The sequence below is a fragment of the Coleofasciculus sp. genome (assembly GCF_046565525.1).
In the GTDB taxonomy this organism is placed as follows: domain Bacteria; phylum Cyanobacteriota; class Cyanobacteriia; order Cyanobacteriales; family Coleofasciculaceae; genus Coleofasciculus.
In genome coordinates this window covers 1-53,898 of record NZ_JBKHUP010000056.1, presented here as the reverse complement: position 1 = coordinate 53,898, position 53,898 = coordinate 1, and the positions used below count along the sequence as shown (strand labels likewise).

The window sequence follows — 53,898 nt, the reverse complement described above, 5'->3', positions numbered from 1 at the left end:
CCCCTGCTCCCCCTACCCCCCCTGCTCCCCCTGCTCCCCCTACTCCCCCTGCTCCCCCTGCTCCCCCTACTCCCCCTGCTCCCCCTGCTCCCCCTACTTCCCCGCCTTCCTAACCATTGCTCGGAGGTTGATAACCATTTTCATAGGCAAAACGAATAAGCTGAGCGCGGTTTCCCAGCTTTAACTTATTGAGAATACTACTCAGGTGTGTTTGAACAGTACGCGGACTAATAAACAAGCGATTGCTGATTTGTTTATTCGTCAATCCTTGAATCACTTCCCAAAAAACTCGCTCTTCTGCAGGTGTCAACGGTAAAGGTGTAGGGGTGACAGTTTCTTCTGCCTGGGGTGGTGACACCTCGGTCGCTTGAGCGGTTTTGGCTTGGTTGGCTAACTCCGTGACGGCGGAACTGGCATTCAGCTGCATTAACTGAACAATCAGAGCATGAATGCGACGGGTTCTCTCAAGCTGAGCCTCGATTTTAGCCGCTAATTCTCTGGGATTAACAGGCTTAATCAGATAATCATCCGCTCCGATGGAGTGACCATGAATGCGGTCTTCTAGTTCTCCTTTGCCCGATAGAAAAATAAAAGGCATCAGTTGACCGGATGGAGTCGCCCTCAGACGGCGGCAAAATTCTATTCCATCCATCTCCGGCATCATCACATCAGAAACCACCAAGTCCGGTGGACTTTTGACACAAGCCTCCAAAGCTTCTGCCCCAGAACTCACCTGTTCAACCTGATATCCCATATTTTCCAGGGCGCGTGTCAAAGTAATGCGTAATGTTCTATCATCATCAACCACTAAAATTTTTTTCATCGTTGGTCGTCAGTCATGGGTCAAAAGGTTGAAGGTTAGGTTGGTGAGACGCTTTCCCTCAGAACATCCTTCCTTGGATAAGAAGCGTCTGGGCAATAGCAGGAATCAGGAGCAAAAAACTCTGTGTTGGTATTAGCCTAGCGACTTCAGTAGCGTATTGCCACAAACCTTCCCTGTAGAGAAGCCAGCCGGAGGACAGATTAGCCAACTCTGTGTAATCGGCTACTCCATCACACAGTCGGGTTGATGCCGAGCTACGCTCTATCGAGTAACAGAGTGCACAACAATAGCCAACACAGATGCTTTATTCCAGCATAATGGTTGAGTTCAGCGAGTGTCTAAACCCTAGACTATTGCGTCCAACCTTGTACTTGTATCGATAAACAGCAGCGACGCCATGGACAGGTAGCATCTCACATCTTGCACCAATCTCAATTAGCCACTTTTGTCTAGGGTGGGCAAGAGTTATCACCAAAGGAAATGCTTATATTATCGTCCGTTGCTCTTGCCCACCTCAAGGTCACTTGGAGTTTATAGGTAATGGGTAACTCACTAAACGTCCGTTATATTTGTTACCAATTTGTTGCCTTTTTATTCCTCATTTGGCAGTGATCTGCAAAAAAACTTAATAAAGTTCCCAGCCGCAGGGAGATCTGGTAACTTTTTCGGAGCATCAATTAATCGTGATGCTGATCTCAACCTTAGCCAAGGAGTTTTATGTACGAAAAAATCGCACCTCCAGATACGGGTTCTCGCATTACCTTCGACAATGGCAAACCCATCGTTCCTGATGATCCGATTATTCCCTTCATTCGGGGAGACGGCACAGGTGTCGATATCTGGCCCGCTACCCAAAAAGTCATTGACGCAGCGGTGCAAACTGCTTATGGTGGAAAGCGGAAAATTACCTGGTTTAAAATTTATGCCGGTGATGAAGCCTGCGATAAGTACGGCACGTATCAATATTTACCGGAAGACACCCTAACCGCGATTAAAGAATACGGTGTTGCCATCAAAGGACCGTTAACCACACCAATTGGGGGGGGTATTCGTTCTCTCAACGTCGCCTTACGCCAAATTAATGACCTCTATGCCTGCGTGCGTCCCTGCAAATATTACCCAGGGACACCATCGCCCCACAAACAACCCGATAAACTGGATTTGATTATCTACCGGGAGAACACAGAAGATATCTACCTGGGAATTGAGTGGCGCCAGGGCAGCGAAATTGCCGACAAACTGATATCTATTCTCAATAATGATCTGATTCCAGCCACGCCAGAACATGGTACAAAGCAGATTCGCCTTGACTCAGGCATTGGCATTAAACCCATCAGTAAAACCGGTTCTCAACGTCTGATTCGTCGCGCCATTGAACGCGCCTTAACCTTACCCAAAGCCAAGCAAATGGTTACCTTGGTGCATAAGGGTAATATTATGAAATACACCGAAGGTGCGTTTCGCGACTGGGGGTATGAACTGGCTACCACAGAATTTCGGGCGCAATGCGTTACCGAACGAGAATCTTGGATTCTGAGCAATAAAGAACATAAGCCGGATATCAGCCTCGAAGAAAATGCCCGTAAGATTGAACCCGGTTATGATGCCTTGACACCAGAAAAACGAGCTGAAGCGATGGCAGAAGTCGAAGGTGTTCTCAATGCCATCTGGGACACCCACGGGAATGGTCAGTGGAAAGAAAAAGTCATGGTCAATGACCGGATTGCGGACAGTATTTTCCAACAAATCCAGACTCGCCCAGATGAATACTCGATTCTGGCGACGATGAACCTGAATGGGGATTATCTATCCGACGCAGCGGCTGCCCTGGTGGGGGGTTTAGGCATGGGACCTGGTGCCAATATTGGTGACACCTGTGCAGTTTTTGAAGCCACCCACGGCACAGCACCCAAGCATGCAGGTTTAGACCGAATTAACCCCGGTTCACTCATTTTATCTGCTGTGATGATGTTGGAATATATGGGGTGGCAAGAAGCGGCTGATTTAATTACACGAGGAATTGGCGGTGCTATTTCTAACCGGGAAGTGACCTACGACTTAGCCCGAATGATGACGCCACGGGTTGAGTCACCGTTGAAGTGTTCTGAATTTGCGGACGCAATTATTAAACACTTCTAGTAAAATCTGCTGTCTGAGCGCAAATCCGCTATTCCTGTTCTTTTCTGGTTGTAGAGACGTTGCCGGCAACGTCTCTACAATGTCAAGTCGTTTAACGAGCATTTAATTGTGAGCGGTTGAGCTGACTCGGCTGCAACCCTGGTGTAATGGGTGTCGGATTATTTCCGACACTCGGAACAGTATTGGGTTGAGTCGGATATTGTCCAACATTAGCGGAGTTGGCAGGTGCTGTTGGCATCACAGGATAGTTGGTGACACCCGTTGCTGGGACTGGAGGGGCAGGAACTGAGGGATACATGGGCTGTCCAGCACCGTTATAAACTGTTCCATTCGGTGTCATCCCTGTGGGATAGGTGGGCTGTCCGGCACCATTGTAGCCAGAGACAGTCGGTACAGAAGCAGGAGGATAGCTAGGCTGTATTATCCCTCTGTTGATTGTCGTCCTTGGCACAGTGGGTAATGGAGTCCTGTTTTGTCCACTTGTTCCAGAGGTTGGCACGGTTTGACTGGGACTCGTATCAGAACGTTGAGTCAGTTGATCAGAATTTTTATTGCTCGTTTGAGACGCCTCTGTTCCTGACACCTCAGTCAATTCTTGGAAAGCATTCGCAGAAGTCGTGTCTGAGTTTGAGGAGGAAGACTCAGAACTCAACATATTCGGGTTGGGAAAGAGTCCCTTACCCGACAAAATATCCCCCATGAGGAACTCTTGTGAAGCTTTGGCAAAGGGATTGCTGGAGCTGGGTTTTGGCTCAGCAACGCTGTTTAGGAGTGAGGGAGCCGAGGTTGATGGCTGTTCTGGTGTCGATGCAATCAAAGAATTTTTTTTGTCACCCGACTTCGGGTCTGGTAAACTAGCCACAGCCAGAGCGTTCTGTTGGTCAAATTCCTCGATGAGGACTGCCGAACTGTCGATATCTGCCATGTTGGCGGCAAGTTCTTCAGCCGAAAGCGTGGTCTCATCCGTTGAATTCTCAAATTGCTCGCGGATTGGGTCTTCTTCTAAGAAACTCAACCAATTGGGATTTTTCCAATATTCCCAGACAAACAGCACGATTAAACCAAAACCCATGACTGATAGCCAAAATGTGGGTTGCCTTAAGGGTTGGAGTCGGGCTTTTAAATAGCGCAGATACGCAGGCACTTGATTGGGAGATGACATAGCGAAAGCCTGAAGTAGGATTTGACAAAAATTGAACTAACCGAGTCAGAATAAAGGAGATAATGTAACTTTTGTTACAGAAATAATTTAAAGGATTGATTTTTTATGAGCGTCAACGGTTGACTCTGTAGTGCAACCCACTAATTATATCCAATGTGATAGACTTTTCGATTCACCTGTTAGGATACGTTATACCACAATGCTGTTTGGTTGAGGGGTTTGGTGACCAAACCCCTACTATCGGGCGGATCGAATTAACAAAAATCCCCCAACAGCAAACCCCATCAGATTAGGCAACCACGCAGAGATTAAAGGAGGGAGGTAGTTACTCAATCCCAGAGCATCTCCGATCGCCATCAGCATATAATAGGCGAAAATAACTAACACGCTGATACCAAAGCCTGTGGCTTTACTGGTACGCTGAGGTCGATTGCCTAATGAGCCTCCAACTAAGCCAAAAACAACGCAAGCAAATGGTAAGGCAAATTTTTGATTGATGCGGATTTTGAGCTTGCGAATGTCATCCTCATCCCCACTCTGGCGCTCTAACTCTAGACGTTCTCTGGCTTGAGTGATGTTCATTTCATCGTAATCGCGGTCTTTTCTTGCCAAATCCAAGGGAATGCGAGGCAATTGTAGTTGTTGGTGTTCAAACCGCACGATGTTACGGTAAGAGGCATCCGGTGCTACTAAATAAATAGTACCGTTATAGAAATCCCAAGTACTTTGAGCTATATTCCAAATAGCTGAATCAGCAGTAACAATTTGGTTAAGACCTTGCTGAGACCAATCAAGAATCGTTAAACCCTTCATCCGCTCACCATCAAACTTTTGAGCGTAGAATAAGCGCTTAAGTAGATTGTCCTTGCTACCATCAGCCTGTTCAACCTCTCCATATTCTCGATAGAAGATGTTGCGCTCCTTGAAGGCGGGTTTTTCCTCCCCTAATGCCCGTTCTAAGGTGAGGGTAGCTTGATAGTTAGACGCGGGGACTACGTATTCATTAAATCCAAAGGTAACACCAGTAACAATAAAACTCAGTAATATTGCGGGTAGCACTAGGCGATAAATACTCACCCCACAGCTTCGCAAAGCAATCAGTTCACTGTCGCTAGAGAGACGGCTGTAGGTCAATAAAGTGGCTAAAAGAACAGATGTGGGAAAAGCATACGCCATGAACTGAGGTAAACTCAACAGCAGCACTTTCAGCACCAACGTAGCCGGTAGTCCTTCATCCACCGCTTTCCGCATCAAGTCAAATAAGCTACCAATCGTTACCCCCACTGATGAAAACATTCCCATACCAAATAAAAATGGGGGAATAAGTTCGGCGATAATATAACGATCCATCACCGATAAGCCAGGAATGAATGAGAAAAAAGGGAGAGATTTACGGACAGTCATGACTGGAGAAGTGTGCCAGACGCGCCATGGCGCGTCTGAGGATTATTGTTGAAACTCATCGCCCAAGTAATATTGCCGCACTAAGGGATTGTTGTAAAGTTCTTCAGCACTACCCGATGCCAGAATTTGTCCATCTCGCATGATATAGGCGCGATCGGTGATGGCTAGGGTTTCGCGAACATTATGATCTGTAATTAAAACTCCAATTTGGCGATCGCGCAATCGGGCAATAATTTTCTGAATCTCAGACACAGCAATCGGATCAACCCCCGCAAAGGGTTCATCTAAGAATAAAAACTTGGGACCTTCTACGCCTGAAGCTAACGCTCTTGCCAATTCTGTGCGACGGCGTTCACCCCCAGAAACTCGCCTCCCAATCGTATTCGCTGCTTTTTCCAGACCAAACTCTTCAATCAACGTTCGCAACCGCCAGCGCCATTCTTGACGCGGTACACCCGTTTGCTCTAGCACCAGTCGAATATTATCTCGAACCGTCAGATTACGAAAGATACTGGGTTCTTGTGCCAAATAGCCAATACCAAAACGCGCCCTCTGGTGCATCGGCTGCTTGGTGATGTCATTATCATCTAACCATACTGTCCCTTGATTCGGTTTTTCTATACCGATGGCAATGTAAAATGTGGTCGTTTTTCCTGCACCATTGGGTCCAAGCAGCCCCACAACTTCCCCTTGTGCCACAGACAGATTGACACGGTTAACGATAGACTTTTTGTTATAGGATTTATGAATATTCTCTAAAACAATTTTCAAGAATAGCCACCTCATTTGGGGAGTTTTGATATGTACAGACGTAGCATGGTACCTCTGTAGGGGCGGGTTTGACTACTATCATTGCCTGTCACCCAGATGTAACTAAACCCGCCCCGATTAGTGTTCAGTTGAAGGGTACTGACTGGTATGCTGGTGGGCAATGCCCACCCTACGGTATCTCAAGGGTTTTGGCGCTAACGAATAACAAATGACAAATAACAATTATGGCTCACTTACTGGAGTTTTGAACACAGGTTTTGGATTAAAGGGAGGAGTTACAGGCGGTGCAACCGATTGGGTTGGGGCTTCTGGATCAGACACAAGATAGATTGATTCAACCTGTTGTTGGGTTTTCGGTAGGGCAACAAAGCGTCCTTCATCAATTAAATAGGTAATGGTTTCACCTCGCAGACTATTACCTTGCTGCAAGACATAAACATTCCCCGTGAGCACAATGCGGCGTTCTCGACTAAAATATTGAGCTTGAGCCGCCGTTGCCTGAATTTGGCGAGCGGGATAATCAATCTGTACATTACCCCGTGCGGTGACAACACCAGTTTGAGAATTGGCTTCTTGAACATCTGCCCGAACCGTGATAGCACGTCCATCGCCAGTTTGGGCTTGGGCATCTTTGAGGGGAGTAGGAAGCGCCATCGCTCCCATAAGGCTAATTGGCAGTATCAGCGCTATGCCTAGACGCCGCTTCAGGTTAGCCATGTTAAATAAGCAGGACTTCATGGGTTTAGGAGTTAATAATACCAAAGTTCGCAATCTTGCTGTGGATAGTTTACGCCAAATATTCCTGGAAAGCCTAGAGGTTCTCCTGACTCGAAGACACCATCCTGGTTACGGAGGGGATTGGTCAACTCTGATGACGAGTCAGCACTCGCCAAAGTTTCAACTCTCTGGCTCAAAGCGTTGTAGCTTGATGCAGCTACCAGTGTTTTGTACTACCCACGTTCATCATATCGCCTCAGTTCATGCGATCGCCTTTGTGATTATACCAACTGGGTTGATTCCGGATTGAGCTACACTAATATGAAAAATCGGCTACAATTCGTTCTCCTGACTTAGTGGATAATATACAGCTTAAGCCTTTGCCGTTTATTATCTTAGTCTTTAGCCAGCGATGACAACTCAGCCTCATCGTCAAGATTCACCGTCACAGTCTCTTGAGCCGTCTTTGCCCGTAGCTAATGTGCTACAGTTTCCTCAGCCAGAGCCAACCTTTTACTACTTTGCCTATGGCTCCTGTATGTGTCCTGTTGATTTAAAGCGATCGCTAGGTGAAAGTACTCATGCTTTCGTCCTTGGTTCAGCTACTCTCCAAGGATATCGACTGGGATTTAACCGCAAATCAGTACGGCGTAACTGTGGTGTACTGGATATCGTACCCGATGTTAACGCAACGGTTGAAGGAGTCTTATACCGCCTACCTGAGCGATTTAGTGCTCCTCTAGATCACCGGGAAGAAGTACCCCATGGTGGCTATCGGCGAGAAACCGTAGAAGTTTCCTGTCAAGGGCGAGTCTATCCCGATGTCCGGACTTATGTAGTTGTGGAAAAATTAGCGGAAGAATTAGCACCGAACGATTGGTATTTTAATGTTGTGCTTCGCGGAGCTATTACTTGTGGACTCAGCGAAGCTTATTGCTGGCAACTCTTTAACCACATGCACCAGCTTCAACAGCGTCACTGGCAAACCCAATCCTTACGTTCTGCTTAGTCAGGCAACTCCTCACCGATAACTTACCCACAAAACCTGCCCAAGTGTCAAGAGTTATAACTTGACCCAATTAAGCGGGTTTAAGTTTAAATTAAATTTTCCAGGTAATCCCTCAAAAAAGAGACAGTTTCGCCTCAAGATGTTACCGTTTTTAAATAGACGTACCAGACTACGTCTGTAACATCGCATTACTACTAGGCAAATCCCACTGTGATCGTCCTTCCAGGTTACCAGATTCTCGCCAAAATCTATGAAAGCTCTAATTCTCTAGTTTATCGAGGAATCCGACAGCTCGATACTCAACCTGTTATTCTGAAAGTCCTCAAATCCGACTACCCCACGTCTGAAGAACTGAACCGCTACAAAAGTGAATACGAAATTACTCATCACTGGCGATTAGAGGGCGTTATTCACTCATACGACTTACTCGCTTATCAGAATACCTGGGTTATCGTGTTTGAAGATATTGGCGGAGACTCCTTAAAATTATTACTCAATAAAATAGAATTGTCTCTGTCCGATATTCTGGACATCGCGATTAAGATTACAGAGGGCTTAGGTGCAATCCACGCCGCTAATACGATTCATAAAGATATTAATCCATCGAATATTATTTTCAATCCGGCGACGGGACAAATTAAAATTATTGATTTTGGTATTGCTATTCGCTTATCCAGAGAAAATTATCCGCCAAAACAATCGCCGAGTTTAGAGGGTACTTTAGCCTATTTATCACCAGAGCAAACTGGACGGATGGATTGTCCTCTCGATTACCGCACGGATTTTTATTCCTTAGGTGTCACTCTTTATGAACTATTAACCCATCATCTCCCTTTCGATAAAGATGAACCCATGGAGTTGATTTATTGCCATCTAGCTCAACAACCCCTCCCTCCTCATGTAACGTTGCAGTCAAACGTAGTAGATGGGGAGGACAAGGGAGCAGAGGATCAGACGATCTGGGGAGCCGGGGAAGCCGAAAAAACTAACTTAAAACTCAAAACTCAAAACTTTCTCAATCGCCAATCCCTTTGTCCTAAAGCTATTTCCAATATTATCATGAAACTCCTGGAAAAAATGCCGCAAAGGCGATACCAGAGTGCTACAGGACTCAAAGCTGATTTAGAGCATTGTCGAGAACAGTTAAAAACAACTGGAATAATTCAAGAATTCCCCCTTGGATATCATGATCAGGGAAAATCGTTGCCAATTCCCCAAAAACTTTATGGTCGAGAACGTGAGATCAAAACACTCCTCGCTGCTTTTTTTCACCTAGCCTGTTTCCCCAAGAAGCAGGTAGTAAGGAATCACCCAAATGGACAACTTGAAATAATACTCCTCACTGGCTATGCTGGCGTTGGCAAATCATCCCTAGTTCATCAAGTACGTCCAGCTATTATCCAGCAGGGAAGTTATTTTATTTCCGGAAAGTTTGACCAATTTCAATGTAATATTCCTTACTCAGCCCTGGTCAATGCTTTTTCCAAATTAATCCGACAAATTTTAACTGAAAGTGAAGCAAAACTTAGACAATGGCGAGAGAAACTATTGGAATCCTTGGGTCGCAATGGAAAAATTATCATCGAGGTAATTCCGCAAGTCGAACTGATTATTGGGACTCAGCCTGAAGTCCCTGAATTAGGATTGGCTGAATCCCAAAATCGGTTTCATTTAGTATTTCAAGCCTTTATGGGGGTTTTTTGCCAACCTGAACATCCCCTAGTCATTTTTTTAGATGATTTACAATGGGCTGACGCGGCTACCCTCAAGTTGCTAGAATCAATTCTAACCGATGACCAAATCCACCATCTATTACTTATTGGTGCTTATCGAGACAATGAAGTTGATCCGAGTCATCCTTTAATGATCAGCTTGGATACAATTTGTAGTGTTGGCATTAGTATTAACCAGATTATTTTAAACCCCCTTAACCGAGAACAAGTTATCAGTTTAATTTCGGAAACATTACACCAAGATGAGCAAGCTGTTACCCCTTTAGCTGAATTGGTATTGCGTAAAACAGCCGGAAATCCTTTTTTCATTAAAGAATTCATCAAAACCCTTGCCCAGGAAAATCTAATTTTATTTAGTCCTTCTCCCTGCGGAAAATCCGGTCAGTGGACTTGGAGTATTGACCAGATTGAAGAAACAGCGATTACAGATAATGTAGTTAAATTGATGATTGAAAAGTTAAAAAAACTTCCTGAAACTACTCAGCAGGTTTTAGGTTTAGCCGCTTGTATGGGAAATTATTTTCCACTTGATTTAGTTGCCATAATTTATCAAAAAACACCCGATGAAACTTTTGGCGATTTAATTCCAGCAATTCAGTTAGGATTAATTGAACCCAAGTCAAAGCATTCAGAAACAAATTTTAATTTAATTCAGTATTATAAATTTTCCCACGATCGCGTCCAACAGGCGGTTGATGCTTTAATGGATAAAGTGACGAAAGAAGCCGTTCATTGGAAAATTGGTCGGCTGTTGCTTGCTAATCTTTCCCCGTCTCAAAAGTATGAGCGAATTTTTGATATTGTCGATCATCTCAATTGGAAATGTCAAGCTATCACCGATGATCAAGAACGACTTGAATTAACTCGGTTGAATTTAGCGGCTGCCAAAAAAGCTAAATTAGCAACAGCGTATATAGCGGCTAGAGATTATCTCAACTTAAGTCTACTGACTTTAAGCAAAACGAGCTGGAATGACCAATACATATTAACATTTAAAATTCACAAAGAGTTGGCTGAAATTGAATATCTTAATGGCAACTTTGAACAGTCACATTATTTAATCAATCAAACCTTAATTAAAGCTTCCTCAACTGTTGAACAGGCTGAACTTTATAACCTACTCATCGTTCAGTATACCATGCTGGCTAACTATGAGGAAGCGATTAGAGTGGGAAGCCAAGCCCTAAAACAACTGGGAATTGATTTTCCAAGCGCCAACTGGAAAAGAGCCTTAGATAGAGAAGTCGCTGACTTAAAATTCTATTTAGGCGATCGCGAAATCGCTAGTTTAATTGATTTACCAGATATGACCGACGTTGTAAAAAAAGCGGCGGTAAAGCTACTGTTGAGTCTAGATCCTCCCACTTATTTCTTGGATCAAGATATTTATGCTTGGGTTACCGTAAAACTTGTTAATTTATCCCTCCAATATGGCAATGCTCCAGAATCCTCTAAAGGTTATTCTAATTATGGATTATTACTAGGTTCGCTTTGGGGAGATTATCAAGGGGGGTATGCCTTTGGCTTACTGGCTTGCCAATTAAGTAAAACCTATAATAATCCCGTTTATATAGGTCGAACCCATCATTTTTTGGCGACATTTTTAAACGCCTGGATCAAGCCGATTCAATGTGCAGAATTCATTAATCGTGACGCTTATGAAGCGGGAATGGAAGCTGGGGATTTCCAATATGTTGGCTATACCTTAAACAATCAGTTGTATAATGCATTCAATCAGGGCTCAAACTTAACAAATGTACTCATCCAAACCCATAAAATTTTGCGCTTTAGCCGCAAAACTCAAAACAAATGGGTAACGGATATGATTTTAGCCTGTCAACTACCTGTATTTAACTTATCTGGAAAAACTGAAAATAAATGGGCATTTGATACGGATGAGATTAGTGAGGCACATTATTTAGACACCTGTAATACGCATCATACCTTTAGTGGTATTTGTACATTTTACAGTATTAGGGCTTGGGTTCTTTATTTATACAATAAACCCGAAGCTGCGCTTACTTCTATTAAAAAAGCAGAAAAGTATCTGCCGTTTATTCTAGGCTTATTAACTCAAGCTGAATATAATTTTTATACATCACTGATCCTAACAGCACTCTATACCAAGGCTACGGATAGTAAGCAAACTGACTATTGGCAAACATTGATTGTTAATCAAAATCAGATGAAAAACTGGGCAGAGAATTGCCCAGAAAATTTTTTGCATAAATATGTGTTGATTGATGCAGAAATGGCACAGATTTCTGGTCAAACGGACAAGGCGATGGATCTTTATGATCGGGCTATTGCTTTAGCTAAAACCAATGAATTTACTCACCATGAAGCATTAGGAAATGAACTAGCCGCTAAGTTTTGGTTGAGCAAAGGCAAAGTAGACTTCGCTAAACTTTATTTGCAAAAAGCCCGCCATGGGTATCAACATTGGGGTGCCCAGCGAAAGGTTGAAGAGTTGGAGAAAACCTATCCTCACTTGCTTACTGAAGCATTAGCCTCGGTTAAAATCAAAGACACGCTCACTAATTCACCTATGGACTCAGTTTCGGGGAATTATCTGGCAGCGGTGCTAGATTTTAGCACTATTGTGAAAACATTCCAAGCGCTTTCCAGTGAAATGGCGCTGGATAAATTGCTCACTAGCTTAATGAAAATTTTAATAGAAAATGCTGGCGCTACCCAAGGTGTTTTAATATTGGATCGGGAGGGACAGTTACTGATTGAAGCAACCTATAGAGGGAATTTAGATAATATTGCTGTTTTACAATCGATTCCCCTGGAAAGTAGCCAAGATATTCCCACCGCGATTATTCATTATGTCAACCGGACTCAAGAACTGTTAGTGTTAAATGATGCCACCTCTGAGGATAAATTTCTTACCGATGCCTACATTCAGCACAATCAACCGAAATCTATAGTTTGTGCGCCGCTGCTGAATCAAGGACAATTGATCGGACTCTTTTATCTGGAAAATAATTTAGCGACTGGTGCATTTACGCCAGAACGAGTTGAACTCTTACATTTAATATCGGCACAAGCTGCCATTTCGATTAAAAATGCTCGTTTGTGGCAAAAGCAAGCGGAACTCAATCATTCGTTACAGTCGGAAATTGCGGAACGGAAATCCACGGAAATAGCTTTACGTAAAAGTGAGGGACTTTATCGAACCCTGACGCAAAATTTTCCCAATGGCAGTGTTTTATTATTTGATCAAAATTTACGCTTCTTGTTAGCAGAAGGGGAGGGGGTAAGGGCTGGCGGCTTTGAACCTGAACAGTTAAAAGGAAAAACTATTACAGATGTCTTATCACCCGATGTTTGTAAAATAATCGAACCGCTGTATCAGTCAGCGTTAGCCGGAGAAACAAAGGTATCTGAAATGAAGTTTGCCGATCGCACGCATCAATTGTATACTCTTCCGGTTAAAAATGAGCGGGGTGAAATTTTTGCTGGGATGGTGATGTCTCAAGATATCACCCTACAAAAACAAGCGGAACATGTCTTACAAAATGCGCGAGAAGAATTAGAACGGCAAGTTGAGGAACGAACCAAAGCCTTAATTGCCATGAATGCCGTTTTACAGGCGGAAATTGCTGAACGTCGCGATGCGGAAGTAAAACTCAAAGAACTGACTCAGGAATTGCAACGTTCTAATCAAGAATTAGAACAATTTGCCTATATCGCTTCTCACGATTTGCAAGAACCGTTACGCGCTGTGGCAAGTTATACACAACTATTACAACAAGACTACTTAGATCAACTCGATGAATCCGCTCAAGACTATATGGAGTTTATTATTGATGGCGCCACCCGAATGCGCCAGTTGATTCAAGCCTTGCTGATGTATTCTCGCCTAGGGACTCGTCCACCAGAGGAGAAACCCACAGACTGTAATGCTATACTACGTCAGGTAACTGAGAATTTACAGGTCGCGATCGCAGAATGTCAAGGGACGATTACCTACAATTCTCTCCCCACGGTTCCGGCTGATCCGACTCAACTGATCCAACTGTTTCAAAATTTAATCGGAAATGCGATCAAATTCTGCCGCGAGCGCCCTCCCCACGTCCACATTGAGGCACAATTGATAGAGAATGCATGGCTGTTTCAGGTAAAGGATAATGGAATTGGGATTAAACCCAAATACCTCGACCGTATCTTTGTCATCTTCAAACGCCTCCATACCCGCCGCGAGTTTTCGGGTACGGGTATTGGTTTAGCCGTTTGTAAGAAAATTGTCGAACGCCACGGTGGACGGATTTGGGTGGAATCTCAGCCTGGAGTTGGTAGCACCTTTTTCTTTACTCTTCCCTGTTTGATATCCTCTAATGAGCAGCCGTTATAGATTCAGACCCATTGAAATTCTACTCGTTGAAGATTCCCCCAGTGACGCCAATCTCATCCGGATTAGCTTTAAGCAAGCTAAAATTGCCAACACCCTGCATTGGGTGGAAGATGGGGAAACCGCCCTAGAATACTTACTTCAGCAAGGGGATTATGGGAACACTCCCCGTCCCGATTTGATTGTGTTGGATCTCAATTTACCAGGAATGGATGGTCAAGAAGTATTAACCTCGGTCAAATCAGATCCCACGCTCAAACGGATTCCAGTGATTGTTCTCACCACCTCAGAGGATGAAGAGGATATACTCAAGTCTTATGAGCTTAATGCCAACTGCTATATTACCAAACCTATCGATATTCAACAGTTTATGCGAATGGTTCAGTTATTGGAAGAATTTTGGTTAGCGGCGGTTCAATTGCCCTCGGAGTGATACCAGTCCTATGGACAAACAACAAATTCATGTCCTATTAGTGGAGGATAGCCCCAGTGATGCTCGCTTGCAGCGTCACCGATTTTCACGCTTAGATCCGAACGAATGGCAACTGTATCATGTTGAACGACTCGCTGATGCGATTGAGAGTTGTGCTAATCTCCCCATTGATGTGGTTTTGTTAGACCTGAATCTTCCTGATGCTGATGGCTTAGACACCGTTACTGAATTCCGAGAGGCTATTCCCCATCTTCCCATTGTCGTGTTAACGGGAAATAACGACGAAGAATTGGCACTGGGGGCAATGGCTTATGGGGCGCAAGATTATTTGCTCAAGGATGATATTACAATTCCCCTATTAGTGAAAACAATTCGCTATGGGATTGAACGGGGACAAATTATCAAAAAACTCCAGGACAGTGAACGACGTTTCCGGGGAATTTTTAATCAAACCTTTCAATCCATGATGTTGCTGACACCAGAAGGATTGATCGTGGATATCAATCAAACGGCATTAAATTCGAGTGGCTATAAATTAGATAATTTGCTAGGTTTACCCCTGTGGCAACTGGATTGTTGGAATCACTGTCAATCTCTACAACAGTGGTTGAAAACGGCGATAAAAAAGGCGGCTGACGGTGATTTGGTTCGTCAGGACGTCCAGTTTCGGAAACGGGAAAGCGTGATGGTTCGCATGGATGTTTCCCTTAAACCGTTAAAAGATGAGGAAGGAAAGGTTGTTTTAATCATTGCCGAAGGGCGAGACATTAATGATTGACCGAAAAATTGGGTCACAAGCCTCCCCCTTCGAGGGGGAATTTTGTGCTATGATAACAATGGTTGAAAAACCCGCATTCGCTTGCAGCGATATACACTCATTATGAGTTGAAACCGGGACTGAGCCAGCAATAGGGAAAGACTGAAGGGCAACGGACGACCCGACCTGGAGGCAAACAAAAAGCATTATTTGTGTTTTTTGATCTAAACGATACATGTAGTCGCGGGAGGGCATTCCGAGACTTAAAACGGACAGGGAGCGCGTGTAAGACCTCTTTGAGGCAGTGTGCGTAGAGCTGTCAACCCCAATCAGCGACTCTAGGCGTTTGGTAGCTAACCCCCTAGGGCGTGGTGAGGAATCGCCGTCCTTGTAGGGCGGTGAGGATGTCAAATTCGTCTTCCTAACATCTGTAGAGACGTAGCATGCTACGTCTCTACTTTGTTGGTGTTCTCGAAGATTCCCTAAAGTGCTGGCAGTCTCAGGCACTAAAGTGCCCACTACAAACCTATAAAATCAAATAAGGCGTGGGCTAGCTCAAGTTTGTGGCACGGTTGAACCGACTTTTGACGTCCTTGTTTATCAATGAAAATAGCTTGATTCGTGTCGCTGGCGAATCCTACATTAGGCAGATCAATGGGATTAGCCGCGATCGCGTCTAAATTCTTGGCGTTTAATTTTTCTAAAGCCGGCTTGACAATATCGCCTGTTTGTGCTGCGAAGCCAATTAACTGTTGATGGGTTTGTTTGCGCCGTCCGAGTTCTGCCAAAATATCGGGTACAGGTTCTAAATTTAAGGCAGTCGGAAGCTGGGCTTTGGGCAATTTCTCGGATGCATAATCGGCAGGTTTGACATCAGCTACGGCGGCTGCCATGATTACCAGATCCGCTTCTGGGAAATACGCTAACATTACCTGAGCCATTTGTGCGGCACTGACGACTGAAACTGCCTGAATATTCGGGGGAATGGGTTCAGCTAAGGGCGCATGAACTAATGTTACGATTGCTCCCCGATCCTTGGCGGCTTGTGCCAATGCCAGTCCCATTTTACCCGTAGAGGGGTTACCAATGAAGCGCACGGGGTCTAAATGTTCTCTGGTGCCACCGGTACTAATTAAAACCTTTTTCCCGACTAAATCCCGCTTACCGCCTGTGTATAACAACGAATGAATGGAAGTAAGAATTTCTCTGGGTTCTGCCAATCGTCCTGCACCGACGCGATCGCACGCCAATCGTCCTGCACCAGGTCCTACGGTATGATACCTGGAATCGCTCAAAACTTCCTGCCAATTCCGCTGTACCGCCTGCTGTTCCCACATATCCGTATTCATTGCTGGGGCAAGGAGTATGGGACAAGGGGAGGCGAGAACGGTATTGGTTAATAAATTATCGGCTAAACCGTGAGCTAACTTGCCCAAGGTGTTAGCGGTAAGCGGGGCGATCACGAATAAATCAGCCCATTCGCCCAACTCGATATGAACTGGGCGATCGTGAATTGGCTGCCAAAATAGGCGATCGGTATAAGCCTGATGGCGCGATAGGGTGGAGATTGTCAGGGGTGTGATGAACTCTTGAGCCGCTTGGGTGAGAATAACCCGAACTTGCACCTGAGCCTGAAACAGAGTAGAAATGACCTGACAAACTTTATAGGCGGCGATACCACCGCCTATACCTATCAATACTCGCCTAGACTCATTCACGCTTCATCATAGGCTTCTAGGTCTAGCAAGTAGAGGTAGGGTTCTGCTAACTCTGGACGTTGGAAGGCTAGCGCCCGCAGCAAATGCCAGTCATCTAGTCCCGCAAACGCATTGTCGTAATCGTCTCGTTCTAAACGTCCAGCTAATTCAGTAACATCCTGTTCCGTGAAAGCCGACAAATCACGCTGGGACATGGTTAACGTTGCCATTGCTCACGCCTCTCTTGAATCGGATTAATGTACACTGCGGAGAGCACTATTACTGCCGCGTTTCTATTATCGCCATTCCACAACAGAACTGGGGATTTTTTTTGTGAAGGCTTTGTAAGGTTTTTCGGATTGAATCATGAATCCCAAACCCAAGAATTAACCCTAGAGAAATAAACAACATCTCTAGGGTCAACTTTTGCGATCGGAGCGGCGGGATTTGAACCCACGACCCCCACTACCCCAAAGTGGTGCGCTACCAAGCTGCGCTACGCCCCGCGAAACCTTCCCTAGATTATCATAAGATCTATCATTTTAACAACTTTAGATATTTTTCCCATTTATCGCCACGTCTGGAACCCTCTCAAAAGACTTTTAGAGACTGAGCCGCTTGCAGCAAACCCGGAACAGCTTGGGCTTGCCAACTTCCCTCACAACGACGTTCCTGGTTCAAAATTAAGCGTAGCGTATAGGCACAGGGATAGCCTTCCACTTCCATCCAGAGCAAGTCACTCTCAGCTTCACAGGTGATTTTCTCCTCATCGACTAACTCATCAGCGATGTCTTCAATAGCTTGAGCAAGCTGTGCTAACAATCGACAAAAATCGTCTAACTCCGCCTGAGTCAGCTCAATTGCCCACTCATCAGTACCCACTAACCCCTGGTAATGAGTTGCCTGAGGATTCCAACCTAGACGCCAACCTGAGCCACTTTTGACAATCCGTTCCATGGTCATTGGTCATTGGTCATTGGTCATTTGTCAGGGTTTGAGGAACATTTATATAACTTAACTTGAATCATGATTGCTTCATTGCTTTTCCAACCAATCTCGGATTACCATCTCAACGGTATGAGGAGATACCCCAACCAACATGGCAAGAGCTTCTACCAACAGGGCAAAATCTAGCATTCGGGAAATTGTTTCAGCGCCAAAGAAGCCCAAAAACTGATTCAAAATTTGCTGGACTCGTTGTGCAGGTGTTGAGTGATCCGTTATTTGCATCATTAGTCGCACCCATTGGCGGCGAATTAAATAAGCTCGTTTGCGCTCATCGGCTGATTCTGGAGTGAGTAAATTCAGATCTCCCACAGATATCACGGTAATATCCTCATCTGGAGCATTATTAAGTAGGTTGGTGGAAATAAACTCAACCTTATGAAGTTATGTTAACAAGCCTCAAACCCTTACAAATTTCCCCTTGCTTCCCCAGCTTCCCCAGCTTCCCCAGCTTCCCCCGCTCCCCCTCACCACAACACTTATTCAGCAGACCCTACTTAGTTCCTTGGCGAATCTCGAATTATCTGAATTGTATAAGGAAATACACCCACCAACAGGGCAAAGGCTTCGTCAGGTATTTTGGCAATTGTTTCGGCATCAAAAAAGCCCTCAAACTGACTCAGAATCTTCTGGGCACGTTTGGCTGATGTGGGATGATTGGTTATTTGTATCGTTAGTTGCGCCCACTGGCGGCGAATTAAACAAGCACGTTTTCGCTCATCGGCTGATTCTGGAGTGAGCAACCTCATATCCCCCACAGGTATCACTTGCCGACAATCATGATCAAATATTCCACCGACGGCGGCACCAGGTCCAGCAAACTCGGCGTGATAACGTTTATAGATAATTAAACCATTCCGACGACACGGATCAACAATTGATAACTGATTATTTAACCCAAATTTTTCAGTCATTGATAATTTTGGCTTTTCGGATGGGATACCTAAAGCCGATGTCATTGATGATTTGGATGGTTCAGGCGAGACACCTGAATCTAATGTCTCTGTGCTTGGTTTGTCCGATTCCGGGGATAATTTAGGCGAATGATTCACTATCAAAGAATGATTGGAACTCTCCAGACCTGGATTTTTAGGCTGGTTCATTGTCACTAGGGCAGGGGTTTACTCCTGTTTTAACGCAATCGCCGTTGTGCTTATCTACAAACTCCTAATCGCTGCCAATTGAGCCAGGATTGCATCCTCAGTGTCATAGTCCAGCAATTCTGGTGCTGCTTCTGAGGAAACGGTTTCAGGCGGCTGAATTCTTTCCCACTCAATGGTACGCTGAGAGTGCTTTTGCTAAGAGGACTGGTTCTATATAATCCAATTCCTGGCGGATGCGGGTAGAATCGACCACCCAATACTGTTCTAAATTGTAGGGCAAACTCCAACTGTCTGGCATTAGGGATGGCGACGCAATCACGACTTCACCGTTTTATCCAGCCACTTGCCCAATGCGTCTAATCCGTTGTGCTTCCGTTGGAAATTGTGCCTCTGCTATATTGTAAACCTTACCAGTGGCTCGGTCATCGGTAATCGCCATGTATTGATTAACGAAGTATCAACATCAATGTGATAGCTGCCTCTTAAAAACTGTTCCCTGTTGTTTAAGGTAAATTTATAGTGGCATTTAGCACCCATTATCAACTATGCAACTGCTGTGCATCAGCAACGGTCACGGAGAAGATGTTATTGCTGTCCGAATTTTACAGGAACTCAACGCTAACTCAGATGCGCCGGAATTAGCAGCATTGCCGTTAGTGGGTGAAGGTGCAGCCTATAGGCAATTGGATATTCCGATTGTCGGACCGGTGCAAACAATGCCCTCTGGTGGTTTTATCTATATGGAAGGGCGTCACCTGCTGCAGGATGTGCAGAGTGGTTTGCTGCAATTGACATGGGCACAATTGAAAGCTGTTCGCCGTTGGGCTAAACGGGGAGGGGTTATTTTAGCGGTGGGGGATATTGTACCACTTTTGTTTGCCTGGTTGAGTGACGCCCCCTACGCCTTTGTCGGGACGGCTAAATCGGAGTATTATCTGCGGGATGAAGCGGGATGGTTACCGAATCGTCAGCGCCGGGAAGGATGGTCCGGTTCTGTGTATTTGCCGTGGGAACGTTGGTTGATGAGTCGCAAGCGCTGCAAGGCGGTGTTTCCTAGAGATAAACTAACGACAGAAATTTTGCAAAAATGGTCAATTCCGGCGTTGGATTTAGGGAACCCAATGATGGATGGGATTGAACCCGAACAGCCAGAACCGATATTCTATGAACTTGATGCTGAACAAAAAGAGATGCAGCGTCCTTTGGTGGTTACCTTATTGCCCGGTTCGAGAATACCAGAAGCCTACCAGAATTGGCAGAAAATCGCCCTAGCTGCGAATGGGTTATTAGATGCTTACCAGGAACGATCTGTGGTGTTTCTCGGCGCGATCGCACCCGCTTTAAGTCTTGAACCCCTACAAGAAACGTTGACCGGGTACGGATGGCGTCAGCAGCCTATAGAAGACATCGAGGTGAATCTGAAGTTAAATGACCCAACCGCGATCGCGTTTACCCAAAAGAATGGCACATTGGTACTAACTCAAGAAGATTATAACCTTTGCCTGCTCAAAGCAGACTGCTGCATTGCCATGGCAGGAACCGCAACCGAACAATTTGTCGGATTAGGAAAACCTGCGATCGCGATTCCTGGAACGGGTCCTCAATACACCCCAGCTTTTGCCGAAGCGCAAACGCGACTATTAGGACCATCCTTAATTTTAGTCGAACAACCGGAGCGAGTTGTCCAAGTCCTACAGAAGTTGTTACGAGATCCTGATCGCTTGCAACTGATTGCCGAAAATGGTCGCCGTCGTATGGGTCAATCTGGTGCAGCGCGGCGCATTGCCGATTGTTTGATGGAACGATTTGAGAGATAATTCTAACCTTTGAAAGATGTTAGTTTCAGAGAAACTATTGTATCCCTGAACAGGAGATGCACTAAAAACACGATAAAACTCATGCCCAATCTCGTCGAGACTGCCATCAACGCTGGTTCGTTCAACACCCTAGTCAAGGCGGTTGAGGCTGCCAATTTAGTCGATATCCTCAAGAGTCCTGGTCCCTACACCGTTTTTGCACCTGTCGATGAGGCATTTGCTAAACTGCCAGAGGGAACCTTAGACACTCTATTGCAGGATATTCCCAAACTCAAGAAAATTCTTACCTATCATGTTGTCTCCGGAGATGTCAGAAGCGATAACCTGCTAGAGTTACAAGAAGTGCCAACTCTGGAAGGTTCAATATTAGTGATCGATACATCCAGTGGTTATAAAGTGAATCAGGCGATCGTGGTTAAACCGGATATCCTGGCGGATAACGGTGTCATTCATGTGATTGATTCAATCTTGATGCCAGCAATAATGTCCAGTTAATTTTTTTTTGATGTTACGTACTCAGTCACTAATTTGTTAGTTTTAACGTAATCACGGAAGTCCTTACCTTCAGCGATAGCAAGGTAAGGATGGACAGTGGGAAATCTCCAGACACGGAGATTTCCAAATTACATTGGCTAGATGCAATTTTTTAGTGTTATAATAACAGTAACTCTCCTAGGTCTACCTTCTAATGCATGGGAAGACAGATGGTCGATGCTTGGTGTGATAGAGATGTAGTCCTTGCGCGTTAATGAACTCGACCACCGTTCGCTTTTATAGCGTCCTCCAAAAGAATAGCGCAAGATGCCTATTGGCACTATTCGGTTAGTATTCTAACCATAAACCGCGAAAACCAAGCGGACTAACAAAATATCATTGTCTGCGGAAGGCGGACAACTGCCTGTTGACGCTGAGTAAGACCATCACCGGATTTAGTTCCGGACTTTCTACTCTTAGAAATTAGAAAGTACCTAACGTGGCATCGGCGGATGAAACGGGAAGCCCTGAAGACGAATAAGACCGTCCTTGTTTTTAGAAGTTGGAGGTTCCCCAACTTCAGTGAAGCAAGTTGGGGTACTTCACTACCCAAAACTATTCCTCAGTAAAGTTTTGGGTATCCTCTCAATATTTTCAGTTGTTTTTAGTGGTGGTAAGCCGCCCTAATCTGCCTTCATTCGCTTACGTTTTGCAGCCAAGAAACCACCCAAGCCAAATAGCCCTAATAATGTGGTAGGTTCTGGTACAGATGCGATATCAGATTCGTCACCAAATTCTCCCGATGGATCTGTAGGCGGTTCTTCTGCAACAGGTGCTTCGGGTTCAGTTACAGAGGGTTCTTCTGCAACAGGTGTTTCGGATTCAGAATCGAGAGGTAACAAGGAGATAGGTGTGGGTAAAAAGTCTACTGGAGTGATTGAAGTGTTGAAAGATACTAAACCCGGCTTGATCGAGTTATTCTTAGCAAGAGACATCGCCGTTTGGGTAAAACCGCCACTTACGCTCAGATTAACACTGGAAGGGAAAAGTACAGAGGCGGTAGCATTCCCGCCAAACAAGACCTTACAGGTATTATTTAAACAGGTTTCGATATCAGCATAATTATAGTTACCTGCAACAATTTCCTTATTTCGGTAAAAGACATTAAACTGAGATAGCAAATTGTTCTGGGAATCTAGAATAGAACCCTGCAGATTGATAAATGGTAAAAGGGAGCTAGGTAGGAGTTCCTCCAAATAGTCTTCAACATGAGTAAGACCAAAAGTTAACTCTTCATCTTCGGCATCAGATAACCGACCATGGGCATTATCGACAATGATTGTACTCTCGAAATTTACCTTTTGTGGCTGAGCAATTAGCTCTTGAAACTCTGGTGGTAAGAATTGTGATACAAATGGATTAACGTTTACCTGAAAAGCCACAGATCCAGAAGAGTCTATTTGTGTCAAGCTAGCTGCCTCAGCGGGAGCCATTCCTACTACTCCGAGAGCTATAAATCCGGCTCCAGCAATTGCCGTGGATAATTTATTCATGTCGATTTTTTAATCTCCTGCTTAGATGTACGTGTTCCTTCTTAATCTATGGGATGTAACAACTTATTTAGGTAAAGTTAATGTGACTGTCTGTAAAGTTTTGATAAATATTATGGCGAGTTAAGTCCCTGTTAATGTGAGTACAAAAAAAGAGCTAGATAGCTCCCTTAAATGCAATATAATTTCTCTGATGAAAGATTTACTATTTTTTCTGCTTACGTTTGGCGTTCAATAAACCTCCCCCAGCTAATAAACTTCCTAGTAAAAAGGAGGGTTCTGGAGCAGAGGGTACAGATGGAGGGTCTACAAAGGAAAGAGGGGTTGCTGTTTGGGTAACATTAAAGCTCATATCGGTACTAACCAATACTGAGCCTGGTAAAGGTAAATTAGGAGACAAAAAAGCTAGCGCAACATTAGTCGAAATGGAACCTGTACCATTGATCAGACATATACCATTCAGACAAGGTTTAATAAGATTATAGTCATAACCACCGATAATAACTTCATCGGTAACCTCATTGTAGGAGAAGTCAAAACTAGAAAGGGATTGCTTCTGAATATCTAAAACTTCTCCGTTCAGGTTAATAGAACCGAGAGAAATTACTTGAGAAGATCCGGAAAACAAACCGGAAAAAATGTTAGACAAAGAGTTGTGGACGTCGCTCAGGGGAAGAGTTAATTCAGTATCACCTGAGTCATGTAATCGACCACTGAGATTATCAATGATGATACTCTGTTCTACAGTGGCTGTAGCTTTGTTCTCATTAAACACAATACCCGGAAGACTGGATAGTTTACTGCTCAACAGTGAAATCACATTTGATTCCAAAGTGACCGTGCCACTATAATCAAGCCGTGTACAGTTAAGTTGAAGTTGTCTACAGGTATCAAGTGTCACTTGAGCTGCCTCGGATGGAGCCGCACTAACTGCTCCGAGAGCCATAAATCCGGCTCCGATGATCGCCACCGATAAGCTTTTCATATTGATTGTTTTCTATTGTAGATTTACGAACTCCCTCTTAATCTATGAGATGTTTATACCGGATCAGGTCAAGGAACCGTGAAGTTTATATGAAGTTTTGATGAAGTTTCTGGATCGTTACGTCGTGGGGAGGCGATCGCACAAAAAAAGGAGGGACTTAACTCCCCCCAGATTACGATACAAATCTTCTAATTTGAGGTTAACTATTTTTTCTGCTTGCGCTTGGCGGCAAACATTCCACCAGCCGCCAATAGGCTTCCTAGGACAAAGGAGGGTTCAGGTGACTCTTTTACTGCTACATTAGTCGGTAGCTCAGGATCATAGAGCCCTGTATGAGAGATCATATCCCCTTGCTCAATCAACCCGGATTTAGCAGCGCTGAAGCTATAATGATACGAAGTCTCTCCATCATAGTCAATCTTGACCAGTTCAGCCGCCTGTACAGGTTTCCCTTGCAAGAAAACAGACAACAAATTTTTCTGTTGATCGGTTAAACCATCAAAGATTAGGTCAACGGCATTAAAGTGCCCCGCTAGCCCAACTTCTAGAGATCCCGTCGTATCATTCATGTCAATGTAGGCAATATTCGGATCGCTGAATCGTTGAAATCCGCCCTTATCCCGGAAGGCGTTGAAAAGATTCTCTTTACTATTGGGAATTTTGGGTATCCGCATGTTCGCGAACCCTAGCAGTTGATCATCGATGCCATAGAATCCTAAAGCCGCCTCAAACCACTCAGTCGCCAAATTCTTGGCTGTATAGCTAGTATTTAGGTCTTCCCCAAACCAATCCGTTGCTGTCAAACTGCTCAGGGTAATACTTTTGTCCCCAATATCACCCGTTAAGCTAGTAACCGTAGTGTAATTCAAGAACTTATCAAGGGATAGTTGTTCACTGTTGGCAAATAGCTCAACATTGCCCCCCGGTTCACCTTTTTTACAACTATTGCTGGGAATAAACGCTCCTCCAACCGAGCAATTTCCTTGCAGGACTGTTTCCAAATCGGCATCGTTGTTGAGTTTTGTAAAATCCGTGGTCGCTGTCATATCTGGATTAGGGACGTATTCGTAGATCAAATAGTCCACTCCCTTCACGCCAGTCACTTTAGGGTTAGTCAGAGATGCCGCCGACGCTGGATTGGTGGCGATCGCACTGACACATGAGGCAACTGATGCCCCGACGAGCAGTTTCTTGATATTAGTTTTCATTGCAGTATCTCCGTGACTTTATCGGTTGAGCCTTTAACAGCACATACATAGGGTTAGGCTTTGGCTAACCCTCTCTTGGCTCTAATAACCTCTGGTTGCCCTCTAACAGGCGATGTCTTCAGCCGTTATGAAAGACCTACTCAAAGCTGGTCAACCTTAGTGAGACCTAACTTTGATGCTTACTTCCTGCTTCACTCTGGCAGTGACGGCACTTAACCAGTCCACAGGCTACCACCACCTAACTGGCGGCTATCTCCAAATTAATGGAGGCATTAAAATCGCGGTCAAGTTCTAACCCTTGAGCTTTCGTCGCCTGCACACAAATTTCCTCTTCTCTTTATAAAGTTTACATGAAGTTTTGCCAAAAATCGATAAAGTTTCGATGAAGTTGTAGCCATTTTATTTTATATGTGCTAATAACCATTTAATTAAATATATATAAAAAAATCTATCAACCTGTATACCTTTGGTAACATTATGTAAACAACTGGTATGTTTCCACCGAAGTATGTCTACTGACAAAAATCAGATACTATACCACAAAGGGAGCCTGTTGGCTCCCTGAAAACTGCTCTAATTGTCACAAGCGCCTATATCAGCGGTATTTGACCTAAGATTTTTGGCTCTGGCGTTTGGCGGCGACTAAACCACCTACCCCAATTAAGCCGAGTAGAATCGAGGGTTCTGGTACATCAACCGGATCAAGGGTCAATTGTGGATCATAGACACCGGTGTGCGATCGCGTGCCATCGTTAGACGATAGGGTAGATATAGCTGCACTGAAGGTGTAAGCATAAGTTGTTTTACCGTTATGGGTAACCTTGACCACCTCACTGGCTTGCAAAGGTGAGTCTAACATTCCTAGTAGGGTTTGCTGTTCAGGGGTGAGGGCGCCGAATAAAAGATGTGTGGCGTCGAAGTGACCCGCTAACCCAATATCTACTATGCCATTAGTATTATTGACGTAGGAAATATTCGCATCACTGAACCGTTGGAATCCGCCGTTGTTCAGGAATATGTTGTAGAGAAGTGGACTATTAGCAATACCATAAGCACTCAGAGCATCACTAAACCATCTATTGGCTAATGTATTTGCTCCATAGCCAGTATTTAAATCCTCTCCAAACCAGTCTACTGCCGTTAGACTACTCAGTGTCATACTTCTACCATCATCAAAGGTAGCTTGTAAACTGGTAACATCCTTATACGCTAAGAATTGATTGAGGTCAAGTTTTTCGCTGCTGGCGAATAATTCTAGGTTTCCACCGGGTTCACCAGGGTTACATTCATATTGCGGCTGATAGGCGGGAACACTGCAATTGCCTTGTAGGAGAGCATTGATGTCGGCGTTTGGATTGGCTACTGTTGTATCTAATATGCCATCATTATTCTTATCAATTGCCTCATATTTAATAATATCTGAACCGGAGAGCGTAAACGTTGTTGCAGAAGCTGGAGCCGTGGTGATCGCGCTGACACCGACAAGAATTGATGCGCCAAAGAGTAACTTTTTCAGATTGCTTTTCATGAGTTGTTTCCTGAATGGAATGATTGAGTGATGACAAAGAAAGGTTTCAGTTTTGTAGAGTTCCGCTTCTCCTGGCAAGGTAGTTAAAATTAACCTCCTAAATTAGAGATTATCCGACAAAATAAGTTTTTCCCAGACTGAGCGAAATTCTATGAATCGCTGGGTTTCCTATGGCTCCTTACTCATCTAACCCAGCCTTTTCTTATATGTCTTTTATTATAGAAAAATAAATCTTATGAATGGGTAAAGCTTTTGTAAAACTTTTAATCTGCTTCTGTGAAGATTACAAGAAGATTGGGAACTTGTAGAATTGAGAGGCACTAAATCGGGTAAAATATAGCAAATATTGTAAATACTTGTAACATTATTTTGCCAATTTACTGACAAAAATATTGAGATTTATAACAGTACCAAGACAGGTTAGGATATTCTTTACTGTTAAGAGTTCCCTGTTAAGAGTTGCCTCTCCCCACCCCAAGACTCCCTACAGCAGCCCCTACTTATGGGATTGCTGAATAAGTTGTGGGTGAAGGGAGCAGGGGAAGCAGGGGAAGCAGGGGAAGCAGGGGAAGCAATGATACATTTTCCCTGATAGCGGTGCAAGGGTATGAAAGGGTTTTATCCGATTTCCTTGAAGATGATCCAATGCCTATGCTACTCAAAGCCTTGATAGATAAGGGTTTTGCAGTTGTGCAGCAAGCCCTACTTATGGGATTGAAAGCCTGTATTACGCGATCGCATAAATTCGGCGATTCGCTGCACGGCTGTTTCTAAAACATCAGGTTCCCGCACCAAAGCAAAACGCACATATCCTTCCCCAGCCTTGCCAAAACCGGCTCCTGGTGATGCCGCCACTCCGGTTTGCTCAACTAACTGGGTGCAAAATTGGATCGAATTGTGCTCCCAGGGTTCGGGTAATTTTGCCCAAATATACATAGTTGCTTGGGGAAGCGGCACCTGCCAACCGATATGGTGTAACGCCTGCACAAACGCATCCCGCCGTTTCTGAAACGTAGCCACCATGGTTTGAACACCATCTTGGTTCCCTTGCAACGCCGCGATCGCACCGTTTAAAATTCCTCGGTACTGATTAAAATCCACCACCGCCTTGATTTGGCGCAACGCCTTAATCAGTTGAGCATTTCCGATCGCATAACCAATGCGAAAGCCGCCCATATTATAGGATTTAGAAAAGGTAAAAAATTCAATCGAGATCTTTTTATCGGGGTCAGCTTGCAAAATTGAGGGTGCTAGGGCATTAAGATTGGCAGGTGCTGTACCGTCTTGGGAAAATACCAAGTCAGCATAAGGGAAATCGTGAACCAGAACCAAGTCATGGTGGCGGCAAAAAGCAACCGCTTGCTGGAAAAAGGATAACGGTGCGATCGCGCTTGTGGGATTATGAGGATAGCTCAACACCATCATCCTAGCTTGGGCAAGGACAGAGGCGGGAATCTCTTCAAAAACAGGTAAAAACTGATTTTCTGCCAACAGAGGCATAGGATAGATTTGACCCCCCGCCAAGTAAACCCCACCCGCATGAGACGGATAACCTGGATCAAGCAATAAGGCAAAATCACCGGGGTTGAGAATCGCTAAGGGTAAATGCGCTGTTCCTTCTTGGGAACCAATCAGAGGCAGAACCTCCGTTTCTGGGTTCACTGGAATACCAAATCGTTGGCTATACCAATTCGCTACAGCCTGACGAAACCCTTGCGTACCATGAAACAGTAAGTAACCATGAGTGCTAGGGTCATGTAGCGAGGTTTCAATAGCAGCAACGACATGATCCGATGCCGATAAATCAGAAGACCCTAAGGATAGGTCAATAATATCTTGACCCAAGGCTTTAGCTTTTGCCTTCGCCTGATCCATATCGGCAAACACATTGGCTTGCAGGGGTTGTAAACGTTGAGCAAACTGCATGGTTTAGTTAGTTGGAAAGCCGAGGTGTAGGGGCACGTTTGATAGATAACATTTTGCCACAAACCAATAACTGGACTAAACCCGCCCTTCAATAATTCGTTAGAGAATAGGGAATTGTGAACTACCAACATCAAATCAACGATTATGATATTGGCTTCGCGTCTCATTCGCCGATGCCACCACACCAAAATATGTATTGGTCTTACTTAGCGTTTCTGGTTGGAATCCAACCTTTATCTCCTCAATAGGGAGAACCCGCGCAGCCGCCCTGGTTCCCAAGGCTCAATTGTGTTTTTACCGCTTGGTTTTCGCGGTTTGTAACTAGAGTTATAGTCAATAATCTCAACAATAACATATCTTGTAATTGATCACAAGGTATCTTGTAATTGATCACAAGGCAAGAAGTGCATAAGTTTACAAAAACAAGTTTTTCCTCACGGGCAATTCACGCAAGCCGCTAACTCTACGGGTATAGCGGGAGACTTCTTGCCGTGTCTAGTTAAATCCTAATTTGTAATTCAGACGGGGCGGGTTTAGTGACATTTTGGCGGCAAAAAATGATAATGGTGAAACCCGCCCCTACCAGCTTCAAGATTCAAAACTCTTGTCTATCATTTCTTGCAACTTTTGCTTACCAATAGCGCCTTCGTAGGATTGGGCAACCTCTCCATTTTTAAAGAGTAAGAGTGCGGGGACTCCTTCGACGTGATACTGCTTCACAGTAACCGGATTTGGATCAACTTCCATCTTAGTCACTTTCAGGCGATCGCTATAATTCTCCGCAATCCAACTTACCGAGGGCGAGACGAGGCGGCAAGGTCCACACCAACTTGCCCACAGATACACTAGCACTGGCTTGTCGGCTTTTAAAACTTCGGTTTCAAATTCCTGATCGGTAATTTCAAGTACTTTGCTCACAACACCCTCCATAAACACAAATGACTACTTTATTATGTAGAGACGTTGCATGCAACGTCCCTACACGAGTCGGTAGTCTACCAAGATCTGGGGTAGCCGCGATCGGGCTGATCGACGGCTGATGCTTACAAATTGTCGATTTGCTTTCGCAGTTGTTCCAATTCGTCGTCAACTTCTGATTTTGGAGCAGTACCCGAGTCGGTTTTCTGCTCTGATGCACCTTCTAAAACTGGCTGGGAGACGGAGCCTCCGGCTAACTGGGCTTTCATTGCTGTCAACTCATCATCAACATCACTCCCCGATTCCAGGGCGGCAAATTGATTTTCTAAGTCAGCACCACCCAACTCATGAGCGGCTTGGGAACGGGCTTCAAGTTCCATCACTTTGTCTTCCATCCGCTCAAATGCCCCCATCGCCGAGCCAGTTCCCAAACGACCAATGGTACTTTGTAACTGCTCATTTGCTTTGGCAGCGCTCACCCGTGCCTTGAGCATATCTTTCTTGGTCTTCGCCTCAGAAATTTTGCTTTCCAAGGCAATTAGGTTACGCTTGAGGGTTTGTACTTGAGCTGTTTGCTGATCTAGCTGACCTTTGAGTACGGTTGCTGTTTCAGCGACCGTTTTCTTGCGCTGGAGTGCTTCCCGGGCTAGGTTTTCATCCCCTTTTTGCAGGGCCAGTTGGGCGCGTTGCTGCCAGGTATTGGCTTCGGATTGGTTTTTATTGTATTGTTGCTCGGTACGTTTTTGCGTAGCAATTGATCGGGCAACGGCTTGGCGCAGTTGTACCAGATCTTCTTGCATGTCAATAATGGCTTGTTCCAGAATTTTTTCTGGGTCTTCAGCCTTGCTAACCATATCGTTAAGATTAGCTCTGACAACTCGGCTCAGGCGATCAAATAGTCCCATGACGCTGTTTATCCTCTCGGAATGTACAAACTAAGTATTAAGCAGGCTCTACGGTTGGGAATCTGCTTAGGGGGTCAACTTTATCGAATAGAGGCTCTCCTGCCTTTTGGAGAAAGCACTGCGTTAATGGAATCGAAACACTCATAACCAATGGTATTCAGACAGGAGGCTTTTCATCTAGTGTAAAAACTTCCAGCCCAATATTGCTAGCTCTTGACATCCTCACCGCACTTTTAGGGCGGTGATTCCTCACCACGCCGCCTAACAAGGTTGTTGACGCGCCAATTAGGGTTTATCCAGATCCCAACGCAGTTTTTCTAATTCTGCCTCAATTTCCGCACTGCTACCCGATGCGGTTTGAGAGGAGGGTAATTTTGCTGATTCCGTTGTGCCACCTAGGTTGGCTTTCATCGAAGCTAATTCCATATCCACATTGCCACTTTCTAGGGTATTAAATTTCTTTTCTAGTTCATCGCCACTAGAGAGTTCTGCGATCGCCTCTGATCGCGCTTCTAGTTCATGTACTCTGTCTTCCATGCGCTCAAAGGCACTCAGGCTACCGCCTGTGTTGTGATTTCCCAGCATCTGGTTAATTCTCTCTGAGGCTTGAGCCGAACGCGCTCTGGCAATATAAAGGTCTTTTTTCGTTTTTGCCTCCGAGATTTTACGCTCTAGAGTCAGCATATCTTTTTTAAGTTTATTGACAATCTCACGTTGCTGCCCTAGTGGTGCTTGTAGAGCTTGAGCCGTTTGCTGATGAGTTTGTCGTCGAGTTAGGGCTTCTCGTGCCAAATTATCGTCCCCTTTTGACAATGCCAGTTGAGCGCGTTTGTACCATTCTTGTGCCGTCGATTCAGCTTGGGAGGCTTGGCGTTCTGTACGTTTTTGGGACGCGATCGCTTGGGCGACAGCCTGCCGCATGTGAATTAAATCCTGCTGCATATCGTCTACAGCTTGTTCCAGAATTTTCTCTGGATCTTCGGCTTGTCCAATCAGGCTATTCAGGTTGGCGCGAATCACTCGCCCGATGCGCTCAATCAATCCCATAGCAGCTCTCCATTGTGGTTAGGGGTAGGGAAAACTTTATCACTATGGTATCTCAGGCTTGTTGGTCTTATGTCTTATGTCATTCTCTATTGCCAATGCGGTCCATCAATTCCCTAGCCGATCTCCATTGTCATTTGTCTCTTGTCATTCCCTGTTTCCTATTGAGAGTTCCCCAGTTACTAAGGGTTATAAATCGATGCCGAAAGTCCCTGTTGCTTAAGTTCCTCGACGAGGGTTTTGGCTTCCGACTCCCGTTTAAAAGCGCCCATAGCAATTCTTGTCCCTGCGGGTACATTCACCACGTAGGCGTCAGGGACGATAGTTTGGGCTTTCTCCAACACGCTACTATCGTTGGAGTTAATCAGCACATAATAGAAACCCTTACTCAAATTTGAGTTGGCGTTGTTTGAATTCGGTGCAGCCGAAGTCGGGGTTGATGAAGTGGGTGTGGATTTATTCGCCTTTTCTGAAGACTGGTTAGTCGATGATTCAGGTTGAGCGGGTGAAGAATTTGGTGTCACCGATGGCGTAGTCGTCTGAGGGGCGGTTCTTAGTGGGGTAGGAGGGGGTAAAAGGGCGGCTGGTAAATTTGAAGCCGGATTCGGTAACTGGGGTAAAGGAAATACTGAAGCCGTCGGTGGAGCCGCTTCTGGGAGAGGTGAATTGGGGATGGGGGCGATGGGTGAAATTGGATTGGGTGTTGGACTAGCTTGGAGCTCACTGAGCCTGTATATATCAATAGATTCTGAGAATTCATCACTGGCGAGATTAGGTCTATTTACGCCGAGTAATTCATTTTCCCCGTTAACGGTTGTCGCTGCGGAATTCTCAGCCGTCGTGGGTGTCTCACTCTCCAAGAAACGGTCAAGTCCTAGGCTAGTCCGAAAAATATAGGTCAATGTAGCACTAGAAACCAGCAATAGTAAAATCGAACCGACACCGAGGGGAGTGAGGATTCTATTCGTTAAGGGTTTTTGAGAATCCTTCGTTGTTTCTTGTTCGGCTAAAGTTTGCCGTAGTTTTTCTGATGATTCTAAATAGTCTTCTGGCTGAGACTGCTCGGTTGTCGGGACAACTAATTTTCCCTGCCTTTCTAGGGATTCCTCTAGGCTTGGGAAGTCAGCAGGGGTTGGCTCCTGAGTCGTCGCCAAGGGCGCTTCCTGGCTAGGTAGGGGGGGAAACAGGGGTGGAGTGGGTTTAGTCTCTGTGGATTCCCTATTTTCTGGTGTTGGAGAACCCCCCGTTGGAGCGGATTGCTGATTTATGTCTACGGGAGGACTCGCCGGAGCGGCTGGGGCGATAGAAATAGGAGATGCTGTTGTTGGCTCAAGCTGATTTACGGCGGGTTTGTGTCGGGGGTAATGTCCCGGTAGTTGGGCAGATGTGACAGAACGTCCCTGGCGTTGGCGTCGATAGCGGGCTAATTCAGCTTCGAGTTGCACGTCTAAGCTTCCTAAAGCCGTCTGCAAAGCAGGGTTAATCGACAGGGGGGAGGAAGGAGTTGATGATTTAGCTGGGGTTTTCTGGCTCATGAAGGGAACTTCCGTTTAATCCGACTGGCTTGAGTGAGGCACTATCTGGGTGAGGACGAATGCAACAGCTCAGGATACTGTTTGTTTAGGATGGATGTATAGGGACGCATAAATACTCATGCTGAAATCTCTTAATCATATAGTAACGGCGCTGGAAAATCAGTCATTTTGGCAAGGTCAACAGCAGTTTCAGTTGATCCGCGACTGTTGGACTGAAGTTGTGGGTGAAGATAGGGCGCAGCAGACAAAACCCCATTCACTATCCCGGAATATTCTATATGTTGCCACGTCAAGTTCGGTTTGGACTCAAGAGCTGAGTTTAAATTGCCGTTCTATCTTGAAACAGATTAATGCTCGATTGTCAACCCCCATAGATAATATCCGCTTTTCGACAACGTGGTGGTATCAACACCAAGCCTTACCCCAGACTGAGGAATCGGAACATCCCAGCCTTGTGGCTGAAGTGGAGGTTTCATCTCCTGCTGATCCGCCTATTGAACAGCCTACACCCCAAACCACATTTGAACAGTGGGCGGCAAAAATTCAGGCGCGATCGCAGCATTTGCCCCTTTGTCCTCAATGTCATTGTCCCACACCCCTAGGAGAACTCAAACGCTGGCAAGTTTGTGGACTATGTGCGACCAAGCAGTGGCAAGGTTAGCTGTCCTGCTTATGAATGGTTTCCCGTCAGATCGGTTTAACTTATCATTCTCGTTTTTATTTCCCGATGAAATTTCGGATCTAACTATACATTGGCTTTCACTGTGGACTTGATCCCCATGATGTTTCACCAAAAATTCACCAAGTTTTTGACCAAGCTTAACCGATTGTTTAGTTTCTTTACGAAAATGTGTGCATATATAAAGCAATTATAAAGAAATCATAAAATATTAATACTTTTAGTAAAAAATAATGGAAATTTGAAAGTATAGACAGCTAATTAAAAGTTCATTTTTAATTACTCCAATGAAGACATTCAAATGCTCAACGTCCGCTTGTCAGTTTTGTCGCTATTACCAACTTGAAGGACGGCGCGGCGGTACGTGTCAGCAACTTGGCGTACCCGTTAAAGCCAATTGGAAAGCTTGTTCTTTAGCCCTCCCACCCTTTGCTCCCTCCTGGGAAAGTTTTGAGCAAATATGGATTGATGATCAACACATGTTGAGAGAAGAGTTGGCTGTAACTTGCTCAAGGAGCAATTCCCAGCCGACACAGCAGGTAAAAGTCCCGGCATCAACGCCTGAGAAATTGACAACTCAAGTTGCTCTGGTGTGACTTCCCGTTTACAATGCTCGGCTAGAAGGGCAGTTAGTTACAGGTTACTTATAGCCTGCATCAATTTAACGCATTCATATAGTGAATGCATCAACCTTGCCCTTGAGTTTTATCGTTTTAGTGGATTCCTATTTAATTAATCTTTGATAACCAAATCTTAATCGTTGAGAAAATTTATGTAGGGGCGGGTTTCACCGTTATCGTTTCTGATTCACCCAGATAGGACTAAACCCGCCTTTGTGTAGGGGCGGGTTTTACCGTTATCGTTTCTGACCTCACCTAGATGCGACTAAACCCGCCCCTACCAAGTCAAAGACCTAACGAACAGGTCAAACTACGGTAACCAAGGATATTGACGGAAATCAGGAGGGCGCTTTTCCAGGAACGCTTGTTTCCCTTCTGCCCCCTCCTCAGTCATGTAATACAGTAACGTGGCATTTCCAGCCAATTCTTGTAAGCCTGCTTGACCATCACAGTCAGCGTTAAACGCCGCTTTTAAGCAACGGATAGCAATGGGACTTTTTTGTAAAATTTCTCTTGCCCACTGAACCCCCTCCGCTTCCAACTGGTCTACGGGGACAACAGTGTTCACCAAACCCATGTCCAGCGCTTCTTGTGCCGTATACTGGCGACAGAGGAACCAAATTTCCCGGGCTTTCTTCTGACCCACGATTCGGGCGAGATAGCTAGCGCCAAATCCACCATCAAAGCTACCGACTTTCGGACCCGTTTGACCAAAGATGGCGTTATCCGCCGCAATGGTTAGGTCACAGATAACATGCAAGACATGACCGCCGCCAATGGCATAACCTGCTACTAGAGCAATCACCACTTTTGGCATAGAACGAATCAGGCGTTGTAAGTCCAAGACATTTAAGCGAGGAACGCCATCATCGCCAACGTATCCCGCCTTATCCCGAACGCTTTGGTCTCCTCCAGAACAGAAGGCATATTTACCATCCGTGTGAGGACCCGCCCCGGTTAATAGGACAACGCCAATTCTCTGGTCTTCGCGGGCGTTACAAAAGGCGTCGTAGAGTTCAAAGACAGTTTTAGGGCGGAAGGCGTTACGCTTGTGGGGGCGATTAATGGTGATTTTGGCGATACCGTCTGCTTTGTGATAAAGGATATCCTCGTAGGTTTTGGCGGTTTGCCAGTCAATTGACATATCGGTATTTTCCCTTGGTTATAAAGACTCCAAGTACTACTTTGAGCTTGACTTACCTATCCTAAGACTCAATGGCATTAAAAATTTGCCGTTTTGGATCGCCAAAACCCTTGATATACCGTAGGGTGGGCATTGCCCACCTGACTCAATCCATCAGGTGGGCATTGCCCACCAGCCTTAATGCAGTACTATTCATACTCAGGCAGCGTGTGGGCATTCAAACTGGTCAAAAAACATCTCTAACTCCATCAATCCCTCCTGGTACGGCGGGCATTGCCCACCCTACGATTATTCACCAACTCTATCTGCGATCGCGTCAAAATTGGGTATTCGGGATTGCTTGCCCCCACAAACACAACACCACTCAGAATCATATCCTCCCGTCCGCACCCATGAATGAAAACTCGATGATGTCCACAAATGAGGACAAGATACTAAACCATGTTTAACCGGATTGTAATGGATATAGTTAAGATGGGCTTCAAATTCCTTCTCATTTTGAATGGTATGTTCCCAGAAGCGTCGCTGCCAAACATCACTTTCTCGATGCTTCTGACGTGATATTGACACATTTTTAGGTGATCCTCTCTCACCCCGCAATGATTTTGTAAACAACACTTTTAACCGACCAACTCGTTTAGAGTAATTTTTATCGTTGATAGGTAATTTCCAGAGAAAATGGAGATGATCTGGTAGAACAACAGCCCCAATAATATCAAAGGGCATTTCAGTTTTCACTTGTGCCATGACACGGCGCAAGCGAGAAACATTTTCTAGTTCTGAGAAAAGAGGCTGACGACTATACGTCACCAAGGTTAAGAAAAACGTGCCTGCAGGAATAAAAACTCGACGATAATCAGACATTGCGTAGGGTGGGCATCGCCCACCATTTCAAAAGTTTTGGTGGGCATTGCCCACCCTACCTAACTTGGCATTTCGGCTTGGGGTGGAAAGCCATGCTGGATTCTGCCGATATCGGCATCATATTTTTTTGAGGTTTTGAATAGTTCAAAGCGTCCATCCGCCGCATAAACGGCACACTTATCACGTAGCGCCTGACTATGTTCGGGGTTCATCGGCTGAAAACCCCGGGCAATGGCTAGGTTTTGACGCAATACGTCCAGTGACGGAATACCGCTAACGGTGGTGGCGACAGGTAAACTCATCGCATAACCCAGCGCTTCCTCAACAGTGAGAATCCCGTTTTTTATCGCTTGACCATTACCGCTTAAGCTTTTCATCCCGATGGGCGCAATACCGCGCCGATTTAGTTCCGGTAATACCTGCTGTTCAAAACTGCTAAACGTGGCGTCGAAACAGTTAAGCGGTAACTGGCAAGTGTCGAAGGGGAAGTCATAAGCCAGCATTTTCAGGTGAATCGCTGGGTTTTTATGACCCGTGAAGCCCACAAAACGCACTTTACCCTCACGTTTTGCCCGTTCTATGGCTTCAATGACCCCATTTTGCCGAAAAATTAGCTCTGGGTCGTTATCATAAACGACTTCATGAATTTGCCACAAGTCTAGATAATCGGTTTTCAGTCGCCGCAGTGATTCTTCCAATTGCTGCATCGCCACACTCCCATCGCGTCCATGGGTGCAGACTTTGGTCATCAGGAAGACTTGATCACGCCGCCCAGCCAATGCTTTGCCCATCCATTCTTCGCTGCGGTGGTTATTATATTCCCAGGCATTATCCATAAACGTGATTCCCGCGTCAATGGCTTCTTGGACAATGCGCGTTGCTTCCTCCTGACTCGACGCATTACCCAAATGAGCGCCACCTAAGCCAATGGCTGAGACATCTACACCAGTTCGTCCCAGGGGACGGCGGGGGATTTCTCCAGGGTTGAGGGTTAGAAGCTGCCACTAAATATCTGGACACTTCTGGACATTTCTTCCTGATTGGGTAATAATACTCAGGTACTCTATATCAGTAACGATATGGAAGCACCAGAAGTGACACTTAGTATAGGAGATGCAGCAAAAGAGTTAGGCATCTCAATCAAGACACTAAGGAGGTGGGCAGACTCCGGAAAAATCCGTTCAGAGCGCTCACCTTCAGGACAAAGGCGGTTTTTCTTGTCCAGTAATGCTTTTAGGATTTAAAACAGAGTTAAGACTAAACAATAAGCAGCGAACCGCGCTAACCAAGCACGCTGGTGTTGCCCGTCATGCTTGGAATTGGGGCTTAGGCTTGACTAAACAGATACTCGACCACAATCGGGATAATCCAGAGGATAAAATCAAGTTTCCCACTGGGATTGATTTACACAAGTGGCTAGTAGCAATGGTTAAACCTATCTGTCCTTGGTATTATGAGGTGAGCAAATGCGCTCCCCAGTTGGCGCTTAGACAGTTAGCTCAAGCCTGGAAAGATGCATTCAAAAAGAGCAAAAAACCGCCTCGGTTTAAGCGCAAAGGCAAACATGACAGCTTTACTTTAGACGGGTCAATCAAGCTTGCCCACTTTAAAGTTAGAGTTCCGGTTATCGGTTGGTTGAGGACCTATGAGCGGTTACCCGTCCACTTTCAGCCCAAATCCGTTACCATATCCAGGACGGCTGACCGATGGTTTATTAGCTTTAAACTGGACTATGAGCCAATTAACCGCCCCAAACCTCACCCAGTAGTGGGAGTTGATTTAGGAATAAAAGCGTTGGCTGTTTTGTCTACCGGGATTGTAGTAGAAGGTGCTAAAAGCTACCGAAAGTATGAGAAAAAACTCTCTCGTATGCAGTGGCTAAGTCGTCATAAGCAGATTGGTTCGGCTAATTGGAAAAAAGCCCAAGTCAAGATAGCTCGTTTACACCGCAAAATAGCCAATATCCGTAAAGACACATTACATAAACTCACGTCCTATTTAGCCCAAAACCACAGCCGAATAGGAGTAGAGGATCTTAACGTGTCTGGGATGATGGCTAATCACAAACTGGCGAAAGCTGTTCAAGACATGGGCTTTTATGAGTTCAAACGTCAGCTAGAGTACAAGTGCAAGCTGTACGGAGCAACGCTGGTTGAGGTTGACCAATGGTATCCCTCAACTAAAACCTGTTCTCGCTGTCATACCGCCAAAGATGAAATGCCTTTATCTGAGCGGGTTTTCCGGTGCGATAACTGCGGACTGGAAATTGACCGAGATTTTAACGCCTCCATTAATTTGGAGCAAGCCGCCAGTTAGGTGGGGGAGAGCCTGTGGACTGGTTGAGTGCCGACACCGCCAGAGTGAAGCAGGAAGTAAGTTCCAAAGATGTCCATTTATGGGTAGCTTTGGGTAGATCTTATGTAACGGTTGTCATACTATTTATATCTCCTGCAAGGGGCGTTTTTTGGAGCGGTGCGGCTGCAACTGGTTGGTTGAGTGGGGAGTTATCACTGGCGGCTTGGTGGTGATCGGTCATACTGTTTATCCGTCTACAATACTTTAAGTAGAATGGCACGTTCCTCGTATTCTGGTGGGCAATGCCCACCCTACGGTATATCAAGGGTTTTGGCGATCCAAAACGGCAATTTTTAGTACCATTCACTTTAAGTATGGTTAAAGAAACCGTTTGACTCAACGACTGGAACGTTATTGCTGCTACAGATAACCTTCTTATCGTCGCTGCTTCAAACAGTTGGAGGATCAACAAAACCCACTTTAGATTTCTCATTCATTAAGTCCTACAGCCATTTGTCCCTGAATGCAGTACAACAATTCATCTGTAATACCCCATCCCTCATCCTGGTTTTTCAGTGTTGTTATTCCAACTTACAATCGCTTACCCATTTTGCAAAAATGCCTGAAAGCATTGGAGCAACAGCATCTCAGGGAAGATAGTGTTGTCGCTGGCTATGAAGTCGTCGTGGTGGATGATGGCTCAACGGATGGCACCCTAGAGTGGCTGGAGTCTCATCGTCATGAATTATCTAAGGTGCGATCGCTCTCTCAAGATCACCTAGGTCCAGCAGCAGCTCGTAATCTAGGCGTAGAGCAGGCTAAAGGCGATACGATTATCTTTATTGATAGCGATTTAGTCGTTACCGAGAATTTCCTGCAAGCCCATGCGGATGCATTGGTTCAGGGACAACAGCAGTTAGGGAGCGATCGCGTCTTTACTTACGGTTGGGTAATTAATACCAACAATTTCGATAATCCCAGTTCAGAACCCTATAAGATAACGGATTTCTCGGCGGCGTATTTTGCTACGGGGAATGTTGCGATCGCGCGGAAGTGGTTGGAGAAAGCGGGACTCTTTGATACTCGTTTTCAACTCTATGGTTGGGAAGATTTAGAACTAGGTGTTCGCCTCAAACAATTAGGTTTAAAACTGATTAAATGTCCGGCGGCTGTCGGCTATCATTGGCATCCTCCCTTTAATTTAGACCAAATTCCCCAGATGATTGACCGGGAAATTCAACGGGGACGCATGGGGGTATTATTCTATCAAAAACATCCCACTTGGAACGTGCGGATGATGATTCAGATGACATGGCTGCACCGGATACTATGGGGCGTTCTTTCTCTAGGTGGGAGACTCAATGAACGAACCATGGCATCTTTTTTGCAATGGTTAATTAATCAAGGGAAGCCGCAGTTAGCCTTGGAAGTTGCCCGAATTTTCCTGAATTGGTATAACGTACAGGGAGTTTATGCGGCTTATGCGGATATGGAACAAAAGCGGTAAAACAAAAGAAAGAGTGTATTTAAGGTATGAGTCAATCGACATCGGCTGAAAGCAACAACAAGGAAGTTCAGGGAATCACCAAGATTTCTGTACAGGGGTTTAAGTCACTCTATGACGAGTGCAGTATTGAAATCCGTCCCTTAACCATTCTGGCTGGTGCGAATAGTTCCGGTAAATCCAGCATCATGCAACCATTATTGCTAATGAAGCAAACCCTGGAAGCACCCTATGACCCTGGGGCTTTGTTACTGAATGGTTCTAACGTAAAATTTACTTTAGCCAAACAACTCTTATCCTGCGTTTCTAGGACATCCAATCAATTTAAGATTAAACTTCAATTTACGAATGACTATCTAATAGAGAATATATTTCAATTAAGCAAAGACATAGGAATAGATATTGTACGCACAGAATTTCATTTCGGAAATGGACGGATTTGGCAGATTTCAATAGACGGTAAAAATAAAGAAATTATTGACGAGTTGCAGTTGCAGAAGTATCTCGACAAAGCACCAAGGAGACAAAAAAATGAACTAGACTCAATGTTTCCAGAACCACATTTAAAAGAGGGTAGTGTCAAACGAGTTCGATGTTTTTTAGAACCTAAAAACCTAATACTTTTTAAAGGATTAAGCGAAAAAATTCGTCAGGTAATTCATGTTCCAGGACTAAGAGGTAATCCAGAGCGCCAATATCCGACTACAGCTATTGGTGACGAGTTTCCTGGCACTTTTGAAAATTACATCGCAAATATCATCAACTTTTGGCATAAAAATGAAGATTTTAAATTACAAAAATTAGCTGAAGCTCTTAAAACTCTTGGATTAACATCAAAAATAGATACTAAACAGATGAATGATGTACAGATTGAATTGCGTGTAGGTCGTTTATCAGGAATATATGATGCAAATGATATGGTCAGTATAGCTGACGTTGGTATTGGTGTCTCTCAAGTTTTGCCAGTATTAGTAGCGCTTCTGGTAGCCAAACCAGGACAGTTAGTTTACATCGAGCAACCAGAACTTCACTTACATCCTCGCGCCCAAGCCGCTTTAGCTAATATACTAGCAGATGCAGCTAAACGGGGTGTCCGTGTTGTTATAGAAACTCACAGTGAATTGCTACTTTTAGCTGTTCAATCTTTAGTCGCAGAACGTCAACTATCACCAGATTTAGTAAAATTGCACTGGTTTACACGGGGAGATGATGGGATGACAAAAATTAGTAGTGCTGATTTAGATGAAGCAGGTGCTTTTGGAGATTTTCCTGAAGATTTTAGCGATGTATCTCTAAAACTAGAAAGTCGCTATTTAAATGCAGCTGAATCTCGCTTATCGGAAGGTTCCAGTGGTAGATAAAGGGCTTTCCAAGCGACTGGTAATTGATGCGTCAGTTGCCCGTTCATCTGGCGGAGAGGATGCGACTTATCCAACATCGGTACACTGTCGGGATTTTTTACAAGCTGTTTTGGATATCTGTCACAAAGTTGTAATGACGCCGGATATTAAAGAAGAGTGGGATAAACATCAATCAATATTTGCGCTGAGATGGCGTCGTCGGATGGTGGCTAAAGGTAAATTTGTATTTTTAGATGTGCCATTAGATAAGGAGTTATGGGATAAAATTGACCAAATTGCTGCTACGAATAGACAGCGTGCAGAAATGTTCAAAGATTTACGATTATTGGAAGCCGCGATCGCGACAGATAAAATTGTGATATCGTTGGATGATAATACAGCCAGAACATTTTTTAGTCAGGCGGCTGTTGAAATTAACACACTAAAAGAGATTGTGTGGGTGAATCCCGATAAAGTAGAAGAAGAAACACCGATTGAGTGGTTAGGAAGTGGTGCAAAACCTGACTCTAAGCGATTACTGGGAACCTGGCGCGATCGCGTACCATAGATCTAAGGTTCGGCTGAAGTACGTCAAATACTCAAGTTACCATCTCGTCTTGAAACTCACGCCTTTTTGAAGCGGATGGGAGTTTATCTAAACTATGACGAATCGGAATTAGAACAGGATCTTCAAACTCTTAAGGAGTTCAGATCTACATGATTGTTGTTTCTGATACTTCTCCAATTTGTTATTTGTTGCTAATTAACCAAATTGAAATATTACCACTCCAAAAATTAGCTATGCCAACACGATGTAGTTCGCCAGTGTGAGAGTTGAGTATATACTCAAAACCAATTTCTTGCGCTTCCTGATAAAGGCGGAGATTTCTAAGTCTCTTGCCCAAAATACTTAAATTTGACATAATTAAATTTACTGAGGCTCAACATCATTATCGATTTTAATATACTTATATTGTAATATTTGTCAACAGTCTCTCAAGCTGAACCGTTGCCATGTCTGAACGGCGGATTGCTATTTCCATTCAAAGTATCCTGCTCATTACCGCTACCGTTTTGCTGCTGCTGCTGCTGTGGCAACTCAGTAGTCTGTTGGTAATCCTAATGATCGCGGTTGTCCTCGCCGCCACCTTAGCCCCGATAATCAAGAGCGCCCAACAGTTGGGAATACCTCGCTGGTTAGCTGTTCTCTTGGTCTATTTAGGCTTACTGACTATTTTAGTTGGAGTCGGGGTATTGATTGGACCCACCGTGGTGCAGCAAATCCAGCGCCTGTTTCGCCGACTCCCTGACTATCTAGAAGTGTTAGAATCCTTACTCGACCGTTTAGCAGTGCGCCTGGGTATTAGCGAACCGATCATTAGTCAAATTTTTGATACGCAAACCCTCGCCAATTGGACAATTCGTTCTGGTCAACAACTCGTTGTCCGATCTTATGGGGTAACGCGGGGGTTGTTGGGTGGTGTTCTCAGTGTGATTCTGGCGTTATTTCTATCGGGCTACATGCTCTCCGGTTCGGAACCCTTAATTAAAGGTATCGTAAGTTTATTCCCCAAACCCTGGGATCACCGCTTGGCGGCGCAGGTACAGCCAGTGAGTCGGCGCATGGGTAATTACATCCAGGGACGAGTGTTAGTTTCGGGGATTTTAGGAATTGCAATTACCATTGGCTTGAAATTTTTGGGGATTACCGAGTTTGCTTTAGGTTTAGGTGTGATTGCTGGGGGAACCAATCTAATTCCCTTTTTTGGTCCGGTGTTAGGGGCGATTCCGGCGTTGATTGTGGCAATTGCCCAAGGGGGGTGGACTTTTTTATGGGTATTTCTCCTGTTTGTGATTATTCAAAATGTGGAAACTTATGTGCTTGACCCCCTTTTAGTCGGTTCTTCGGTGAGAGTTCATCCCCTGTATCAGTTGTTAGCGGTAGTCGGTGGCGCACAGGTGTTGGGGATTATCGGGGCGTTAATTGTTCCCCCCTGGATAGCGGGGGCGTCTGTTTTGCTGGAGAATCTCTACTTGCAACCCAAACGACTGGCGGAACAGCAAGCCGCCGCCTTATCGCCACCGTCTGTGGAAGAAACTAAAAGCACTCTCTCGATGAAAGGCTAACATTGTTACAAAACCTTAATTTTAGAGTCAATGAAGTTTGTTTCTTTTGTCCGGGTGCGGATTTTTCGGATGCTAGTCTTGGCATTTACGGTCGGTTGTTTACTCGCTGTTTTGCCTAGTTTAGCTCAAACCAATTCCAATCAAACCAATTCCAATCAAACCAATTCCACAGCATCCATTATGCTGGATGGGCGCAAGATATTTGAAGTGACTCCATCTGAACAGTACAGCGCCCAAGAACGAGCCGAGTATGTGAATCAAGTTCTCCAAGAACAGGTGAAAACGGCAGAATCTCCCATAAGAGTTGAAATCAAGGCTCAACAAAAAATACCCGTAATTGAGATTAATGGGCAACATTTGGTTTCCGTAACTTCAGAAGATGCGCCCGAAGGAAGAACAACTCAAGAACAAGCTGAATTCTGGCGAAAAAAACTGCAAACGGTTATTCAAAAGGCACAATATGAGCGTACACCAATCTATCTGATTCAAGCCATTGCGATCTCAATAGGTTGTGTATTCCTGGCGATCGCATTGAGTTGGGTACTCGGTAAGCTTTGGTGTGATTGGCTCAAACCCCAGTTGGAAAAAGACGCGGCGGAGTCAGTCCCCTTAGAAGGAGCTAAACAGCCGAACAGCCCGAAAATCGCCGGAAAAGTTCTCCTGGGACTCATCCGCTGTGCGATCTGGATCTATGCGCTGATTTACATTACTAACCAGTTTCGCCAAACCCGACAATTAAGTCACATCGTTACTGATACTTTAATTGCCAGTTTAACCTCAGACCTGGTTCCCTTAGGAGATAACTCCTATTCGGTCTTGAATCTACTCATTCTCACTGGATTATTTGTTGGGCTAATTATCCTGGCAAAAGTGATCAAAGAAGGGTTGCGATCGCGGGTTTTACGGTTCACGGGTTTGAGTCGCTCGTCTCAGGAAACTATTGCGGTTATTTTAAATTATGCCTTTATTTCTATCACCAGCCTTGTCTTATTGCAGTTATGGGGTTTAGATATTAGTTCCCTCACCGTATTTGCTGGCGTGTTGGGGGTTGGCATTGGCTTGGGATTGCAGGGAATTGCGAAGGAGTTTATTAGCGGCTTGGTATTAATCTTTGAACGTCCAATTCAAGTGGGCGATTTCGTTGATGTGGGCGGCTTGATGGGAACTGTGGAATATATTAACGTTCGCAGTACCGAAGTAAAAACATTAGATGACATTACCATTATTATTCCTAATTCCAAATTTTTGGAATCGGAAGTTCTCAACTGGTCACATCACAGTTCTGTATCCCGATTAAAGATACCTGTGGGCGTGGCTTACGGATCAAATCTAACTACTGTCAGATCGGCTTTGATTGATGCAGCAAAAGAACATACTGATGTTCTCGTGCAACCCACACCCAGAGTCTTTTTTAAGGGATTTGGTGAGAGTTCTCTTAATTTTGATTTATTGGTTTGGATTAGTGAACCCCGCAAGCAGTTCCAAATTAAAAGTGACCTTTATTTTCGGATTGAGGTAATTCTCCGCCATCGAGGTGTCGAAATTCCCTTCCCACAACGGGATCTTCATGTTCGTTCAGGGAGTTTACCTGTAGACATTTCTCCTCAATTAGTGGAATCCTTGGCACAGCTATCCCAGAGTTTGGCGAAGTGGTTAGATCAACAACCAACGGCTAATCCACCGCAAGATGGTAATGGTCATAAGTAGGTGGGATAATTAAATGTTATTTGTCATTCGTCGTTCGTCATACTCAAAAGAGCGAGAAGCCAGCTACGTCTTATGTCTTATGGTTGATTGTTCCAGGCTAAATAGGTCAGCGTTAAGATAAGAAAGAACATGTAGAACTAAAATCAACAATCAGTGGCAACCGACTCCCAAAATAATACACCCAAGCAAGTGCTAGTTTGTCAACATCGCTCCTGTCAAGCCGAAGGTTCAACCGATGTCCTGGCTGCTTTTGAGAAAGCGGCTGAGGATACAGATTTTCAGGTAAAAGGGACAGGTTGTCAAGGACAATGTAGTTGTGGTCCCACGGTGCGAGTTGTACCTGAAGAAACCTGGTATTATCGGGTTCAACCTAGTGATGTCCCCCAGATTGTGGAACAACACCTCAAAGACGGTAAGCGGGTTGAAGAAAAGCTGAATCCTCGGATTCATCTGCGGTTTAGTTTTTGAGATTATCTTAACGTCTGGAGAAGACCCTCACTTTTAGTGATGGGATGAATCCGGACAATCTTGGCTTTGAACGTAGACTTTAAGCTGTTCAATGGTAACACCGCCACAACTGGCGACGAAATAGGAGCCTGTCCAGAGAAAACGTTTTCTATAAATTTTAGCTAGTTCTGGTTCAAATTCACGCCACAGTGTCTTAGATGCTGTGGCTTTTAAATTAGCGATAAGATTGCTCAGCAGCTTGTGAGGAGGATAACTAAGTAACAAATGAACATGGTCAGACTCCCCATTAAATTCAATAAGATTAGAATCCCATTTTTGGGCGACGGAGCTAAATACCTCACTCAATCTGTGCATCATAGCTTCACTAAGTACCTGGCGTCGATATTTTGTCACAAAAACTAAATGTACGGTGAGATTGTATACGGCTCTACGACTGATGTTGTAGTTAGTTGTTTTTGTGGTTGACATTTGCACGGCTAAATAACTATGATTAGTCTAGCAGTATTTAAAGGTCGATAAATGCTAGTATACGAGTTTAAGCTTAAAGGTTCTAAGCATCAGTTTTCCGCAATAGATGAAGCGATACAAATAGGACAATTCATCCGTAATAAGTGCTTAAGATACTGGATGGATGCGCCAAGAGAAGAGAAAGTTAACCGATTTTCTCTGAACAAGTATTGCAAAGTTTTAGCTGACAATCCTGAATACCCTTTTGTTGCTAAATTAAACTCAATGGCTCGACAGTCTATGGCAGAGAGAGCATGGGCTAGTATCAGTCGATTCTTTGAAAACTGTAAGAAGAAAGTTTCAGGGAAAAAGGGATATCCAAAGTTCAAGAAGTTCAGCCGTTCGGTTGAGTATAAAACGAGCGGTTGGAAGATTTCTAAAGACAAAAAGGCTATTACCATTACTGACGGAACTGGAATCGGTAAACTTAAGCTTGTAGGTTCAAGAGATTTAAGCTACTACCAAAGCGAACAAATTAAGCGAGTACGCTTGGTGCGTAGAGCCGATGGGTATTACGCTCAATTCTGTATTGATATTGAGCGTCAAGAATCTGTTGAGTTTACAGGAAGAGCGATTGGATTAGATGTGGGGCTTAATCATTTCTATACGGATTCCGAGGGGAATCAAATAGAGAACCCTAGGTATCTAAGAAAAAGTGAGAAAGCCTTAAAGCGTCTCCAAAAGAATCTCTCCAGGAAACATAAAAGAGGTCAGCCGCAGTCGAAGAGATATCACAAAAATCGCGTCAAGCTGGGACGTATTCACTTAAAGATTTCAAGGCAACGCCAAGACCACGCTGTCAAGTTAGCGCGGTGCGTTTGTCAATCTAACGATTTGATAGCCTACGAAGATTTAAGCGTTAAAAACATGGTCAAAAACCACTGCTTGGCGAAGTCGATATCTGATGCTGGCTGGACTCAGTTTCGAGAATGGGTTGACTATTTTGCTCAACTCTTTGGGAAGCAAGTGGTAGCTGTTGCTCCTAACTATACTTCCCAAAATTGCTCAAATTGTGGTCAAAGAGTCAAAAAAACGCTATCGGTTAGGACTCATGTTTGTAGCTGTGGAACAATTCTCGATAGAGATGAGAATGCAGCTAGAAATATCCTCGCTTTAGCACTACAAATACTGTCGGGCGGACAGAAATTAACGCTCAGGGAGAGAAGAATCTCTGCCAAGGATAAGGAAACTTAGCTTTGGTAAATTCGCTCGTTGAACTGAGAATCCCTCGCTTTTAGCGATGGGAGCGTCAATCCCGCAATACATAACCGACACCCCGCACCGTTTGCACCAAGCGCTTCTCGCCATTGGCTTCCAGTTTCAGGCGCAAATAGCGCACGTAGACCTCGATAATATTGGAATCCCCCATAAAATCATACCCCCAGACTCGTTCTAGGATTTGGTCACGGGTGAGAACCTGGCGAGGATGGGAGAGTAGATAATCGAGTAAATCAAATTCCTTAGCCGTGAGTTCAATTAAGCGATCGCCCCGATAGACTTCACGGGTCGAATGGTTTAAGCTTAAATCAGCAAATTGTAGGGTATCTGGGTCTTCCTCCTGATTCCGTCGCAGATGTGCCCTGACTCTGGCTAATAATTCCTCCACACTAAACGGTTTAACCACATAGTCATCTGCACCCGCATCCAACCCCGCCACGCGATCGCTCACTTCATCTTTCGCGGTTAATAATATAATTGGCACCTTATCACCCGTACTCCGCAGGCGGCGACAAATTTCCACTCCCGATACTCCCGGTAACATCCAGTCGAGAATCAGCAAATCTGGCTGAGATTCCCGCGCTTTTACTAAACCCGCCAACCCATCCGGCGCCACGCTGACTTGATATCCTTCATATTGCAGTTCCAGTTCGATAAACTTGGCGAGTTTTGCCTCATCTTCTACAACTAAGATATGGTGCGTCATTGCTTGGAGATTCTGAAAATACTACTATAACTACGGCTTGCTGAATCAGCGTTACTAAGAAATATTAACAAGCGTCAATGTTTACTGTTCCCTATTTTCTAATCTCAACCGTCAACTTTAATGCAAGTCCCACTACTGACAAGCTTGAAGTAATCCCTGCGATCGCATAAAGTGACCTTAATATTAAATTATGTAAATATTGATCAAACGCTTAAGCTATTCGGCATTTAGAACCTGAATGTCAATAATGGCGAAATCACGTTCAGTGCGATCATTGCCCACCATCCTTTAAGAGCGTGCCATTCGTCTTAGTTTAGGTACAGTCCATCCGCACCAAAAGGACTTCCGTCTAAAGGAATAGTTTCTAATATTCACAAATACGACTAAAGTTGGTTTTTCCTAACAATTCGATTCTATAGACTGAGCCTGTCATTAAAAATATTTTTGACAGAAAAGGTGACTGGGTTTAGTGAGAAACCACCAGTTCGAGCATACCCATAAAGGGCTCAAGAATTAGCAGAACAATTTTGACTAACTTCGTTGGATTCTATTTGCTAGTTCTCAAGATCCCTAGGACTTACACAAAGGCTCTACATCTAGGGTGTGTTAGGGAAGCGTAATCCACCTTAACCAGTATCTCTGGTGTGGCTGAGTAAGTTCTGATCCAGTAAAAGTAGTGAGGACAAGTTAATAATGCGGACGGTTCAATTTATTGCACCTGTGTTGTCAGCAACTATTGCGGCAGGGTCATACATAGTAGGGACGATTGACTCCACATCAGCCCAGTCAATTACTCCTGCTCAAGATGACACAGGTACAGTGATTACCATGCCAGATGGACAAACTTACAACATTACAGGTGGAACGTTATCGGGTGATGGTGCTAATCTATTTCAAAGTTTTGAGCAGCTTAATTTAAACGCCGACGAGGTTGCTAATTTTCTATCCAATCCTCAAATTCAAAACATATTGGGTCGTGTGATGAGCACTGATCCATCCCTAATTAATGGTCTAATTCGGGTAACAGGCGGTAATTCTAATCTTTTTCTCATCAATCCAGCCGGTATAATCTTTGGTGAAAATGCTCAACTGGATGTACCGGGTGCTTTTACGGCAACAACGGCAGATCGCATCGGTTTTGGCGATAACTGGTTCAACGCCATTGGAGATAATAACTACACCACCTTGGTGGGGAATCCTAACCAATTTGCGTTCACCGCCGCGAATCCTGGCAGTATCGTTAACGTCGGGGATTTGGCTGTTACAGAAGGAAACAATTTATCCTTAATTGGAGGTAACGTCGTCAACACAGGAACATTGACAGCGCCTGATGGTAATATCACTGTTGCGGCGGTTCCTGGCACCAATCGAGTGCGGGTGAGTCAGAAAGGGATGATCCTCAGTCTGGAAGTGACAAATCCCGGTGATGCAACCGCCACGATTGATCCGGCTAGCCTGCCAGAATTGTTGACTGGCGATGGTTCTAATGTCACTGGTGATAGCATTGACGTTAACTCTGATGGGTCAGCGTACTTAACGGAATCTGGAACAACAATACCAAACGGCTCAGGAGTTGCCATCTCATCAGGCAACCTTAATGCCTCTAGCTCTGAAATCGGTGGTAGCGTGAGCGTACTTGGCGATCGCGTCGGTGTCATTAGTGCCGATATCGATGCATCTGGAACCACTGGCGGCGGTGAAGTTTATATTGGTGGCGATTATCAGGGCGGTGGTACTCTACCAACCGCATCCCGTACCTACGTCAGTGCTGACTCCACAATCAAAGCCGATGCTTACGCCAACGGTGATGGGGGTCAAGTCATTGTCTGGGCAGACACAATTACAGGCTTCTACGGCAATATCAGCGCCCAAGGCGGAGAAACGGCGGGTGATGGTGGCTTTGTGGAAGTCTCTGGTAAAGACACCCTGATTTATGAAGGCAATGTCAATACATCCGCCCCCAATGGTGAGTATGGTACCCTACTCCTCGATCCCAAAAATATTGCCGTCGTGGGAGGTACTGACGATGGCACTGACGATGCTGATCTAGAGAACGCCCTCGGATCAGATCCCGATGCTGACTCAGCGGAAGTTCTCGCTAGTGAACCGCCGACGGATGGCACGTTTACTATCTACGAGTCAGAATTAGAGGGTATGTCAGGCGACACCAATATTACTCTACAAGCCACGAACAACATCTCCATCAACGACTTGCCTGACGATGAACTACTCTTTGCTCCAGGTAGTGGCAGCCTCACCTTTACAGCAGATGCTGACGATGATGGCGCAGGCTCTTTTATTATGAACGGTTCTGCCGATGTTATCCGCGCTGAAGGTCGCAACGTCGATATTTCCGGTGCAGCTATTACGGTAGCGGGTATTGATACCTCTTCCGACGATGAGGCGGGGAACATTAGCCTCACCTCCTCCGGTGGAGACATTAAAGTTAATCAGGGCTTGAATGCCAATTCAGTCGATGCTGAAGGGGGAGCTATCAGCCTGGATGTCACCCAGGGGTTAGGAGCGATCAACATCAGCAGCAGCGGTGTTACCGTCTCCTCCACCTCGGAAAATGGTCAAGGTGGTAATATTACCTTCAACACCGCTGGTGGCAACATCACCACCTTAGATGTGCAAACCTTCACCAATGGTGACGGTACGGCTGGCGATATCGACTTCAATATTGCCTCCAACCCCGAAGGTACGGGTCAAATTGACACCAGCAGCGGCACGATTGATGCGAGTTCTGCCACGGGTACAGGCGGTAACGTGTTCTTTACGACAGCGGCAGGTAATATTGATACCGCCAACGTTGACACCAGTTCCGGTGGAAGTGCCAATGCTGGAGAAATTAAGCTCACCATTGATGGGGGTATTGGCTCCATCGATACCACCAATGGCACTCTGACAACTACCTCAGCAGGTGGCGATGGGGGTGAGGTGAAGCTAGCCACTAATGAAGGCAATATCAGCTCCAGCAATATTAACGCTTCGAGTGACGGAGGAGCAGCGGGTGAAGTTACCTTAGAGGTGGCGGCTGGTACAGGCTCCATTAATACTACCACTGGAACCATTGATGCGATCGCTGCTGTTGGTGAAGGTGGTAATGTTGAAATGCGAACCTTCCAGGGAACTATTTCTACCGCCGATGTCAACACCTTTTCGGAAGATGCAGACGGAAAAGGTGGACAAATTGAACTCAACATTCAAGACATAGAAGGCTCCATCGACACCACCGCCGGAATCCTCACCTCAGGAGGCACCGTTGCTGATGGCGGCAAGATTGAGCTGACTACCGTAGATGGCAATATTCAGACGGCTGATCTCAACTCCAGCGCCATTGAAGCAGGTAATGGCGGCAATATTGTCTCAGATGCAGGCGGCATTGGTAGTATTGATGTTACCAATGGTTTGCTTGACTCAACCAGCGTTGATGGTAATGCGGGTAACATTGACCTTGATACCGATGAAGGCGATATTCAAATTCAAAATTTGAATGCTAGTGCAAGCGGCGCAGGCAATGGTGGAACTATCAGCGCCACAGCGAGTCAAAATTTGGGTCAAATTACAGCGAGCGGTACCATTGATGCCAGCGCTGCGAATGGGGATGGCGGTGCCGTTTCCCTGGAAACTGATGAGGGCAACATTGACACCGCTGATGTCAATACCTCCTCGAATGGGTCAGGGGATGGTGGTAACATTACTGCCACAATCAATAATGGTCTCGGCTCGATTGACACCACCAGTGGGGCATACAACTCCACCTCAGCCGGGGGGAACGGTGGCGATATCAATCTCAGCACCAATCAAGGCGGCATTAGCACAAGTAACCTGAGTTCCTTCTCTGAATCAGATGGCACGATTGGTGGCAATATTGATCTGAGTATAAGTGGGCAGGAAGGTTCGATCAACACCACTACCGGAACCATCAAGTCAGGGACTAGCTTAGGTGCAGGAGGTGACATTAGTCTGTCTACCATTAATGGCAATATCAGCACGGCTAGCTTACTCTCTAACTCCACCGGACCTGAAATTGGCGGCAATATTAGCTTAAGCATTAGCGAAGCCTCTGGAGATATTGACACCAGCAATGGCATCATTGATGCGAGTTCTGATTCGGTTGATGGTGGTAATGTGTCGCTTTCGGTGGCTGATGGAAATATTTCCACCAGCAGCGTCATTGCTCGTTCAGAAGGATCAGGTATCGGCGGTGATGTTTCCGTTAGTGGTAATGAGCCAACTAAAATCGACACGACAAACGCTGCACCGGATGGAAGTACTTCTATGATTGATGTGAGTGCTGCCACCGGTACAGGCGGTAATGTGAAACTATCAGCGGGTTTTGTGGTAGTTAGTAGCACAGATGCCACGGGTAGTGTAAGCGGTGGTAACATTACCTATTTTGGTGATGAAGTAGACATTGCTGATGGCAGCGAAATTGAGAGTAATGGTGGTACACTCCAGTTTGGTACATTTACTCTGGCTCAAGATATTGTTGTGGGGGCAACCTCTAATCAGGGTGGCAGTTTCTTAGATATCATTGATGCGGAGATTGATTTCATCGTTGATGGCTTCAGTGAGATTGAAATTGGTCGTGCAGATGGTACTGGCACAATCTATGTCGTCAGTCCCAATTTTCCTGATCCGGTTATCTACCTACAGCCAACTGAGGATGGATTACCTGAGTAGATTACTGTGAGTAATTGGGTTAATTTCGCCTAAGTACGGGAGCAGCCGAGATGAATTTTAGGGAAAGAATTTACCACAAAGTCATCTCGGCTATACTCACTGTACCGACTCTGGAGAGTTGGCTCATGGCGGTTTTTCTGTTAGTGATTATTTCTTTAACGTGTTTACCAATAGGATTTTATTCGGGGCTTTTAGACATTAGGATTTTGCCTTTATCTTTTCTAGGTATTGTCAAAATTTTAGTGAGTCGCTTCTTTTTTCCCTCTTTTGCCGAAGAGCTGCTATTTCGCGTCCTGCCACTTCCCAGTAAAACCAGCAATACTCCAGTCAATATCCAATTGACTATGGCTATTATCAGCATAGTTCTTTATGTCATCGGTCATCCTATATTTGCCTTTTTATTTTACCAAAAAGCTTTCGGAGTTTTCACCAATCCCGGTTTTCTGTTGTCAACGCTAATTTTAGGAATCACCTTGACGATTTCCTACTGGCACTCTCGCTCAATCTGGCCTCCTGTTGTAATTCATTGGATTGTTGTTGTCGTTTGGCTACTTATATTCGATGGACATTCAAAATTAGATTTATAGTGCCTGGAACACTATTTTGATTTCGGCACTCGCCAGAGTTTAATGGTTTTATCTGCACTCCCACTAACTAATGTTTCTCCATCTGGAGTAATTACAATAGAATTAACTGAACTTAAATGACCTCTAAGGGTACGAATGAATCGTCCTGTAGGAAGTTGCCAAAGTTTAATCGTCTTATCTGCACTCCCACTGGCTAAAACTTGACCATCTGGACTAATCGCTAAAGCATTCACAAAACTCGAATGTCCCGTCAGCGTGCGAATTTCTTTCCCTGTGGCTAAATCCCAAAGTTTAATCGTTTTATCCGCACTTCCACTCACTAAAATCTTCCCATCCGGACTAATTTCTAGAGCGTTGACTGAACTTGAATGTCCCGTCAGCGTGCGAATTTCTTGTCCTGTGGCTAAATCCCAAAATTTAATCGTCTTATCCGCACTCCCACT

At 44.9% G+C, this 53,898-nt stretch carries 46 protein-coding genes, 1 tRNA gene and 2 pseudogenes; 23 read left to right on the top strand and 26 right to left on the bottom strand.

The window, feature by feature from the left end:
- Window positions 1–109: 109 nt before the first annotated feature.
- Entirely contained in the window at window positions 110–823 is a 714-nt protein-coding gene (locus tag ACLGGO_RS20140) for a response regulator transcription factor (RefSeq protein WP_446420641.1), read from the bottom strand.
- Between the two features lie 717 nt (window positions 824–1,540).
- Between ACLGGO_RS20140 and ACLGGO_RS20135 the strand changes: the two genes are divergently transcribed.
- On the top strand, window positions 1,541–2,962 hold the full coding sequence (locus ACLGGO_RS20135; RefSeq protein WP_446420640.1) for an NADP-dependent isocitrate dehydrogenase: 1,422 nt from the start codon (window positions 1,541–1,543) through the stop codon (window positions 2,960–2,962).
- A 91-nt stretch (window positions 2,963–3,053) separates the two neighbouring features.
- Here ACLGGO_RS20135 and ACLGGO_RS20130 read toward each other — a convergent pair whose 3' ends face one another.
- The 4 genes from ACLGGO_RS20130 to ACLGGO_RS20115 all read right to left on the bottom strand — a co-directional run bounded on the left by ACLGGO_RS20130 (window position 3,054) and on the right by ACLGGO_RS20115 (window position 7,016).
- Entirely contained in the window at window positions 3,054–4,124 is a 1,071-nt protein-coding gene (locus ACLGGO_RS20130; RefSeq protein WP_446420639.1) for a hypothetical protein, read from the bottom strand.
- Window positions 4,125–4,361: 237 nt separating this feature from the next.
- Window positions 4,362–5,528 carry an LptF/LptG family permease gene (locus ACLGGO_RS20125; RefSeq protein ID WP_446420638.1) on the bottom strand — a complete coding sequence of 389 codons (1,167 nt, stop codon included), beginning with the start codon at window positions 5,526–5,528 and terminating at the stop codon, window positions 4,362–4,364.
- 42 nt (window positions 5,529–5,570) lie between these two features.
- The gene (lptB, locus tag ACLGGO_RS20120; protein WP_446335122.1) at window positions 5,571–6,299 is read right to left on the bottom strand and encodes an LPS export ABC transporter ATP-binding protein; all 729 of its coding nucleotides are present in this window, start codon (window positions 6,297–6,299) and stop codon (window positions 5,571–5,573) included.
- Window positions 6,300–6,521: 222 nt separating this feature from the next.
- Window positions 6,522–7,016: an LptA/OstA family protein gene (locus ACLGGO_RS20115; protein WP_446335123.1), complete on the bottom strand. Its 495-nt coding sequence runs from the start codon at window positions 7,014–7,016 to the stop codon at window positions 6,522–6,524.
- On the opposite strand from ACLGGO_RS20115, the gene ACLGGO_RS20110 reads away from it, so the two are divergent.
- The 5 genes from ACLGGO_RS20110 (at window position 7,015) to ACLGGO_RS20090 (ending at window position 15,326) form a co-directional block, all read left to right on the top strand.
- Entirely contained in the window at window positions 7,015–7,326 is a 312-nt protein-coding gene (locus ACLGGO_RS20110; protein WP_446420637.1) for a hypothetical protein, read from the top strand. The genes ACLGGO_RS20115 and ACLGGO_RS20110 overlap by 2 nt on opposite strands.
- A 102-nt stretch (window positions 7,327–7,428) precedes the next feature.
- Entirely contained in the window at window positions 7,429–8,025 is a 597-nt protein-coding gene (locus ACLGGO_RS20105) for a gamma-glutamylcyclotransferase (RefSeq protein ID WP_446420636.1), read from the top strand.
- Between the two features lie 210 nt (window positions 8,026–8,235).
- A complete protein-coding gene (locus ACLGGO_RS20100; RefSeq protein ID WP_446420635.1) occupies window positions 8,236–14,118 on the top strand; it encodes an AAA family ATPase in 5,883 nt (1,960 codons plus the stop codon).
- Window positions 14,102–14,548, top strand: a complete 447-nt coding sequence (locus ACLGGO_RS20095; RefSeq protein WP_446335127.1) for a response regulator — start codon at window positions 14,102–14,104, stop codon at window positions 14,546–14,548. Before ACLGGO_RS20100 ends, ACLGGO_RS20095 begins: the two co-directional genes overlap by 17 nt.
- A 10-nt stretch (window positions 14,549–14,558) precedes the next feature.
- Window positions 14,559–15,326 carry a response regulator gene (locus ACLGGO_RS20090; RefSeq protein WP_446335128.1) on the top strand — a complete coding sequence of 256 codons (768 nt, stop codon included), beginning with the start codon at window positions 14,559–14,561 and terminating at the stop codon, window positions 15,324–15,326.
- Window positions 15,327–15,823: 497 nt separating this feature from the next.
- On the opposite strand, the gene coaBC is transcribed toward ACLGGO_RS20090, so the two are convergent.
- The 6 genes from coaBC to ACLGGO_RS20060 form a co-directional block, all read right to left on the bottom strand.
- The gene (gene coaBC / locus ACLGGO_RS20085; protein WP_446420634.1) at window positions 15,824–17,023 is read right to left on the bottom strand and encodes a bifunctional phosphopantothenoylcysteine decarboxylase/phosphopantothenate--cysteine ligase CoaBC; all 1,200 of its coding nucleotides are present in this window, start codon (window positions 17,021–17,023) and stop codon (window positions 15,824–15,826) included.
- A complete protein-coding gene (isiD, locus tag ACLGGO_RS20080) occupies window positions 17,020–17,232 on the bottom strand; it encodes a protein IsiD (RefSeq protein ID WP_446335130.1) in 213 nt (70 codons plus the stop codon). The genes coaBC and isiD overlap by 4 nt, the downstream gene beginning before the upstream one ends.
- Before the next feature lie 202 nt (window positions 17,233–17,434).
- Window positions 17,435–17,508: transfer RNA gene (locus ACLGGO_RS20075), tRNA-Pro, on the bottom strand.
- 85 nt (window positions 17,509–17,593) lie between these two features.
- Entirely contained in the window at window positions 17,594–17,959 is a 366-nt protein-coding gene (locus ACLGGO_RS20070) for a DUF1818 family protein (RefSeq protein ID WP_446420643.1), read from the bottom strand.
- Between the two features lie 78 nt (window positions 17,960–18,037).
- Window positions 18,038–18,328, bottom strand: a complete 291-nt coding sequence (locus ACLGGO_RS20065) for a hypothetical protein (RefSeq protein ID WP_446420633.1) — start codon at window positions 18,326–18,328, stop codon at window positions 18,038–18,040.
- Window positions 18,329–18,504: 176 nt separating this feature from the next.
- Window positions 18,505–18,966 (bottom strand): hypothetical protein, encoded by a 462-nt coding sequence (locus ACLGGO_RS20060; RefSeq protein ID WP_446420632.1) that lies wholly within the window; start codon window positions 18,964–18,966, stop codon window positions 18,505–18,507.
- Window positions 18,967–19,655: 689 nt separating this feature from the next.
- Here ACLGGO_RS20060 and ACLGGO_RS20055 point away from each other — a divergent pair.
- Both ACLGGO_RS20055 and ACLGGO_RS20050 read left to right on the top strand, forming a co-directional pair.
- The gene (locus ACLGGO_RS20055) at window positions 19,656–20,927 is read left to right on the top strand and encodes a lipid-A-disaccharide synthase-related protein (protein ID WP_446420631.1); all 1,272 of its coding nucleotides are present in this window, start codon (window positions 19,656–19,658) and stop codon (window positions 20,925–20,927) included.
- Window positions 20,928–21,008: 81 nt separating this feature from the next.
- Entirely contained in the window at window positions 21,009–21,422 is a 414-nt protein-coding gene (locus tag ACLGGO_RS20050; RefSeq protein WP_446357810.1) for a fasciclin domain-containing protein, read from the top strand.
- A 662-nt stretch (window positions 21,423–22,084) separates the two neighbouring features.
- Here ACLGGO_RS20050 and ACLGGO_RS20045 read toward each other — a convergent pair.
- The 5 genes from ACLGGO_RS20045 to ACLGGO_RS20025 form a co-directional block, all read right to left on the bottom strand.
- The gene (locus ACLGGO_RS20045; protein WP_446420630.1) at window positions 22,085–22,954 is read right to left on the bottom strand and encodes a PEP-CTERM sorting domain-containing protein; all 870 of its coding nucleotides are present in this window, start codon (window positions 22,952–22,954) and stop codon (window positions 22,085–22,087) included.
- Between the two features lie 202 nt (window positions 22,955–23,156).
- On the bottom strand, window positions 23,157–23,936 hold the full coding sequence (locus ACLGGO_RS20040) for a PEP-CTERM sorting domain-containing protein (protein ID WP_446420629.1): 780 nt from the start codon (window positions 23,934–23,936) through the stop codon (window positions 23,157–23,159).
- 203 nt (window positions 23,937–24,139) lie between these two features.
- Window positions 24,140–25,144, bottom strand: coding sequence for an NF038130 family PEP-CTERM protein (locus ACLGGO_RS20035; protein ID WP_446420628.1), 1,005 nt, complete (start codon window positions 25,142–25,144; stop codon window positions 24,140–24,142).
- A gap of 610 nt (window positions 25,145–25,754) precedes the next feature.
- Window positions 25,755–26,672, bottom strand: a complete 918-nt coding sequence (locus tag ACLGGO_RS20030) for an NF038130 family PEP-CTERM protein (protein ID WP_446334178.1) — start codon at window positions 26,670–26,672, stop codon at window positions 25,755–25,757.
- A 702-nt stretch (window positions 26,673–27,374) separates the two neighbouring features.
- On the bottom strand, window positions 27,375–28,598 hold the full coding sequence (locus ACLGGO_RS20025; protein ID WP_446420627.1) for an LL-diaminopimelate aminotransferase: 1,224 nt from the start codon (window positions 28,596–28,598) through the stop codon (window positions 27,375–27,377).
- 116 nt (window positions 28,599–28,714) lie between these two features.
- Between ACLGGO_RS20025 and ACLGGO_RS20020 the strand changes: the two genes are divergently transcribed.
- On the top strand, window positions 28,715–28,846 hold the full coding sequence (locus ACLGGO_RS20020) for a hypothetical protein (protein WP_446334176.1): 132 nt from the start codon (window positions 28,715–28,717) through the stop codon (window positions 28,844–28,846).
- Between the two features lie 340 nt (window positions 28,847–29,186).
- Here the strand turns inward: ACLGGO_RS20020 and trxA are convergent, their stop codons facing one another.
- The 4 genes from trxA to ACLGGO_RS20000 all read right to left on the bottom strand — a co-directional run bounded on the left by trxA (window position 29,187) and on the right by ACLGGO_RS20000 (window position 33,000).
- On the bottom strand, window positions 29,187–29,516 hold the full coding sequence (trxA, locus tag ACLGGO_RS20015) for a thioredoxin (protein ID WP_446420626.1): 330 nt from the start codon (window positions 29,514–29,516) through the stop codon (window positions 29,187–29,189).
- Window positions 29,517–29,641: 125 nt separating this feature from the next.
- Window positions 29,642–30,421, bottom strand: coding sequence for a PspA/IM30 family protein (locus ACLGGO_RS20010; RefSeq protein WP_446420625.1), 780 nt, complete (start codon window positions 30,419–30,421; stop codon window positions 29,642–29,644).
- Between the two features lie 285 nt (window positions 30,422–30,706).
- Window positions 30,707–31,468, bottom strand: coding sequence for a PspA/IM30 family protein (locus tag ACLGGO_RS20005; RefSeq protein WP_446420624.1), 762 nt, complete (start codon window positions 31,466–31,468; stop codon window positions 30,707–30,709).
- Between the two features lie 179 nt (window positions 31,469–31,647).
- Window positions 31,648–33,000, bottom strand: coding sequence for a hypothetical protein (locus ACLGGO_RS20000; protein WP_446420623.1), 1,353 nt, complete (start codon window positions 32,998–33,000; stop codon window positions 31,648–31,650).
- 118 nt (window positions 33,001–33,118) lie between these two features.
- Between ACLGGO_RS20000 and ACLGGO_RS19995 the strand changes: the two genes are divergently transcribed.
- On the top strand, window positions 33,119–33,661 hold the full coding sequence (locus ACLGGO_RS19995; RefSeq protein WP_446420622.1) for a DUF721 domain-containing protein: 543 nt from the start codon (window positions 33,119–33,121) through the stop codon (window positions 33,659–33,661).
- A 305-nt stretch (window positions 33,662–33,966) separates the two neighbouring features.
- Window positions 33,967–34,275, top strand: a complete 309-nt coding sequence (locus tag ACLGGO_RS19990; protein ID WP_446420621.1) for a hypothetical protein — start codon at window positions 33,967–33,969, stop codon at window positions 34,273–34,275.
- Between the two features lie 334 nt (window positions 34,276–34,609).
- Here ACLGGO_RS19990 and menB read toward each other — a convergent pair whose 3' ends face one another.
- From menB to ACLGGO_RS19975, 3 genes are all read right to left on the bottom strand, one after another.
- Window positions 34,610–35,443: a 1,4-dihydroxy-2-naphthoyl-CoA synthase gene (menB, locus tag ACLGGO_RS19985; protein ID WP_446334168.1), complete on the bottom strand. Its 834-nt coding sequence runs from the start codon at window positions 35,441–35,443 to the stop codon at window positions 34,610–34,612.
- Between the two features lie 288 nt (window positions 35,444–35,731).
- The gene (locus tag ACLGGO_RS19980; protein WP_446420620.1) at window positions 35,732–36,307 is read right to left on the bottom strand and encodes an REP-associated tyrosine transposase; all 576 of its coding nucleotides are present in this window, start codon (window positions 36,305–36,307) and stop codon (window positions 35,732–35,734) included.
- Window positions 36,308–36,366: 59 nt separating this feature from the next.
- On the bottom strand, window positions 36,367–37,236 hold the full coding sequence (locus ACLGGO_RS19975) for an aldo/keto reductase (protein WP_446420642.1): 870 nt from the start codon (window positions 37,234–37,236) through the stop codon (window positions 36,367–36,369).
- A 150-nt stretch (window positions 37,237–37,386) separates the two neighbouring features.
- On the opposite strand from ACLGGO_RS19975, the pseudogene ACLGGO_RS19970 reads away from it, so the two are divergent.
- The 9 genes and pseudogenes from ACLGGO_RS19970 to ACLGGO_RS19930 all read left to right on the top strand — a co-directional run.
- Window positions 37,387–37,530, top strand: a pseudogene (locus ACLGGO_RS19970) (MerR family DNA-binding transcriptional regulator); the annotation flags it as partial.
- Window positions 37,531–37,534: 4 nt separating this feature from the next.
- Window positions 37,535–38,623, top strand: coding sequence for an RNA-guided endonuclease InsQ/TnpB family protein (locus tag ACLGGO_RS19965; protein WP_446420619.1), 1,089 nt, complete (start codon window positions 37,535–37,537; stop codon window positions 38,621–38,623).
- Between the two features lie 502 nt (window positions 38,624–39,125).
- Complete coding sequence (locus tag ACLGGO_RS19960; RefSeq protein ID WP_446420618.1) at window positions 39,126–40,109, top strand: glycosyltransferase family 2 protein; 984 nt, start codon at window positions 39,126–39,128, stop codon at window positions 40,107–40,109.
- A 26-nt stretch (window positions 40,110–40,135) separates the two neighbouring features.
- Window positions 40,136–41,467, top strand: a complete 1,332-nt coding sequence (locus ACLGGO_RS19955; protein WP_446420617.1) for an AAA family ATPase — start codon at window positions 40,136–40,138, stop codon at window positions 41,465–41,467.
- Complete coding sequence (locus ACLGGO_RS19950; RefSeq protein WP_446420616.1) at window positions 41,457–42,014, top strand: hypothetical protein; 558 nt, start codon at window positions 41,457–41,459, stop codon at window positions 42,012–42,014. The genes ACLGGO_RS19955 and ACLGGO_RS19950 overlap by 11 nt, the downstream gene beginning before the upstream one ends.
- Before the next feature lie 9 nt (window positions 42,015–42,023).
- Window positions 42,024–42,167: pseudogene (locus ACLGGO_RS19945) on the top strand (UPF0175 family protein); the annotation flags it as partial.
- A 293-nt stretch (window positions 42,168–42,460) separates the two neighbouring features.
- Complete coding sequence (locus ACLGGO_RS19940; protein ID WP_446420615.1) at window positions 42,461–43,573, top strand: AI-2E family transporter; 1,113 nt, start codon at window positions 42,461–42,463, stop codon at window positions 43,571–43,573.
- A 30-nt stretch (window positions 43,574–43,603) separates the two neighbouring features.
- On the top strand, window positions 43,604–45,280 hold the full coding sequence (locus ACLGGO_RS19935; RefSeq protein ID WP_446420614.1) for a mechanosensitive ion channel family protein: 1,677 nt from the start codon (window positions 43,604–43,606) through the stop codon (window positions 45,278–45,280).
- A gap of 153 nt (window positions 45,281–45,433) precedes the next feature.
- Window positions 45,434–45,748: a (2Fe-2S) ferredoxin domain-containing protein gene (locus tag ACLGGO_RS19930; RefSeq protein ID WP_446335197.1), complete on the top strand. Its 315-nt coding sequence runs from the start codon at window positions 45,434–45,436 to the stop codon at window positions 45,746–45,748.
- A gap of 33 nt (window positions 45,749–45,781) precedes the next feature.
- Here the strand turns inward: ACLGGO_RS19930 and tnpA are convergent, their stop codons facing one another.
- Window positions 45,782–46,216, bottom strand: a complete 435-nt coding sequence (tnpA, locus tag ACLGGO_RS19925; protein ID WP_446335196.1) for an IS200/IS605 family transposase — start codon at window positions 46,214–46,216, stop codon at window positions 45,782–45,784.
- Between the two features lie 51 nt (window positions 46,217–46,267).
- Here tnpA and ACLGGO_RS19920 point away from each other — a divergent pair, with 51 nt between their 5' ends.
- Entirely contained in the window at window positions 46,268–47,449 is a 1,182-nt protein-coding gene (locus ACLGGO_RS19920) for an RNA-guided endonuclease InsQ/TnpB family protein (RefSeq protein ID WP_446420613.1), read from the top strand.
- A 55-nt stretch (window positions 47,450–47,504) separates the two neighbouring features.
- On the opposite strand, the gene ACLGGO_RS19915 is transcribed toward ACLGGO_RS19920, so the two are convergent.
- Window positions 47,505–48,179: a response regulator transcription factor gene (locus tag ACLGGO_RS19915; RefSeq protein ID WP_446335194.1), complete on the bottom strand. Its 675-nt coding sequence runs from the start codon at window positions 48,177–48,179 to the stop codon at window positions 47,505–47,507.
- Window positions 48,180–48,872: 693 nt separating this feature from the next.
- Between ACLGGO_RS19915 and ACLGGO_RS19910 the strand changes: the two genes are divergently transcribed.
- Together ACLGGO_RS19910 and ACLGGO_RS19905 are read left to right on the top strand one after the other, a co-directional pair.
- The gene (locus tag ACLGGO_RS19910) at window positions 48,873–52,868 is read left to right on the top strand and encodes a beta strand repeat-containing protein (protein ID WP_446420612.1); all 3,996 of its coding nucleotides are present in this window, start codon (window positions 48,873–48,875) and stop codon (window positions 52,866–52,868) included.
- A 125-nt stretch (window positions 52,869–52,993) separates the two neighbouring features.
- Window positions 52,994–53,455, top strand: coding sequence for a CPBP family glutamic-type intramembrane protease (locus ACLGGO_RS19905; RefSeq protein ID WP_446420611.1), 462 nt, complete (start codon window positions 52,994–52,996; stop codon window positions 53,453–53,455).
- A gap of 11 nt (window positions 53,456–53,466) precedes the next feature.
- On the opposite strand, the gene ACLGGO_RS19900 is transcribed toward ACLGGO_RS19905, so the two are convergent.
- On the bottom strand, window positions 53,467–53,898 hold a 432-nt coding region (locus ACLGGO_RS19900; protein ID WP_446420610.1), incomplete at its 5' end, for a WD40 repeat domain-containing protein.

Coding starts and splice junctions, on each gene's coding strand:
- ACLGGO_RS20140 (WP_446420641.1), bottom strand. CDS start 823: ATGAAAAAAATTTTAGTGGTTGATGATGATAGAACATTACGCATTACT.
- ACLGGO_RS20135 (WP_446420640.1), top strand. CDS start 1,541: ATGTACGAAAAAATCGCACCTCCAGATACGGGTTCTCGCATTACCTTC.
- ACLGGO_RS20130 (WP_446420639.1), bottom strand. CDS start 4,124: ATGTCATCTCCCAATCAAGTGCCTGCGTATCTGCGCTATTTAAAAGCC.
- ACLGGO_RS20125 (WP_446420638.1), bottom strand. CDS start 5,528: ATGACTGTCCGTAAATCTCTCCCTTTTTTCTCATTCATTCCTGGCTTA.
- ACLGGO_RS20110 (WP_446420637.1), top strand. CDS start 7,015: ATGTTAAATAAGCAGGACTTCATGGGTTTAGGAGTTAATAATACCAAA.
- ACLGGO_RS20115 (WP_446335123.1), bottom strand. CDS start 7,016: ATGGCTAACCTGAAGCGGCGTCTAGGCATAGCGCTGATACTGCCAATT.
- ACLGGO_RS20105 (WP_446420636.1), top strand. CDS start 7,429: ATGACAACTCAGCCTCATCGTCAAGATTCACCGTCACAGTCTCTTGAG.
- ACLGGO_RS20095 (WP_446335127.1), top strand. CDS start 14,102: ATGAGCAGCCGTTATAGATTCAGACCCATTGAAATTCTACTCGTTGAA.
- ACLGGO_RS20090 (WP_446335128.1), top strand. CDS start 14,559: ATGGACAAACAACAAATTCATGTCCTATTAGTGGAGGATAGCCCCAGT.
- isiD (WP_446335130.1), bottom strand. CDS start 17,232: ATGGCAACGTTAACCATGTCCCAGCGTGATTTGTCGGCTTTCACGGAA.
- ACLGGO_RS20070 (WP_446420643.1), bottom strand. CDS start 17,959: ATGGAACGGATTGTCAAAAGTGGCTCAGGTTGGCGTCTAGGTTGGAAT.
- ACLGGO_RS20060 (WP_446420632.1), bottom strand. CDS start 18,966: ATGACATCGGCTTTAGGTATCCCATCCGAAAAGCCAAAATTATCAATG.
- ACLGGO_RS20055 (WP_446420631.1), top strand. CDS start 19,656: ATGCAACTGCTGTGCATCAGCAACGGTCACGGAGAAGATGTTATTGCT.
- ACLGGO_RS20050 (WP_446357810.1), top strand. CDS start 21,009: ATGCCCAATCTCGTCGAGACTGCCATCAACGCTGGTTCGTTCAACACC.
- ACLGGO_RS20045 (WP_446420630.1), bottom strand. CDS start 22,954: ATGAATAAATTATCCACGGCAATTGCTGGAGCCGGATTTATAGCTCTC.
- ACLGGO_RS20040 (WP_446420629.1), bottom strand. CDS start 23,936: ATGAAAAGCTTATCGGTGGCGATCATCGGAGCCGGATTTATGGCTCTC.
- ACLGGO_RS20035 (WP_446420628.1), bottom strand. CDS start 25,144: ATGAAAACTAATATCAAGAAACTGCTCGTCGGGGCATCAGTTGCCTCA.
- ACLGGO_RS20030 (WP_446334178.1), bottom strand. CDS start 26,672: ATGAAAAGCAATCTGAAAAAGTTACTCTTTGGCGCATCAATTCTTGTC.
- ACLGGO_RS20025 (WP_446420627.1), bottom strand. CDS start 28,598: ATGCAGTTTGCTCAACGTTTACAACCCCTGCAAGCCAATGTGTTTGCC.
- ACLGGO_RS20010 (WP_446420625.1), bottom strand. CDS start 30,421: ATGGGACTATTTGATCGCCTGAGCCGAGTTGTCAGAGCTAATCTTAAC.
- ACLGGO_RS20005 (WP_446420624.1), bottom strand. CDS start 31,468: ATGGGATTGATTGAGCGCATCGGGCGAGTGATTCGCGCCAACCTGAAT.
- ACLGGO_RS20000 (WP_446420623.1), bottom strand. CDS start 33,000: ATGAGCCAGAAAACCCCAGCTAAATCATCAACTCCTTCCTCCCCCCTG.
- ACLGGO_RS19995 (WP_446420622.1), top strand. CDS start 33,119: ATGCTGAAATCTCTTAATCATATAGTAACGGCGCTGGAAAATCAGTCA.
- ACLGGO_RS19990 (WP_446420621.1), top strand. CDS start 33,967: ATGAAGACATTCAAATGCTCAACGTCCGCTTGTCAGTTTTGTCGCTAT.
- menB (WP_446334168.1), bottom strand. CDS start 35,443: ATGTCAATTGACTGGCAAACCGCCAAAACCTACGAGGATATCCTTTAT.
- ACLGGO_RS19980 (WP_446420620.1), bottom strand. CDS start 36,307: ATGTCTGATTATCGTCGAGTTTTTATTCCTGCAGGCACGTTTTTCTTA.
- ACLGGO_RS19965 (WP_446420619.1), top strand. CDS start 37,535: ATGCTTTTAGGATTTAAAACAGAGTTAAGACTAAACAATAAGCAGCGA.
- ACLGGO_RS19960 (WP_446420618.1), top strand. CDS start 39,126: ATGCAGTACAACAATTCATCTGTAATACCCCATCCCTCATCCTGGTTT.
- ACLGGO_RS19955 (WP_446420617.1), top strand. CDS start 40,136: ATGAGTCAATCGACATCGGCTGAAAGCAACAACAAGGAAGTTCAGGGA.
- ACLGGO_RS19940 (WP_446420615.1), top strand. CDS start 42,461: ATGTCTGAACGGCGGATTGCTATTTCCATTCAAAGTATCCTGCTCATT.
- ACLGGO_RS19935 (WP_446420614.1), top strand. CDS start 43,604: ATGAAGTTTGTTTCTTTTGTCCGGGTGCGGATTTTTCGGATGCTAGTC.
- tnpA (WP_446335196.1), bottom strand. CDS start 46,216: ATGTCAACCACAAAAACAACTAACTACAACATCAGTCGTAGAGCCGTA.
- ACLGGO_RS19920 (WP_446420613.1), top strand. CDS start 46,268: ATGCTAGTATACGAGTTTAAGCTTAAAGGTTCTAAGCATCAGTTTTCC.
- ACLGGO_RS19915 (WP_446335194.1), bottom strand. CDS start 48,179: ATGACGCACCATATCTTAGTTGTAGAAGATGAGGCAAAACTCGCCAAG.
- ACLGGO_RS19910 (WP_446420612.1), top strand. CDS start 48,873: ATGCGGACGGTTCAATTTATTGCACCTGTGTTGTCAGCAACTATTGCG.
- ACLGGO_RS19905 (WP_446420611.1), top strand. CDS start 52,994: ATGGCGGTTTTTCTGTTAGTGATTATTTCTTTAACGTGTTTACCAATA.